This is a genomic window from Vibrio sp. R15-SG3-ISO1B, assembly GCF_059833835.1.
The window spans coordinates 1-57,671 of record NZ_JCBDGG010000009.1 but is presented as its reverse complement, the minus strand read 5'-3'; the positions used below and the strand labels follow the sequence as shown (position 1 = coordinate 57,671).

The 57,671-nt window shown below is 51.9% G+C and carries 47 protein-coding genes (1 of these 47 running past the window's edge); 14 read left to right on the top strand and 33 right to left on the bottom strand.

Annotated features, from left to right (window positions below; genetic code table 11):
• Both AC6R0S_RS03025 and yiaK read right to left on the bottom strand, forming a co-directional pair.
• A protein-coding gene (locus tag AC6R0S_RS03025) for a TRAP transporter small permease (protein WP_500637178.1) crosses the window boundary here: on the bottom strand, positions 1-137 show its beginning. The gene continues 355 nt to the left of window position 1, outside the view; 137 of the gene's 492 nt are visible here — the first part of the coding sequence; its start codon is at positions 135-137; its stop codon lies beyond the left edge, outside the window.
• Between the two features lie 24 nt (positions 138-161).
• Positions 162-1,163, bottom strand: coding sequence for a 3-dehydro-L-gulonate 2-dehydrogenase (yiaK, locus tag AC6R0S_RS03020; RefSeq protein WP_500634092.1), 1,002 nt, complete (start codon positions 1,161-1,163; stop codon positions 162-164).
• A gap of 474 nt (positions 1,164-1,637) precedes the next feature.
• Here yiaK and AC6R0S_RS03015 point away from each other — a divergent pair, with 474 nt between their 5' ends.
• Both AC6R0S_RS03015 and AC6R0S_RS03010 read left to right on the top strand, forming a co-directional pair.
• Complete coding sequence (locus AC6R0S_RS03015; protein ID WP_500627464.1) at positions 1,638-2,225, top strand: YjaG family protein; 588 nt, start codon at positions 1,638-1,640, stop codon at positions 2,223-2,225.
• A 168-nt stretch (positions 2,226-2,393) separates the two neighbouring features.
• Positions 2,394-3,326 (top strand): hypothetical protein, encoded by a 933-nt coding sequence (locus AC6R0S_RS03010; protein WP_500637177.1) that lies wholly within the window; start codon positions 2,394-2,396, stop codon positions 3,324-3,326.
• 32 nt (positions 3,327-3,358) lie between these two features.
• Here the strand turns inward: AC6R0S_RS03010 and AC6R0S_RS03005 are convergent, their stop codons facing one another.
• On the bottom strand, positions 3,359-4,435 hold the full coding sequence (locus tag AC6R0S_RS03005) for a CNNM domain-containing protein (RefSeq protein ID WP_500637176.1): 1,077 nt from the start codon (positions 4,433-4,435) through the stop codon (positions 3,359-3,361).
• A gap of 293 nt (positions 4,436-4,728) precedes the next feature.
• On the opposite strand from AC6R0S_RS03005, the gene hupA reads away from it, so the two are divergent.
• On the top strand, positions 4,729-5,001 hold the full coding sequence (hupA, locus tag AC6R0S_RS03000; protein ID WP_100754166.1) for a nucleoid-associated protein HU-alpha: 273 nt from the start codon (positions 4,729-4,731) through the stop codon (positions 4,999-5,001).
• A 221-nt stretch (positions 5,002-5,222) separates the two neighbouring features.
• Positions 5,223-5,927 (top strand): DUF1481 domain-containing protein, encoded by a 705-nt coding sequence (locus AC6R0S_RS02995; RefSeq protein ID WP_500637175.1) that lies wholly within the window; start codon positions 5,223-5,225, stop codon positions 5,925-5,927.
• A gap of 122 nt (positions 5,928-6,049) precedes the next feature.
• On the opposite strand, the gene purD is transcribed toward AC6R0S_RS02995, so the two are convergent.
• The 18 genes from purD to AC6R0S_RS02905 all read right to left on the bottom strand — a co-directional run bounded on the left by purD (position 6,050) and on the right by AC6R0S_RS02905 (position 26,834).
• Entirely contained in the window at positions 6,050-7,339 is a 1,290-nt protein-coding gene (purD, locus tag AC6R0S_RS02990) for a phosphoribosylamine--glycine ligase (RefSeq protein WP_500637174.1), read from the bottom strand.
• A 149-nt stretch (positions 7,340-7,488) separates the two neighbouring features.
• Positions 7,489-9,081, bottom strand: a complete 1,593-nt coding sequence (gene purH / locus AC6R0S_RS02985) for a bifunctional phosphoribosylaminoimidazolecarboxamide formyltransferase/IMP cyclohydrolase (protein ID WP_500637173.1) — start codon at positions 9,079-9,081, stop codon at positions 7,489-7,491.
• A gap of 210 nt (positions 9,082-9,291) precedes the next feature.
• The gene (locus AC6R0S_RS02980) at positions 9,292-10,278 is read right to left on the bottom strand and encodes a sensor domain-containing diguanylate cyclase (RefSeq protein WP_500637172.1); all 987 of its coding nucleotides are present in this window, start codon (positions 10,276-10,278) and stop codon (positions 9,292-9,294) included.
• 170 nt (positions 10,279-10,448) lie between these two features.
• The gene (gene gntR / locus AC6R0S_RS02975) at positions 10,449-11,450 is read right to left on the bottom strand and encodes a gluconate operon transcriptional repressor GntR (protein WP_500637171.1); all 1,002 of its coding nucleotides are present in this window, start codon (positions 11,448-11,450) and stop codon (positions 10,449-10,451) included.
• A 118-nt stretch (positions 11,451-11,568) separates the two neighbouring features.
• A complete protein-coding gene (gene gnd / locus AC6R0S_RS02970; protein ID WP_500637170.1) occupies positions 11,569-13,086 on the bottom strand; it encodes an NADP-dependent phosphogluconate dehydrogenase in 1,518 nt (505 codons plus the stop codon).
• Entirely contained in the window at positions 13,083-13,583 is a 501-nt protein-coding gene (locus AC6R0S_RS02965) for a gluconokinase (protein WP_500637169.1), read from the bottom strand. Before AC6R0S_RS02965 ends, gnd begins: the two co-directional genes overlap by 4 nt.
• A 77-nt stretch (positions 13,584-13,660) precedes the next feature.
• Positions 13,661-14,980 carry a TRAP transporter large permease gene (locus tag AC6R0S_RS02960; RefSeq protein ID WP_487902794.1) on the bottom strand — a complete coding sequence of 440 codons (1,320 nt, stop codon included), beginning with the start codon at positions 14,978-14,980 and terminating at the stop codon, positions 13,661-13,663.
• A gap of 2 nt (positions 14,981-14,982) precedes the next feature.
• A complete protein-coding gene (locus AC6R0S_RS02955; protein ID WP_334554721.1) occupies positions 14,983-15,543 on the bottom strand; it encodes a TRAP transporter small permease subunit in 561 nt (186 codons plus the stop codon).
• A gap of 57 nt (positions 15,544-15,600) precedes the next feature.
• Positions 15,601-16,617 (bottom strand): TRAP transporter substrate-binding protein, encoded by a 1,017-nt coding sequence (locus AC6R0S_RS02950; protein ID WP_487902793.1) that lies wholly within the window; start codon positions 16,615-16,617, stop codon positions 15,601-15,603.
• A 290-nt stretch (positions 16,618-16,907) separates the two neighbouring features.
• The gene (fis, locus tag AC6R0S_RS02945) at positions 16,908-17,204 is read right to left on the bottom strand and encodes a DNA-binding transcriptional regulator Fis (protein ID WP_000462885.1); all 297 of its coding nucleotides are present in this window, start codon (positions 17,202-17,204) and stop codon (positions 16,908-16,910) included.
• Positions 17,205-17,275: 71 nt separating this feature from the next.
• A complete protein-coding gene (gene dusB, locus AC6R0S_RS02940; protein ID WP_487902817.1) occupies positions 17,276-18,238 on the bottom strand; it encodes a tRNA dihydrouridine synthase DusB in 963 nt (320 codons plus the stop codon).
• A 153-nt stretch (positions 18,239-18,391) separates the two neighbouring features.
• Entirely contained in the window at positions 18,392-19,279 is an 888-nt protein-coding gene (gene prmA, locus AC6R0S_RS02935; RefSeq protein ID WP_500633620.1) for a 50S ribosomal protein L11 methyltransferase, read from the bottom strand.
• A gap of 165 nt (positions 19,280-19,444) precedes the next feature.
• Positions 19,445-20,791: an acetyl-CoA carboxylase biotin carboxylase subunit gene (gene accC / locus AC6R0S_RS02930; protein WP_500633619.1), complete on the bottom strand. Its 1,347-nt coding sequence runs from the start codon at positions 20,789-20,791 to the stop codon at positions 19,445-19,447.
• Between the two features lie 15 nt (positions 20,792-20,806).
• Complete coding sequence (accB, locus tag AC6R0S_RS02925; protein WP_487902788.1) at positions 20,807-21,271, bottom strand: acetyl-CoA carboxylase biotin carboxyl carrier protein; 465 nt, start codon at positions 21,269-21,271, stop codon at positions 20,807-20,809.
• 96 nt (positions 21,272-21,367) lie between these two features.
• A complete protein-coding gene (gene aroQ, locus AC6R0S_RS02920) occupies positions 21,368-21,817 on the bottom strand; it encodes a type II 3-dehydroquinate dehydratase (RefSeq protein ID WP_334554711.1) in 450 nt (149 codons plus the stop codon).
• Positions 21,818-22,186: 369 nt separating this feature from the next.
• The gene (gene acs, locus AC6R0S_RS02915; protein WP_487902787.1) at positions 22,187-24,139 is read right to left on the bottom strand and encodes an acetate--CoA ligase; all 1,953 of its coding nucleotides are present in this window, start codon (positions 24,137-24,139) and stop codon (positions 22,187-22,189) included.
• Positions 24,140-24,363: 224 nt separating this feature from the next.
• On the bottom strand, positions 24,364-24,999 hold the full coding sequence (locus AC6R0S_RS02910) for a 3'-5' exonuclease (protein WP_334554707.1): 636 nt from the start codon (positions 24,997-24,999) through the stop codon (positions 24,364-24,366).
• Positions 25,000-25,007: 8 nt separating this feature from the next.
• Positions 25,008-26,834, bottom strand: coding sequence for a DUF294 nucleotidyltransferase-like domain-containing protein (locus tag AC6R0S_RS02905; protein WP_500637168.1), 1,827 nt, complete (start codon positions 26,832-26,834; stop codon positions 25,008-25,010).
• Positions 26,835-27,150: 316 nt separating this feature from the next.
• Between AC6R0S_RS02905 and AC6R0S_RS02900 the strand changes: the two genes are divergently transcribed.
• Both AC6R0S_RS02900 and AC6R0S_RS02895 read left to right on the top strand, forming a co-directional pair.
• A complete protein-coding gene (locus AC6R0S_RS02900; protein WP_500637167.1) occupies positions 27,151-28,383 on the top strand; it encodes a 3-phenylpropionate MFS transporter in 1,233 nt (410 codons plus the stop codon).
• 124 nt (positions 28,384-28,507) lie between these two features.
• Complete coding sequence (locus tag AC6R0S_RS02895; protein WP_500637166.1) at positions 28,508-31,999, top strand: hybrid sensor histidine kinase/response regulator; 3,492 nt, start codon at positions 28,508-28,510, stop codon at positions 31,997-31,999.
• Positions 32,000-32,082: 83 nt separating this feature from the next.
• On the opposite strand, the gene AC6R0S_RS02890 is transcribed toward AC6R0S_RS02895, so the two are convergent.
• The 3 genes from AC6R0S_RS02890 to AC6R0S_RS02880 all read right to left on the bottom strand — a co-directional run bounded on the left by AC6R0S_RS02890 (position 32,083) and on the right by AC6R0S_RS02880 (position 34,681).
• Positions 32,083-32,571, bottom strand: coding sequence for a hypothetical protein (locus AC6R0S_RS02890; RefSeq protein ID WP_500629840.1), 489 nt, complete (start codon positions 32,569-32,571; stop codon positions 32,083-32,085).
• 106 nt (positions 32,572-32,677) lie between these two features.
• Positions 32,678-34,405: a sodium:solute symporter family protein gene (locus AC6R0S_RS02885; RefSeq protein WP_487902777.1), complete on the bottom strand. Its 1,728-nt coding sequence runs from the start codon at positions 34,403-34,405 to the stop codon at positions 32,678-32,680.
• 12 nt (positions 34,406-34,417) lie between these two features.
• Positions 34,418-34,681 (bottom strand): DUF4212 domain-containing protein, encoded by a 264-nt coding sequence (locus tag AC6R0S_RS02880; RefSeq protein ID WP_500627486.1) that lies wholly within the window; start codon positions 34,679-34,681, stop codon positions 34,418-34,420.
• Positions 34,682-35,065: 384 nt separating this feature from the next.
• On the opposite strand from AC6R0S_RS02880, the gene AC6R0S_RS02875 reads away from it, so the two are divergent.
• Positions 35,066-36,787: a potassium/proton antiporter gene (locus tag AC6R0S_RS02875; protein WP_500637185.1), complete on the top strand. Its 1,722-nt coding sequence runs from the start codon at positions 35,066-35,068 to the stop codon at positions 36,785-36,787.
• A 23-nt stretch (positions 36,788-36,810) separates the two neighbouring features.
• Here AC6R0S_RS02875 and AC6R0S_RS02870 read toward each other — a convergent pair whose 3' ends face one another.
• A complete protein-coding gene (locus AC6R0S_RS02870; RefSeq protein WP_500637165.1) occupies positions 36,811-37,440 on the bottom strand; it encodes a response regulator in 630 nt (209 codons plus the stop codon).
• Positions 37,441-37,759: 319 nt separating this feature from the next.
• On the opposite strand from AC6R0S_RS02870, the gene AC6R0S_RS02865 reads away from it, so the two are divergent.
• Positions 37,760-38,068, top strand: a complete 309-nt coding sequence (locus tag AC6R0S_RS02865; RefSeq protein ID WP_500637164.1) for a hypothetical protein — start codon at positions 37,760-37,762, stop codon at positions 38,066-38,068.
• A gap of 55 nt (positions 38,069-38,123) precedes the next feature.
• Here AC6R0S_RS02865 and AC6R0S_RS02860 read toward each other — a convergent pair whose 3' ends face one another.
• From AC6R0S_RS02860 to aspA, 8 genes are all read right to left on the bottom strand, one after another.
• Positions 38,124-39,974: a protein-disulfide reductase DsbD gene (locus tag AC6R0S_RS02860; protein ID WP_500637163.1), complete on the bottom strand. Its 1,851-nt coding sequence runs from the start codon at positions 39,972-39,974 to the stop codon at positions 38,124-38,126.
• Positions 39,975-40,200: 226 nt separating this feature from the next.
• Positions 40,201-40,692 carry an arginine repressor gene (locus tag AC6R0S_RS02855; RefSeq protein WP_334554683.1) on the bottom strand — a complete coding sequence of 164 codons (492 nt, stop codon included), beginning with the start codon at positions 40,690-40,692 and terminating at the stop codon, positions 40,201-40,203.
• A gap of 247 nt (positions 40,693-40,939) precedes the next feature.
• On the bottom strand, positions 40,940-41,950 hold the full coding sequence (locus AC6R0S_RS02850) for an ornithine carbamoyltransferase (protein WP_334554681.1): 1,011 nt from the start codon (positions 41,948-41,950) through the stop codon (positions 40,940-40,942).
• 87 nt (positions 41,951-42,037) lie between these two features.
• Positions 42,038-42,949, bottom strand: a complete 912-nt coding sequence (gene arcC / locus AC6R0S_RS02845) for a carbamate kinase (protein ID WP_500637162.1) — start codon at positions 42,947-42,949, stop codon at positions 42,038-42,040.
• 102 nt (positions 42,950-43,051) lie between these two features.
• Positions 43,052-44,272, bottom strand: a complete 1,221-nt coding sequence (gene arcA, locus AC6R0S_RS02840) for an arginine deiminase (RefSeq protein ID WP_500637161.1) — start codon at positions 44,270-44,272, stop codon at positions 43,052-43,054.
• A gap of 717 nt (positions 44,273-44,989) precedes the next feature.
• Positions 44,990-46,453 (bottom strand): YfcC family protein, encoded by a 1,464-nt coding sequence (locus AC6R0S_RS02835; RefSeq protein ID WP_500633610.1) that lies wholly within the window; start codon positions 46,451-46,453, stop codon positions 44,990-44,992.
• Between the two features lie 445 nt (positions 46,454-46,898).
• On the bottom strand, positions 46,899-48,206 hold the full coding sequence (locus AC6R0S_RS02830) for an anaerobic C4-dicarboxylate transporter (protein WP_500629847.1): 1,308 nt from the start codon (positions 48,204-48,206) through the stop codon (positions 46,899-46,901).
• Positions 48,207-48,398: 192 nt separating this feature from the next.
• Positions 48,399-49,850, bottom strand: coding sequence for an aspartate ammonia-lyase (gene aspA, locus AC6R0S_RS02825; protein WP_500637160.1), 1,452 nt, complete (start codon positions 49,848-49,850; stop codon positions 48,399-48,401).
• 270 nt (positions 49,851-50,120) lie between these two features.
• Between aspA and AC6R0S_RS02820 the strand changes: the two genes are divergently transcribed.
• From AC6R0S_RS02820 to AC6R0S_RS02795, 6 genes are all read left to right on the top strand, one after another.
• Positions 50,121-50,678: an FxsA family protein gene (locus tag AC6R0S_RS02820; protein ID WP_500637159.1), complete on the top strand. Its 558-nt coding sequence runs from the start codon at positions 50,121-50,123 to the stop codon at positions 50,676-50,678.
• Positions 50,679-51,048: 370 nt separating this feature from the next.
• Positions 51,049-53,640 (top strand): ExeM/NucH family extracellular endonuclease, encoded by a 2,592-nt coding sequence (locus tag AC6R0S_RS02815; RefSeq protein ID WP_500637158.1) that lies wholly within the window; start codon positions 51,049-51,051, stop codon positions 53,638-53,640.
• Positions 53,641-53,782: 142 nt separating this feature from the next.
• Entirely contained in the window at positions 53,783-54,367 is a 585-nt protein-coding gene (locus AC6R0S_RS02810) for an aminodeoxychorismate/anthranilate synthase component II (RefSeq protein ID WP_500637184.1), read from the top strand.
• Positions 54,368-54,832: 465 nt separating this feature from the next.
• Positions 54,833-56,044, top strand: coding sequence for an aspartate aminotransferase family protein (locus AC6R0S_RS02805; RefSeq protein ID WP_500627499.1), 1,212 nt, complete (start codon positions 54,833-54,835; stop codon positions 56,042-56,044).
• Between the two features lie 111 nt (positions 56,045-56,155).
• On the top strand, positions 56,156-57,175 hold the full coding sequence (gene astA, locus AC6R0S_RS02800) for an arginine N-succinyltransferase (protein ID WP_487903350.1): 1,020 nt from the start codon (positions 56,156-56,158) through the stop codon (positions 57,173-57,175).
• 59 nt (positions 57,176-57,234) lie between these two features.
• Positions 57,235-57,671 (top strand): aldehyde dehydrogenase family protein (locus AC6R0S_RS02795; RefSeq protein WP_500637157.1); only part of this gene is annotated, 437 nt, incomplete at its 3' end.

Sequence of the window (57,671 nt, the reverse complement as noted above, 5' to 3'; positions counted from 1 at the left end):
TCAACAGAGGGACGAAGACCAGAAGAGAAACCGTAGCGCAATACCACGTTGGTAAACACGAGCGCAATCATGCACGCCATAATAATGGCCATGAGAACGTCTATCGATTTCCATATGCTCTTGAATACACTTTGCATAACGCTTTCCTCACCTTAAGCGAACTAAAGTGACGTGATTTGTTGCCAAATGCCGTCGTTGATCTCGATACCACCTGCAGCTTCATGCTTTTTGATGAAATTGCTGATCTCTGATCCTGCGATCATGACGTTGCCGGTTTCCGCGGGCTCAGAGGCCAGAACATAGTCGCGAATACGCTGCATTTCTTGCGCATATCGACCTTTGTCCATGGTTTTACTTAGATCAATGGCGATAAGAAATTGTGATACACCGAACTCACCCCCCATGTCCTCGGTCAGAGCGGGAACGGAGTAACCACCGGAGATGGCCGTCAACATCATGTCCAGTACGATAGCCATCGAGGAGCCTTTCCAAAAACCCATTGGTAGAAGACGTTTGTTCTCCCAAAGGGTATGAGGGTCTTTGGTCAACTCACCGTTGTCGTCAAAACCGCCAACCACAGGGAGCTCTTTGTCTGCGAGGACGAAGTTTTGCAATTGGCCATAAGAGAATTGCGTCATCGAGCAATCCACAACAACAGGAGGATCGCCCGCAATCGCCATAATCAGCGGGTTGGAACCTAAGCGATGATCTTTGCCGCCCCATGCTGGCATGACGGCAATAGAGTTGGTGGACGCGATACCGGCAAAGCCTTCTCTGGCCATTTTTAACACGTAGGCCCCGCCTCTCATCCAGTGGTTTGAATTGCGCATCCCGACCATACCAATACCAAATTCTCGGGCTAGTTCCATCGCGCGTTCTGAGCAAATCAGGCCGTTTAAAACGCCCGGGCCGAAATTGCAATCCCATTGCTCCAATGCGCCCATACTGTTGACGCATTCTGGTTCAGCATTCAATTTGATTTGACCTTTATCCACTTGCTCAATGAACACCGGAAAACGGTTGATACCATGGGAATAAGTACCTTCGTTTGCCATTTCTACAAAACCCGCAGCGAGTTTGGTGGCCATCTCCGGTTTCATATCTCGAGCGAGTAAAATACGTTCGTATTCTTGTTGTAATCTGTCTGTGGATACTAAAGGCATGTCGTCTCTCCAATGTGAAATTCCATAATTCGGAATTTATTATTGTGAAAGTTTCAAAATAAAACTGTGAGCCAGGTGGTGATCCATTTTGTGGGCTTCTGGATTTTTCCCGAACTGTTATCTGGCTAATAAATGAAATAAAAAGTTTGCTTGATTCCGAATTGCGGAACAAATAATGAGGTTTGGATCAACAATCGATAGAAACTTTGCGTGAAACGAAGAGAGATAACGAATACAAGGCATGAAGTTGGGGGCTTACATCGTCATTTTCGGTGGTGCGCTCTAGTTTTGGTCAGACCCTTTAACCAAAAAAAGGGCCGTGAATGCGTAAGGTCGGGCAAAGGGAGGCGCACTGAGCGGAATTTATCGGGCTTTTCTTTTTTCCCTTGCTCTAATCAAGTAAACTTGGCTAGCCGAGTTTACGTCGATGACGTGACTCCTCATTCCTTTCCTTTGCGCAATCAGTGAGCCACTATGCTACAAAATCCTCTTCAGCTTCGCCTAGAGAAGTTAGAGCCTTGGAAACAGATTACCTTTATGGCGTGTCTGTGTGAACGTATGTACCCCAACTATGCCCTATTTTGCGAAAGTACTGAATTTGCGCAGCCGCGCATCTACCGTGACATTCTCGATAGTATTTGGGAGCAACTGACGGTAAAAACCGCCAAGGTGAACTTTGAGCGCCAGCTTGAAAAACTCGAAGAGCTGATCCCAAGCTCGGAAGATTTTGATTTCTACGGCGTGTTCCCGGCCATTGATGCGTGTGTCGGCTTATCGACGCTATTGCACGGCTTGCTTGACCGAGACTACCTCTACGACAACATGCAGAAAGTCAGCCAGCTTTCCGTGATGACGGTCGCCAACCTCGAAGAAGCGCAAACCGGCGTCGCCATTACCAATGATAACCAAAAGCAAAACGAAGCTGTATGCGCAGAGTGGGATGTGCAGTGGGCGATCTTCAGACCACTAAAAGAGGCCACCGAACGCGACATCGATTTGATTAAAGACTTACGCCTAGAGCTTAAGGACGAAGGTGTAAGTAATATTGGTGTACAACTTTAGTCATGTCGCCGTAAACTTCGCCCGAAAAGGGCGAAGATACAAAGGCATACGGTGATGAGCTTCAAACAAAAGAAAAATAATCGATAGTACGACTTTTATACACACTTGTTTCATATTTATGTGTGATAAGTTTTTCCTGTTTTATTCATAAAGTATAGGAAAAACATAATGATAAGAATGTCAGTGGTGGCAACCTTCGTTTTAGGCGCTATGTTAGTGGGTTGCAATGGCTCATCAGATACGAGCTCATCGGCTACAGCAGGAACTTACTCATTTATTGATGAACCAGTAAAAGGTTTATACTTCGAGTCAGCCACTCAAACTGGATGTACAAATGAAAGTGGTGAATATCAAGCGCTAGCGGACGAGGTAGTATCATTTTACTTGGGAGTGTGTGACGAGAATAACCAACCGACACTTGAAGATCAGAAGGTGTTGATCGGTTCAGTTTCTGTTCCTACAAGTTTAACGACTCCCTACGACTTAACTATTGATGTATCCAGTTCAAGTCAATCTGTCAATGCCGTGACGATCGCAACTTTGCTTAAATCTTTTAACTCAACCGATGCTACTGGGCGGTTAGATGTATCTGGTTTGCTGTTCAATGACAATGGCGTTGATCTTCGCAATACATTGACGACTTTGATTGCAACGCCCGATACCGATGCAACAACAGTGCTCACACTGTCGCTCTTTAACGACTTTGTCTTGGCGAATACCAACACAAATAACAATCTACAAAAAAGTAACTTTGTAGACAGCGCTACGGCTGAGTCTGAGTTGAAATCAACGTTATCTCAGCAGGGTAGCGATATTTTCACCCCAGAGTTAGTTGTTGGAAAAACCGTGACAAGACCTGACGGTAAGGAGTACGCGTTTGGGGCAGAGGCTGACAATGACTATAGTTATTTCTCGGCTTTTGGGGATGGTTGGGGCATCTTTAACTCTTTGGGAGCACAATTTAGCGCGAACTCAGGAGATCTTTACGTTGATGGATATGTAATTGGTTTGTTGGATGTAAGGACAAACAGTTGGCTTGTAACGGTCGATATCCATAATGATGATAAAGAGAAAACCGTAGAAAGATGGTCTGTCCAATAGACCATTTAAGGGGCGCTATCGGCGCCCCTTTGCTATTTGTCTGCGTTATCTTTGTCATTTTCATCACGCTTTTCAATCACGCCATGGGTTTGTTTCCACACTTCCCAGCGCTCAAACGCCAACTCTTGCATGTTGGTGGTGTGGTCGGCCTCGTCGACGATGTTCTCACCGACTAAGTGCTCGAAGATGTCCTCTAGGGTCAAAATCCCCTGAATGGTGCCGTACTCATCGACCACCATCGCCAGTTGTAAGCGTTTTGCCATCATCTGCTCAAAGGCTCTTGGCAGCGACAGAGTGTTGAGCAGCACATGAATCGGGCGCATCACCGAACCCAACTGTTTGTCGCCGTGGCCCTGCTGCTTGAGCTTATACAGCTCCAATCGGTGCACAAAGCCCAGGATGTTGTCCTTTGACTGGCTGTAAATCAGTGGGCGCGAAAACGGCGTATCTGGGTAGGCTTTGAGAAACTCTACAATCGTCATCTCAGCATCGACACGAAACACCACCGGTCTTGGCGTCATCACTTGGGTGACAGGCACATCTTGGATGCCGAGCAAGTTGGTGAGGATCTTTGACTCCCCTTCGGCAAACTCACCGCTTTCACGGGCTAAGATCGCCATCGCGGAGAGCTCATCGCGCATTTTTGGCGCTTGATGACCGCTGGCTAGGCGCTTGGTGATTTGCTCTGAAAACCACACGAACGGCGTTAGGGCCCACACCATCCAACGTAAAGCAATGGCTGAGGCCGGTGCGAGCTGACGCCAGTAGGTCGCGCCTAGGGTTTTCGGCACAATCTCAGACAGCACCAAAATGCCAAGCGTCAGTACGCCAGAGAACACGCCCAACCACTGACTGCCAAACACCACCGCCGCCTGAGCGCCTGCACTGGCGGCGCCAATGGTGTGGGCGATGGTATTGAGGGTAAGAATCGAGGCCAATGGGCGGTCGATGTCCTGTTTTAAGGTCGCCAGTTTGCTTGCCGCAGGGTGACCTTGCTGGCGAAGCTGGGCAATGTAACTTGGACTGATACTTAGTAGCACCGCTTCTAACACGGAGCAAATAAACGATACGCCAATCGCAACAGAGACGTAAATAATGAGCAGTAACATACAGTTCCTATAGCAAAAACAACCCGAAAATTGAACGCATTCAGGTAGCGTAGCATGGTATTGACGCCAGTGATAACCGACGTCGAAGCCCATTCTGAGGTTATAAATACGGCTAATTCACTGAAAAAACAAGCATCCGATCACAGTGTGAAAGTAACAAATTGTGAGTTGAAGCTCATATTATGGCTAAAAGTACGCCATGAAAGTCAAAGATCGCCGACAAACCTTTGCCAGATGGGGCATTTATGTTTTAGAGTGAGTTGAATTCGATAACCTATGAGAAGGGAAACCTAATGAACAAGACCCAATTAATCGACTTTATCGCAGAGAAAGCAGACCTATCTAAAGCGCAAGCTAAAGCTGCTCTTGAAGCAACTCTTGACGGTGTGACTGACGCACTTAAAGAGGGTGACCAGGTTCAACTAATTGGTTTTGGTACATTCAAAGTAAATCACCGTGCAGCGCGCACTGGCCGTAACCCTAAAACAGGTGCTGAGATCCAAATCGCAGCAGCTAACGTGCCAGCTTTCGTTGCAGGTAAAGCTCTGAAAGATTCTGTAAAGTAATCGACTTGTTTCATCTTCTATTGCCTTCCTAAGCACGATATTGAATCAATGACGTAAATCCGAGCTCTCAGCGACAGGGTTTATGTTGTCAAATGTCATTAGGCAATGAAACAAAATGGGTTACACTACGCCAAGGTATCGATACCTTGGCGTTTTTTATGTCTGGTATTTTTTCTGGCGTGTCCTTTCCTGCGTTGGTTTCTTGATATGAAAGTCTTATTATGAAAAAGCTTATTCTTCCTCTCTTGTTGTCTTCATTGATGGTTGGCTGCTCGTCAACGGTCTCTACTCCTAATCTTGACCAATTTTCCGAGTATTCTGGCGGCTCGGTGATGGGGGACACGACCAGTCTGTTTTGGTACACCGAATACCTCTCAAGCCCGTTTACGGCGGCCGATTACATTACGGCCGGGGAGTATGGTTGGTATAAGACCGATTACCGTTGGGATGAAGGTGAGCTGCGTGAGTTGATTCGAGAAGGTGAGCAACTGAGCCTGCAGCAGAGTAATGAGCAAGAACTCGTGCCATATCGCATTCACGCTCGCTTCAATAAAAACGGTGAGGCGATTTATCAGCAATACCGGATGGACGGCAAGGTGTTCCCGCTGCGCGCGTCCATGATGGATCAGTTACAACAAGAGGCGCGCAATATCGGTGTGCAAACCAAGCAGCAAGCGAAGCAAGGGATTGAGCTCGTCCAAGGCTACTGGGATGGCAGTGAGTTTGAAAGCTGTGAAGGGCGCAGTTACACCGAGATTGAATTCAACCAGACGCTGCCGTCGTTTGTGGTGAGCCGTTTGGCGTCGATTGATAGCTATGTGGCGTTTCTAGGCTCGACTCGCGGTAATCGTGTAGTGATCGAAGAGTTGCTGATGTTGGCGGAAGACAGCCATGATTGTCTGCAGCGGACGGTGTTGGTGGAGTAGGGGAAGAAGTGCCTAGTTCCTAGTGGCTAGTGTCTAGAGGGTGATGGGTAAGGGAAAGAAAGAGAGAAAAGGCACGCGGGGCGTGCCTTTTGTGATCATGGGGCTTAGAGAATAGCTAGGGATTACTTTTCTTGCTCACGAGCGATGGCGCGGTAGCCGATGTCATTGCGGTGGAACATGCCATCCCAGCTGATCTGTTTGGCCAGTTGGTAAGCGCGTGCTTGCGCTTCAGAGACCGTGTTGCCAAGGGCAGTGGCGCACAGAACGCGGCCGCCGTTGGTGGCGACGTTGCCGTCTTTCTCTGTGGTGCCGGCGTGGAATACTTTCTCGCCTTCCACTTCGCTGGTCGGTAGGCCAGAAATGACATCGCCTTTGTTGTAATCACCTGGGTAACCGCCCGCCGCGAGAACAATACCGATGGACGCACGTGAGTCCCATTTTGATTCTACTTGATCCAGCTTCTTATCGATGGCCGCTAGGCAAAGCTCAACCAAGTCAGATTCCATACGCATCATGATAGGTTGCGTTTCTGGGTCACCAAATCGGCAGTTGTACTCGATCACTTTGGGCGTGCCGTCGCTATCGATCATTAGACCTGCGTAAAGGAAACCTGTGTATGGGTGACCTTCTGCTGCCATGCCGCGTACGGTAGGGTAAATCACTTCATCCATAATGCGGTTGTGGATCTCAGGCGTGACCACAGGTGCGGGTGAGTACGCGCCCATACCACCTGTGTTTGGGCCGGTGTCTTTATCGCCAACACGTTTGTGGTCTTGGCTGGTGGCCATTGGCAGGACGTTCTCGCCATCGACCATCACGATAAAGCTCGCTTCTTCACCGTCAAGGAACTCTTCGATCACCACGCGGCTGCCTGCTTCGCCAAACGCGTTGCCTGCGAGCATGTCTTTGATGGCGTCTTCCGCTTCTTCCAGTGTCATCGCAACGATCACACCTTTGCCTGCCGCTAGGCCGTCAGCCTTAACCACAATCGGTGCGCCTTGTTCACGGACGTAGGCAAGCGCAGGCTCGATGTCAGTGAAGTTCGCGTAGGCGCCCGTTGGGATAGCGTGACGCGCGAGGAAGTCCTTCGTGAATGCTTTAGAGCCTTCAAGCTGAGCCGCCGCTTCTGTTGGGCCAAAGATAGGCAGACCCGCTGCGCGAAAGGCATCCACCACACCGATAACAAGCGGTGCTTCAGGACCAACGATAGTGAGCTCAATCGCTTTCTCTTTGGCAAATGCCACCAGCGCTTCGATATCTTCCACGCCGATGTTGACGTTTTCCAGTTTTGGCTCAAGCGCCGTACCCGCATTACCCGGTGCAACGAAAACCGTCTCTACTTTAGGGTTTTGCGCGGCTTTCCAGCCCAGTGCGTGCTCACGACCGCCCGCACCGATGATTAGAACATTCATTTAATAATCCTTTCAAAAGTTGGATTACTCTAAGCAGTGGGTGTGGTAGCAAGGCAGTGCTGGAATTCATCCCCGGGAGCATAGCCTAGCTATGTGACCGGGGTGAATGAAAGCGCTAACGCCGCTACCGCGCCCAATGCGACGAGTAATTAGTGACGGAAGTGGCGCATGCCTGTAAAGATCATCGCCATACCATGCTCATCGGCCGCAGCGATCACTTCGTCATCACGCATTGAGCCACCTGGCTGAATTACACACTTGATACCCGCTTCTGCTGCCGCATCGATACCGTCGCGGAATGGGAAGAAGGCATCAGAGGCCATGACGCAGCCTTCAACCTGTAGACCTTCGTCAGCGGCTTTGATGCCAGCGATTTTCGCCGAGTAAACACGGCTCATTTGGCCAGCGCCTACACCAACAGTCATGTCGCCTTTAGAGTAAACAATCGCGTTCGATTTCACGTATTTCGCGACTTTCCAGCAGAATAGTGCGTCTTTCAGCTCTTCTTCTGTAGGTTGACGCTTAGAAACCACTTTCAGGTCAGACATATCGACCATACCTTGGTCACGGTCTTGAACAAGCAGGCCACCGTTAACGCGTTTGAGGTCAAAGCCTGTGGTCTTAGTTGTCCACTCGCCACACTCAAGCAGACGAACGTTCTTTTTCGCTGCCACGATGTCGATCGCTTCTGCAGACACAGAAGGTGCGATGATCACCTCAACAAATTGACGTTCAGTGATCGCCGTTGCCGTTTTTGCATCGAGTTCGCGGTTGAAGGCGATAATGCCGCCAAACGCAGAGGTTGGGTCTGTTTTGAATGCTCGGTCGTAAGCGTCTAGGATGTTGTCGCCCAGCGCAACACCACATGGGTTCGCGTGTTTAACGATCACACACGCTGGTGCGTCGAACTCTTTCACACACTCAAGCGCGGCGTCAGTGTCCGCGATGTTGTTGTAAGAGAGCGCTTTACCTTGGATTTGGCGCGCAGTAGACACAGACGCTTCTTCTGGGTTGGCTTCCACATAGAACGCTGCCGCTTGGTGGCTGTTTTCGCCGTAGCGCATGTCTTGCTTTTTCACGAACTGTTGGTTGAAGGTGCGAGGGAATTTAGACTCTTCGTCACCCTCTTTGTTCTCTCCATATGAAGGAACCATAGTGCCGAAGTAGTTCGCGATCATACCGTCGTAAGCTGCGGTGTGTTCGAATGCCGCGATAGCGAGGTCGAAACGCGTTTCTAGAGTGAGAGATTTCTCGTTTGCGTCCATTTCCGCGATGACGCGGTCGTAGTCGTGCGCGTTGACAACGATGGCCACGTCTTTGTGGTTTTTCGCCGCAGAGCGAACCATGGTTGGACCACCGATATCGATGTTTTCCACTGCGTCTTCGAGTGTGCAGCCTTCTTTGGCAACGGTTTGTGCAAATGGGTAGAGATTCACCACCACCATATCGATTGGGTTGATGCCGTGCGTCGCCATCACGTCGTCATCTTGACCACGACGACCCAGTACGCCACCGTGAACTTTCGGGTGGAGCGTCTTAACGCGGCCATCCATCATTTCTGGGAAACCGGTGTAGTCAGACACTTCAGTGACCGCGATACCTTGCTCTGCCAATAGGCGAGCCGTACCACCAGTCGATAGAATATCAACACCACGGTCAGCGAGTGCTTGGGCAAACTCAACGATACCGGTTTTGTCTGAAACGCTTAACAGAGCGCGGCGAATAGGACGAGCGTTAGTCATGCTTCCATCTTCCTCAAATTCACGAAGTTCAATCAAATGAACGATTAACAATAGTCAGGGGTAATTTATGGCGCGTATTCTAACCAAGTTAGCGCTAAAAAGCTCGCGCAATCGTTTGGCATCGCAAAAAAATTCAAATTTATTGTTACTAGAGGGGGAGTGCCTAGTGGCGAGTTCCTAGTTCCTAGAGGGGGAATGGGAGGAAGAGGGTTAGGAGGCGTAGAGGATTTTGGCGTTGGTTGCACCTGCTTTCATGTCAGGGAGACCATCGTGGTAGAGGGTGACTTGGTTGCGGCCGGTTTGTTTGGAGTAGTACATCGCTTTATCGGCTTGGATTAGCAGGTCTTTGCTTGAGGCGACGGAGGAGGTGACCTCCGAAATACCAATGCTGACGGTAGGATGAATGGCGTGGCCGTCCACTTGGCACTCGGTTGTCGAGATTGACTCCCGGATACGCTCTGCAACGTCGTACGCGTCAATCGCGTTGGTGTGGCTGAGTACGACACCGAACTCTTCACCACCGAGACGCCCAAGATAATCGCTGCCTCGCACCACCTGTTTACAGATCTGCGCGACGTGTTTGATCACCTCATCGCCAGATAAATGACCGACTTGGTCGTTAATTTCTTTAAAGTGGTCAATGTCTATCATCAGACAAGCGAGCGGCACTTGCTGCTTTTGAGCTCGGCGCAAGGCGCTATCGAGGCCAGAGAAAAACGCGCGGCGATTGAGAATTTCCGTCAGCTCATCAGTCTCTGATAAGGTTTTTAGCTCTTGCTCTAACAGGTGCGTACGGGTGACGTCGCGCACTGACCAAATCACTCGCGGGCCGTGGGCCGAGCTTTGCGGCACGTAGCGCAGGATCGCTTCAAACCAGTTTTCGCTCTCTGCACCCATCGACTCAATGCTATCAATCGGCATCATCAATAAGTCGGTCGGGGCGATGGCGTATTTGACCACTTTGTCGCGTTTGTGCTCAAACACTTCTTCTAAGTAGCTGAGCAGTTGATTGGCTTTGTTGGCGACCAAAACGTCGCTAAGGTGGAGGCCCGTATAGCGCTCGACATCAAACCCTGCGGCAAAGTGCGCGCCGCCAAAACTGTCGGTATAGTGACCTTGCTCATCAAGAATAAAGACGTGATCAGGCAACGAGCTTAGCACATAGCTCAGCCACTCTTCTCGGCTGTCTGTTGGCATGATCTATCTTCCTGATAATTGAGCAAAAACGTTATTTTAACGGATGAGACAGCCAGTGTAATCGCTCTAGGTCACACTTCGGGTCTAAGTTGTTGCTAAATTGTCAATCTAATTAGTGATTTGAATTACTGACTTTTCGCTCAGTATCACAACGCGCTTGCAAATTGAGCTCAAATGCTCTCGCCCATTTCGATGTGATAACCAAGATCGATGCAGCTTTGCCACTCACTTTGACCTTGCAGCCGCGCAATCAGCTGCTCTGCGGCGACTCGGCCAATCGCTTCACGCGGCGTCACGACGGTGGCGAGGCGTGGCTTCATCACCTGGCTAATATCATGGCCGTGGAAACCTGCGATGGCCATGTGTTGGGGTACTTCTATGCCACGACGCTGGCACTCGTAAAACGCCCCGATGGCCAAATCATCGTTGGTGCATACGATGCCATCCACCTTGGGGTGTTCTTGTATCACTTGGCGCAGCAGTTTGGCGCCGAGCGTAAAAGAAGAGGCTTCTTCAGTGAGCAAACGGATAGGTGTGAGGCCCGCGCGGGTCATCGCATCTTGATAGCCTGCCAGCTTTTGTCGAGTACGTTCATCTAATCGCGCGGCAAAATAGGCAATGTGTTGACGGCCGTTGTCGATCAATGCTTGAGTCATCGCCTTGGACGCACTGGCATTATCAAACCCCACGGCTTGTTCGATGCGAGGGGAAACGCTGTCCATGATCTCAACCACCGGGATAGCGGCGGTTTGCAGCATTTTGCGCGCTTTGTCGGTATGGACGTTTTCAGACAAAATGATCGCATCCACATTGTAGGAGAGTAGCGAGGCAATGCTTTGCTCTTCTAGCTCCGTGCTGTAGCTGTAGTGGGCAATCATGGTTTGATAACCGGCGGGCGACGTCACCGACTCTATACCACGAATCACCTCCGCAAACACCTGGTTGGTGAGCGAGGGGACGAGCACACCGATGGCATTGGATTTGGCATTGGATAAAATATCCGGTGCGCGATTGGGGATATAACCGAGCTCATCCACCGCTTGCTGAATTTTGTCTTTCAGGGATTCAGAGACTTGAGAAGGATCGCGCAAGCAGCGACTGACGGTCATTTTGGTGACGCCAACTCGGGTGGCGATATCTTGTAATGTGGGGCGTTTTTTCTTGGTGGCCATCAAACTTATCTACAATGGATAGGGCAGTGTTACTGGTAACATCATAGCGGTAAATGGCGCGAAGTTTGTTGGTTCAGGTAACAAAAACCGCGCTCATCCAAGGTTGAGCGCGGTTTTTTTAGGCGTTTGACTGTGTCCGTGGCACATCGCTCCAGTTGAGATGGAACTTGCGATGTTCATCTTCGTCGATGCGAGAGTAGGTGTGTGAGCCAAAGTAATCGCGCTGCGCTTGCAGCAGATTGGCGGGTAAGATGGGCGTGCGCAGGCCGTCAAAATAGTTCAGCGCTGAGCTCATGGCCGGCATGGGGACGCCGAGTTGTGCACTGCGAGCTATGGTGTGGCGAAAGCCTTGATGGTAGCGCTTGAGCTGCGCGCTAAAGGTGGGTGCCAGTAATAAATGCGCCAGGGTAGGGTCTGCGTCGAACGCTTGGCGAATCGAGTGCAAAAAGCCCGCCCGGATAATACAGCCTGCCCGCCATATTTTCGCAATGGTGGCAAAGTCTAAGTCCCAGCCTTGCTCTTTTGACGTCGCGCTCATCAGATCAAACCCTTGCGCGTACGCCACCAGTTTGGCGCAGTATAGCGCATCGTGCAGATCGCTCAGCGCAGCGTCACGCTCATGTGCTTTGAGTGCAAGCGTACGTTCGGCAAAGTGATTATCGTCAAAGTACTTGTTGTCAAAGTGACAGGCCGCTTGCAGGCGCAGTGATTTTTGGCTGCTTTGCGCGCGGCTAAAGACGGCTTGAGCAATGCTCGGGGCAGGAATGCCGCTTTGCAGTGCGTTGACGGCGGTCCACAGTCCGGTGCCTTTTTGTTCCGCCTTATCGAGTACGACATCGACAAAGGCTGCGCCGGTCACTGGGTCTTGGGTTTGCAAGATGTCCGCACTGATTTCAAGCAAATAGCTGTTGAGTGCGCCTTGGTTCCAACGGGTAAATATCTCGCCAATCTCGCGAGCGCTGAGCGCTAACACGCTCGACATAAAATGGTACGCCTCACAAATCAACTGCATGTCGGCGTATTCAATCCCGTTGTGGACCATTTTCACGTAATGACCTGCGCCCGCAGGGCCAAGGTAGGCAGCGCAGGGCTCGCCGTCATCAAACGGGCCGACCGGTTGACCTTGGTTATCCACTTTCGCGGCAATCGCCGTCCACATCGGTTGAATGCGATGCCAGGCCTCTGGGTTGCCACTGGCCATCAATGAAGGGCCATGCCTGGCACCGACTTCTCCACCCGACACAGCGGTGGAGAAAAAATGACATTGTCCGTCATAGCGCGTCTCGCGTGCTTCGCTATCACGCCACAAACTATTGCCGGTATCGATGACAATATCTTGTGGCTCAAGCCCTGCCGCTAATAGGTCGTCAATGACGTTATCGACAATCTCACCAGCGGGTACTGATAGCGCGATCACCCGTGGCGTGCTGAGTGTGGTGATGAGTTGTTTGAGATCGCAGGCGACCAACAGCGCGCCGTCAGGGCTTGAGAGCGCCTTCGCCTCGTCGGCGGCACGCTGACGGTGAGCATCGCTGATGTCATAGCCCGTGACTTGAAAGCCATGCTCGACTAGGTTCAGCGCCAAACTGCGTCCCATGACGCCAAGGCCAATCATGGCGATATCGGCGTGCTTCATGCGTTTGCCTCCTTGATGGCGCTAAGCGCGCGCGCGACCACAGCATCCAATGAGCCATCGATAGGGATGTGTAAGGCTTCGTTTTCACTGGGTTCCGTTAGCGCTTCAAACTGGCTGCGCAGCATGGCTTCACCATTAAAATAGTGGTTGGCCCGTTTTTGGTGGCGTGACCAAATGGTGTCAAAATCCCCTTTGAGATACACCACCAATAATTGCTCATTGTTGCGGCGCAGTCGCTCACGGTATTCCGGCTTGAGAGCGGAACAGGCAATAACGGCCGCGTCATGCTCAAGGTAGAGGCGGTTAAGTGTGGCGAGCCAGTCGGCTCTGTCTTCATCATCGAGTGGAATGCCTTGGCGCATTTTGCTCACATTCGCGGGAGGGTGGTAATCGTCCCCGTCGAAAAAGGGCAAGGAGAGGGCGCGTGCAATCGCTTGACCGACGGTGCTTTTGCCGCAGCCCGAGACGCCCATCACTAAGATTTTTTTTGCTTTCATTGGACAATACGATCCTTAGCCCTAACAAAACCGCTAGGGCATCAATACAAAGAAAAGACGAATGTCTGTGGTGGTGGCTAGCGCCACCACATGGCTAATTCAGGGAATACGATCACCAAGCTCAGCACAAATACTTGCAGTGCAATGAACGGCAGCAGCGAGGTGAAAATCTCACCAAGGCTAATGTCTGGCGGCGCAACGGATTTCAGGTAAAACGCAGCGGGGCCAAACGGCGGTGATAAAAACGACACTTGCATGTTTAAGCAGAACACCACGCCAAACCAAATCGGATCAAAACCCAATCCGGTAATAATTGGGACGAAAATAGGCATGGTCAGTAAGGCAACGCCAACCCAGTCGAGGAACATCCCCAATACGAGCAGAATCACCATCATGATCAACAAAGTACCGATCGCGCTGCCACCGCTGAGGCTTAAAATGACCTCTTCAACAAAGTCGATGCCGCCCATCAGGTTGTAAATGCCCACCAGTGCACTGGCGCCGATGCCGATCCACATGATCATACCGCAGGTACGCATGGTGGCGATCGCGCTCTCTTTGAGCATGGTGTAGTTCATCTCACCACGGATAAGCGCCGATAGCATGATGCCCACTACACCCAATGCAGACGCTTCGGTGACTGACGCAACCCCGGTGTAAATGCTGCCCAGTACCACGGCAACAGAAAGCAGTGGGAAGAATAGCGCTTTGAAGTAGCTGACTTGTGGTTCGTCGTCCTCTTCACCGCTATCGCTGGGGATAGGGGCGAGGGCGGGGTTGAGCTTACAACGAATCAATACATAAGCGATGTAGCAGCCCGCTAAGATAAAGGCCGGCAAGAAAGACGCTTTAAACAGATCGCCAATCGAGACGCTGGCTGTCATGCCGTAGATGATCAACACGATACTCGGTGGCAGCATGGTCCCCAATGCACCGCCCGCACAGGTGGTGCCGATAGCGAGCTTACGGTCATAGCCTAGGCGCAGCATTTGTGGCAAGGCCAAGATGCCAAGCAGTACCGTCTCGCCGCCAATCACGCCGGACATAGAGGCAAGCAATACCGCAACCAACAAGGTTTGGACCGCCACCCCGCCACGCACTTTACGCCCGAGCGATTTCATGGCATCAAACAGATCTTTGGCGATGCCCGAGCGGTCGAGCAGCGCCGCCATTAAGACAAACATAGGCACAGCGAGAAACACATAGCCCGAGGTAAAGCTATAGGTACGGCTAGCGATGAGAGGCAAAGCATCGGGCCCAAACCAGCACAGAGTAAAGAAGATCGCGACAAAACCCGTGACAAAGGCCAGCTGCATACCCGTGAGCAGCAAGGCGATCATCATCACCAGCATCAGCACACTGCCCCAAGCGATTCCGATAGAAGATAAATCAAACATGGTTACTCTTCCTTATTTGACGGCTTGAGTCCGGCAATGTCTTGAATAAGGTGAAGGATAAATTGGACGACCAGTATGCAAAGCACAACAAAAATCAGCCCTTTCAGTAGCGCAGGGTAAGGGGCATTGAGCACCGAACCTGAGGTTTCTAAACGCATTTCGCCCCAAGGAGTGAACCAAGACTCTTCGGCCAATGAATAGGCGGCGTACGCCAACATGCCCGCAAAGGCGAGGCCCACAATATGATGGACAATATTCAGGTATTGGCGCGTTCTTGCTGACACCGCATCGTAAATCAGCACGACGCGCACGTGTTTGTTGGTCGCAAAGGCATAGATACCGCCGACCACAAACAAGCTGCCGCCGATAAAGGACGCCGTTTCATGTACCCAGGTGGTCGGGGCGTCGAAGGCGTAGCGCATCACCACTTCATAAAAGGAAATCAGTACGGTGACGATAAACAGGCCGCTGAGGAGGTGGCTCAATTTAATGATGGCCGCGTCTAACAGATTGCGTGGACGCTCCTCAGGCGCCGATGGCGTGTGAGGCATTTTCTCGGGCATAATCTTTTCCAAGGTGAAGGGAGGGCAAGTGCGCCCTCCCAATGGGGGTGTGAGACGTTATAGTAAGCCGTTGTTTTCTAGGAAGCTGGTCACAGAGTCGTACACTTTCTGCGCGTTAGGTGAGCGCTCAGCGAACACTTTCCATTGTGTTTTGGCGATTTCGCGGAACTTCTTACGCTCTTCATCTGACCAGTTATGAATAGTGATGTCTGGATTGGCTTGCGCCTCTTTGACTGCTGCTTGGTCGGCAATTTTCAGCTGAGTGGTCATGTCGTAAGAGAAATCACGCACTGAGGTTTGCAAGATGGTTTGTAGGTCGGCTGGCATCTTGTCCCATTTTTTCTGCGAGATAGAGATATCAATCAACGGTAAAGAGTGAAAGCCCGGCTGGACAGGGTGAGGGGCGATGTCATTCATGCCCGCTTTTTGGTTGGTGGAGAACACGGTGTAATCCGCCGCGTCAATCACGCCTTTGCTCAGGCCGGTAAAGACTTCAGAGCCCGGCAAGTTCACTGGTGTTGCCCCCGCTGCCGCGAAGACCTGCTGCACCAAACCTTCAGGGGCGCGCAGTTTCAATCCTTTCAGGTCATCTACGCCGTTGAGTGGTTTTTTCGAGATGAAGGATTCCACACCCGTGGTCGAGGCGCCGACAAATTTCACGCCGTAGGGCGCATACAACTCGGTCATCAACTCGTTACCGCCACCATAATTCATGTATTGAAGCAGTTGAGTCGTATCGGACCACGCACCCACCATGTTACCAATCAAGCCAAACGCCGGATCTTTACCAGAGAAGTAGCCGGTCGCCGTCACTTGGCCATCTAGGATGCCCATCTTTATTGCACCCAAGGTTTCAGTGTGTTTGACGACCGATCCGACAGGAAGAAGGTCGATGTCAATACGACCGCCAGACATGGTTTCAACGCGCTCAGCCCAGCGTTGCTGTACTTTGAAGTTCAAATCACCCGAGGGATCCGACGATTGAATCTTCAAGGTAAAGTCCGCTGCCAACGCAGAGGCAGAGAAGAGTCCCGTCATGGTGACCGCCAGCAGGGTTTGAGAGAGAGGTTTCATAGTAGGGGTATCCTTTTTTTGATGTTCACGTTTTCCAAGTTAACCACCTTGGCCAATCACGTCGGCCAGGTACGGATGTAATTGTTATGTTACCGGTAACTTATTGTTAAATGTTACCGGTAACATTTAACTTGCGCAGTGAGATAGATCGCATTTATCTATTGATGAAAGGAATGATTGGTTGGAGTGAGAGACAGGTCTCATCCTGACGATGGTAAAGAACAGACAAAGAAAAAGGGCCTTTCTTGCGAAAGGCCCTTTGAGATTCGTTTGAAAAAACGGACTGAGGTTTAGTTCATGCCGTATTTCTTAAGTTTCTTGCGAAGAGTACCGCGGTTGATACCCATCATGGTTGCTGCGCGCGTTTGGTTACCGCGAGTGTACTGCATGATGGTGTCTAGTAGTGGCTGTTCTACTTCAGCTAGAACTAATTCGTAGAGTTCTGTGACTTCTTGGCCGTTCAGTTGTGCCAAGTAGTTTTTAAGAGATGCTTTAACAGAGTCACGTAAAGGCTTTTGAGTAATCTGGTCTTGCGAGGTTACTGTAGTTACTGTTAATGCTTCTGAAGTCAGATTTTGTTCGAACATATTCGGTCTAGCTCTTCTCTTAATTATGATGCAACGTTAAACCCGCATGGCTGCGTCGTAGCGACCGCCAATTAGGCTAAATCAAAGTACCCTTCTAACGCTTCAAGTTGCAGCTCGGCTACATCAATGGCGTTGAAGGTCCGGCGAAACTCACTTGCTTGTTCATGCTCTTTTAGGTACCAACCCACGTGCTTACGCGCGATGCGTGGACCTAAATACTCACCATAAAACTCATGGAGAGCGTTTACATGACCGAGCAGGATGTCTTTCACTTCCGAAACCGGAAGCTCAGGCATCGTGGTACCGTTTTCCAAATAGTGTTGGATTTCCTGGAAAATCCACGGACGACCTTGGGCTGGGCGTCCAATCATTAAGGCGTCCGCACCGGTGTACTCCAGTACGTGTTTGGCTTTCTCTGGGCTATCGATATCACCGTTCGCGATAACCGGTATTGAGATGGCCTCTTTTACCGCTTTAATGCTGTCGTATTCGGCCTCACCTTTGTACATACATGCTTTGGTTCTGCCATGCAGCGCCAAGGCCTGAATGCCGCAGTCTTCGGCTAATTGAGCAATCTGGACACAGTTTTTGTTGTCTGTATCCCAGCCTGTGCGAGTTTTGAGTGTCACAGGGACATCCACTGCGTTGACCACCGCTTTCAGAATCTCTTCGATGATGTCTGGAAACTTGAGCAGCGCAGAACCCGCGAGCTTTTTGTTCACTTTTTTTGCTGGGCAACCCATGTTGATGTCGATGATTTGCGCACCGTTCTCAACGCTAAATTGCGCCGCGTCGGCCATCAACTGTGGATCGGCACCCGCAATCTGCACAGAGCGAATGCCCGATTCGCCTTCATGCACCATGCGTTGCTTAGATTTGGACGTTTTCCAGAGTTTCGGATTGGACGACATCATTTCACTGACGGCCATGCCTGCCCCATATCGAAGACACAACTCACGGAACGGTCTATCCGTGACACCCGCCATAGGCGCGACGATGAGATTGTTCTTAAGTTGGTAGTGTCCGATTTTCAAAACGTCTTCACAGCTTTTGTTCGATGAATAGTCCCCAGCAAGGGCGCGCATTTTACGCATTTTTTTACGCCGTGAAAAGACTAATATTTGAGCATTGACAATTTGTTTTGTTAAATTGTATGAAATTCAGTCAATTAGCCTTGAAAGTCTTATCTAGCCTTGCTTGCGACCTGCTATGCGGCACCACTCACTCTGCTCTTTGATAGGATCAATGTGAAACTCATCACGGTAATAGTCGGCCACATCTTCCGCTTGGGTGTCGAGGACGCCAGACATCGCGAGCTCGCCATTTGGCTTAACTAAAGACTTGATGATGGCAGAAAGCTCACGCAGTGGACCGGCCAAAATGTTCGCCACTACGACATCAGCAACCAGACCTTCTGGTTGATCTTGAGGAAGGAAGACATCGAGTTTGTCGGCCACACCGTTACGCTCTGCGTTGTCTTTTGAGGCGAGCAGAGCTTGCGGATCGATATCGATGCCGATGACGCGCTCTGCGCCCAGTTTGATCGCCGCGATCGCCAAAATGCCCGAACCACAACCAAAGTCGATCACGGTTTTGCCCGATAGATCGAGACTCTCTAGCCACTCGAGGCAGAGCGCCGTGGTGGGGTGAGTACCGGTACCGAATGCGAGGCCAGGGTCCAGCATCACATTGATTGCGTCTGGCTCTGGGACATCTCGCCAGCTTGGGCAAATCCACAGACGCTCACCAAACTTCATTGGGTGGAAGTTGTCCATCCATTCACGTTCCCAATCCTTGTCTTCAAGCTGTTCCACTTTGTACGCAAACCCTTGAGGAAGCAGGCCGCTTTGCGTCATTTGCGCCAGCACAAAATCGGTGTCCGCTTCGGCATCGTAGAGTGCAAGGATGTCGGTGTCGCCCCACAAACGCGTTTCACCCGGCAGCGGCTCGAAGACCGGCGTATCGTGCGCGTCTAAAAAGGTGACCGATAGGGCGCCGGTCTCTTCCATTAACATGTCGCCGATCGGTTCAGCGTTTTCGTTGGTCGCGTTGAGTTTGATTTGAATCCAAGGCATGGTCTGACTCTGCTCGATAAAAAGGAAATTGGCGCAGAGTGTAGCAGAATTGAGCGAGAGGGGGGAGTTGCTAGTTCCTAGTTGTTAGTTCCTAGACGGGACTGTGAAGAATAAAAACGCCCAGCGGTGGCTGGGCGTTAGGAGAGAGCGTTATAACTCAGAGAGTTAGTGGTCTAGACCAAGTTTCTTCTCTAGGTAATGAATGTTGGCACCGCCGTGTTGGAAGTTCTCATCATTCATGATCATCTCTTGCAGTGGCACGTTGGTTTTGATGCCTTCGACGATCAGTTCGCCGAGTGCATTCTTCATGCGTGCGATCGCGACATCACGGTTCTCACCGTAAGTGATCAGTTTGCCGATCATCGAGTCATAGTGCGGTGGCACTGTGTAACCAGAGTAGATGTGCGATTCCCAACGTACGCCCATGCCACCAGGGGCGTGGAAGCGTTCAATTTTACCCGGTGAAGGTAGGAAGCGCTCTGGGTCTTCGGCGTTGATACGACACTCAATCGCGTGGCCGCGGATTTTGATGTCATCTTGCGTGAACGACAGAGGTTGACCTGCAGCAACACGCAGCTGCTCTTTGATTAGGTCGATGCCAGTGACCATTTCAGTGACTGGGTGCTCAACCTGAATACGGGTGTTCATCTCGATGAAGTAGAACTCGCCGTTTTCGTACAAGAACTCGAACGTGCCTGCGCCGCGGTAACCGATCTCGATACACGCACGGGTACAACGCTCACCGATGTACTTGCGCATTTCAGCCGTGATGCCCGGTGCCGGTGCTTCTTCAACCACTTTTTGGTGACGACGCTGCATAGAACAGTCACGTTCACCAAGGTGGATAGCGCCGCCTTGACCGTCTGCGATGACCTGGACTTCAACGTGACGCGGGTTTTCAAGGAATTTCTCCATGTAGACCATGTCATTGTTGAAGGCCGCTTTCGCTTCTGCGCGCGTCATGGCAATGGCTTGCACCAAGTCTTTTTCAGCACGGACCACACGCATACCACGACCGCCGCCGCCGCCAGAGGCTTTGATGATCACTGGGTAGCCGATGCGTTTGGCGTGGGCTTTGTTTTTGTCTTCGTCGTTGTCGAGCGGGCCATCTGAGCCAGGTACACAAGGTACGCCCGCTTTCTTCATTGCGGTGATGGCTGACACTTTGTCGCCCATCATGCGAATGGTCTCAGCTTTTGGACCGACAAAGATGAAGCCGCTGCGCTCAACTTGCTCAGCGAAGTCTGCGTTTTCCGACAAGAAGCCGTAACCTGGGTGGATAGCGACCGCACCGGTCACTTCTGCCGCAGAAATAATACGAGGAATATTGAGGTAACTGTCGATACCACGTGCAGGGCCGATACAGACGGTCTCGTCTGCCAGCAGGACGTGTTTAAGATCGCGGTCAGCCGTTGAGTGGACGGCTACCGTCTTGATACCGAGCTCTTTACAAGCGCGAAGGATACGAAGTGCAATTTCACCTCGGTTCGCGATGACTACTTTATCTAACATAACAGAGGGCCTCTATTATTCGATAACAACAAGCGGTTGATCGAATTCTACCGGTTGGCCGTCTTCAGCAAGGATGGCAGTCACGACGCCAGATTTATCGGCTTCGATTTGGTTCATCATTTTCATCGCTTCAACGATACATAGCGTGTCGCCGGCATTCACTTTCTGACCGACTTCAACAAACGCTTTCGCATCTGGGCTTGGTGAACGGTAGAAAGTACCAACCATTGGAGAAAGAACCTGGTGACCAGACACTGCTGCTGGTGCAGACTCTTGAGCTGCAGGAGCAGGGGCAGCGGCTGGCGCAGGCGCCGCAACCGGTGCTGGCGCGGCTGCGTATTGGATAGGAGCAGGCTGCGCAGGCGCTGCAACGCCGTGACGACTGATGCGTACCGACTCTTCACCTTCAGAGATCTCTAGCTCAGCAATGCCAGACTCTTCAACTAATTCGATAAGCTTCTTAATTTTACGGATATCCATTGTGTCTTTCTCTTTTATCTTGTGAATAAGACAGCGCCTAAAGGCGCTGCAGAGTAGTGAGTATCGGCGTCCATCTGTCCGCCGCGTGTTGTCTTGTTACGCTGACTTGAGCTTGTCTATCGCTGCCATCAACGCAAATTGGTAACCTTGTGCACCTAAACCACAAATCACACCTACTGCTTTATCAGACAGGTAAGAGTGATGACGGAAGGGCTCGCGTGCGTGCACATTGGATAAGTGCACTTCAATAAAGGGAATCGCGACGCCGAGCAGCGCATCGCGCAGCGCGACACTCGTATGAGTAAAGGCCGCTGGATTGATGATGATAAAGTCCACCTCGTTGAGCGACGCGTGGATTTTTTCAATCAGTTCATACTCTCGGTTTGACTGCAAATGCTCCAGTTCGACATCCGCTTGCTGGGCTTGTTCCATCAAGCTGTCGACAATGTCCGCTAAGGTGTGAGAGCCGTAGTGGGCAGGCTCTCTTAGCCCAAGCAGGTTGAGATTTGGACCATTTAGGACAAGAATGCGTGATTTTGCTGTCATTGTGTCGCTATCTTCCTAGTTATTGAGATGAACTCAAATATTCCCACATTATCAAGGATAGGGCATGTCATTTTTAATGCAAACGGAGCCGAATCTTTGAAATTGACCAAGATTATAGCTAATTCAGCGCATTTAGCAGCAATTTACTGGTCTAATCACCTGTAGGGGAGTCAGGAAGTGGGACGAGGATCTAGGCTTGATGCCTTCTCGCGCACGAATAAGAGTGGGATAAGAGTGAAAGTGAGGATGTAAAAACGCCGCGCTTATTGTAAGCGCGGCGGGTAATTTTAGTTCCTAGTTCCTAGTTCCTAGAGTGGCGAGAGTGTTGGAGTGGTCCCCTCTAGGAACTCGCCTCTAGGAACTAGGCACTTAAACCAACTCTGCTTTCTCTTTGATGAGCTTGTCGACCACACTTGGGTCGGCCAAGGTGGAGGTGTCGCCGAGGTTGCTGGTGTCTCCAGTGGCAATCTTGCGCAGGATGCGGCGCATGATTTTGCCCGAGCGGGTTTTCGGTAGCGAATCGGTCCAGTGTAGTACATCTGGGGTGGCAATTGGGCCTATCTCTTTTCTTACCCAATCTTTGACCTCTTTGTGCAGCTCGGCAGAAGGGAACTCGCCGTCGATGAGCGTCACGTAAGCGTAGATGGCTTGGCCTTTAATGTCGTGCGGAATGCCAACAATCGCTGCTTCGGCAATTTTTTCGTGCGCAACGAGCGCCGATTCAATCTCAGCAGTACCCATGCGGTGACCGGAGACATTGAGCACGTCATCGACACGGCCGGTGATCCAGTAGTAGCCATCTTCATCACGACGGGCGCCGTCGCCGGTAAAGTACATGCCTTTGAAGGTGGAGAAATAGGTTTGCTCAAAACGCTCGTGATCGCCATACACGGTGCGCATCTGCCCTGGCCAAGAGTCGAGGATCACCAAGTTGCCCTCAGCGGCTTGTTCTTCAATTACGTTGCCCATGTTATCGACCAGCGCAGGTTGAACGCCAAAGAAAGGACGGGTCGCCGAGCCGGGTTTGAGGTCCGTTGCGCCCGGTAGCGGCGTGATCAAAATGCCGCCGGTTTCGGTTTGCCACCAGGTATCCACAATCGGAGATTGCTCATTACCGATGGTTTTGTAGTACCACTCCCACGCTTCTGGGTTGATGGGTTCACCGACCGAGCCCATGATGCGTAAGCTGTCGCGTGAGGTGCCTTCGATGGCTTCATTGCCTTTCGCCATCAAAGCGCGAATCGCGGTGGGCGCGGTGTAGAGAATGTTGACTTGATGCTTGTCGACCACTTCGCTCATGCGACTGGTGTTGGGATAGTTCGGCACACCCTCAAACAAAATGGTTTTGGCGCCATTGGCGAGCGGGCCATAAATCAGATAGGTGTGACCGGTAATCCAACCCACATCGGCGGTACACCAGAAGGTTTCGCCCGGTTGATAGTCGAATACATATTTGAATGTCATGGTGGCGTAGACCAGGTAGCCGCCGGTGGTGTGCAGCACGCCTTTGGGTTTGCCCGTTGAGCCTGAGGTGTAGAGAATAAACAGCGGATCTTCGGCTTTCATCTCTTCCGGTGGGCAGTGATCAGAGGCTGCGGCTGTGGCTTTGTGCCACCACACATCGCGGTGATCGTGCCAATCAATGTCGCCGCCTGTACGTTTGAGCACCACGACTTTTTCAATCGTTTTCACTTCGGGGTTGGTGAGCGCTTCATCGACGTTTTTCTTCAAAGGCACCGCACGACCGCCGCGCACGCCTTCATCGGCGGTGATCACCACTTTGGCGTCGGAGTCAATAATACGGCCAGAGAGCGCTTCAGGTGAAAAGCCGCCAAACACGACGGTGTGCACCGCGCCAATGCGGGTACAGGCGAGCATGGCGATCGCCGCTTCTGGTACCATCGGCATGTACAGACAGACCACATCGCCTTTGTGTACGCCTTGCTCTTTCAGCGCGTTAGAGAAACGGCACACCTCTTTGTGCAACTCGTTAAACGTGAGCGTTTTGTCGTCTGCCGGGTCGTCCCCTTCCCAGATGATGGCGACGTCATCGCCGCGCTCAGCCAGGTGGCGGTCAATACAGTTGGCGGAGACGTTCAGTGTGCCATCTTCAAACCAGCGAATATCGACGTGGCCGGTATCGAACGAGGTGCTTTTGACTTTAGTGAAGGGTTTGATCCAATCCACCACTTTGCCGTGCTCGCTCCAAAACGCGGTTGGGTCCGTGACCGATTGTTGGTACATGGCAAGGTAGGTGTCATTGTCCGCGTGGGTCGTGGCTTTGATGTTCTCTTTGACTGGATACACGTGGGCTTCACTCATGGCTAATCTCCTTATGCTCTGCTTGGGCTTGCCAAGCAAAGGTGTCCTGTTTGTTGTCGTTTTAAACGGTGAGCGTTTGAATTACTGTTCACTTTCGGCCACCGCCCTCGATTCGACAATTAGACTTTAGGATGAATGGGCGAGATATCGGTGGCCGTGGTCGGCGTAATGGCGAACTTTGCGATCTCGCGCACTCTCCTTGTGTTCGTTCTCCTTGCGTACGTTCAGCGTGAGACGTAGGGCAAGTTGAGGCTCGGTAAGTCGCCGTGGGTTAAACGCACAAACACCATCGCCGCGGCGATGGCGTCTTGCAGCGCGTCATGGCGGCTTTGCAGCGGCAGGTCGAGATGTTTGCAGATGGCATCGAGGCTCAAATCGAAATAGGCGTTAGGCAGGTGTTTTTCCAGCTTGTCGTGGTAGATCTGGCTCACTTCGATGAGTGGGTTGGGCAGAGGAAACCCCAACTGCTTGCGACACGCTAAGTCGAGGATTTTCTTATCGTAACGGATGTGATAGCCGACCAAAGGCCGATTGCCGATAAAATCAAGCAGTTTGATCAGAGCGCGTTTTTCATCGATGCCATCGAGCAAGTCTTGGTGGCGAATGTGGTGAATTTTCACTGAGCCCGAGTCGAGCGATTGCGGCGCGCGTAGGCGCACTTCAAAGGGCGCACTGGTGAGGATGCGATTGTCGATGATTTTGGTCGCCGCAATCGTGACCAGCTCGGCGCGGTTGGGGTCGAGGCTGGTGGTTTCACAATCGAGTGACACGTACTCCCCTTTTTGCAACGCGCCAAATAACGATTGGTAGGGGCTGCCTTTGAGTTTGTAGTACCAGTAACGACGCATCAATAGGTTCATGGATGGCCTCAATCTCGGATCTGGTAGTGATAGCTGAGAAACTGCTTAAATTTCTTCACCACGTGCAAACTGTGGCGCAGCAGATCGCGCTCGGTGCGATCGAGCTGTTTGAGGTCAATTCGGTTGTGGGTGTGTTGGTTACCAAGCTGCTGATGAAGGCGCAGTTTAAAAAACAGTTTCAGCGCTTCACTGAGGTTGTCAGCGGTATCAGGCTCGAGGATTTTTTTGCGCGCAAGACTTTCGATGCGTTCAAAGGTGTTGTGCTCCTCAATGCCGTATTCCAGCGCCAAGGTACGAATACCATGCACGATGGGGAAGATGCCGCCACTTTTCAGATCGACTCCCTTTTTGTCGGTTTTGACGTTGCCAAGCAGCGTCAGTGGCAGAGAGAATTGCAGCGCCGGACGACAAAAGTCCTGCAGCGCCAACATGTTGTTGAGCATCAATCGATGAAGGTGTTCCATGATGGGGTCGAGGAGCGCGAGATTGCCCGCCACTGCATGTGCGTCACTGAAAATTGCCAAGTTCATAATCTGATCGGCGCTGCTCGCTTTGGCCCAGCGGCTCAAGGTGGCGCTCCATTGCGTCTGGCTTCTGACCCACTGCGGATTGTTGACCATCACATTGCCTGGGCAGAGCGGATAACCCAGCTGCTGCAAAGTATGGGTCAGCTGCTGCATGACGGCTTCACACTGCGGCCATTCCAGATCGGGGGCGAGAATCAGCGCGTTGTCTTGGTCGGTTTTTAAGATCTGCTCCCCACGCCCTTCTGAGCCTAAAACGATCAAACAGCAGTGATCGTGAAGGGCGGGAGGAACAATCAGTTCAAAGGCTTTCTCGATAATTTGTTCATTAACGGCAGAAATCAGCTCCATGATAAAGCGGGTGCGAATACCATTGCCAAGCAGGCTCTCGACCAAGTGGCGCTGGCGGTTCGACGCGAGCGCGAGCTCTTCGACACTGCTCGCTCTGGCAATGCTCAAACTCAACACATGTGAGTGAGTGGAAAAGGCGCTGAGGATTTGCGTCATATCCAGCATGCCGACCGCTTCTTTGCCATCGGCGACCATCACGCGCTTCATGCGTTGACGCGTCATTTTGATCATCGCATTAAACAGAAACTCGCCATCGTCGACATGGATGACAGGAAATGTTGCGATCTCGCCCACTGGGGTGTCGAGTGGGTGGTCATCCAACATGACCGCATGGAGCATATTGGTGCGCGTGACAATGCCAAAGGGCAGCTCATGAGGATGGTCGGCAAGCCTTGGGTCATCCTCTTCTAATCGTACCAGAGCGGCATCAATAGCGTTCTCTTTGAGTGTGCGGGTCACTTCATTGAGCGGCATATTGGGGGCAATCACCATCGGTGGATGATAGATGGCTTTATCGACTTTGGTCAGAATGAACTCGGCTAGGTTTTGCTGCTGCTGCGCGGCTTCAATCAATTCCTGACGGCGCGCCAGATTGGTATCAAAATAGGCGGCAAACTGGCCATTCTCGTTGTAGAGCGCCATAAAGGTCGCTTTGGGCAGTAGGTAAGCGAGGGTATCTTCTAGCGCCACGTAATGGTGCTTAGATTGGCCATCAAACAGGCCGCGCACATCAAACAAGTCATCATTGGCGTAGTGAGCAAAAATTTCGTTGCCATCCTGCGAGCGCTCTTCCACCGCGCCTTTGATCAAAATATGCAGATGATCCACACGCGCGCCGGGCTTAATCAAGCTCTCCTTAGTGCGGAAATAGGCGACATCCAGCGCCGAGCGCAACTCGGTTTGCTGCGCTTCACTCAGCCTATCAAACGGCGGTGACTGCATATTGAATTTATCAGGCATAGCGGCTCTACACTCTCGCTCTACAGTTCGGGGTAGGTGAATAAATAAAGTGTGCGCGATCAGCGTATAAATGCCAGACGACTTTGGTCTTATAGGGGGGGAGTGCCTAGTTTCTAGTGCCTAGTTCCTAGAGGTCTGATTCTAGGAAGTCGGCTCGTGCTTCTAGCAACCCACTTCTAGGAACTAGGCACTGCCTTCTAGGCACTGTCTTCTAGGAACTAGGAACTAACCTCTAGGCACTTCTTCCCTTTTTATTCCATGCAAACGCGGTCATAATGCCGCCGTTGTCTACTCCCTTATCCTGACTGAGGTTTGCATGTTCACTCCTTCTCCCTATGGTTGGATCTCACAATATTTTGCGGGGTTCTTTTTTGCTTATGGCGTCTATTTGCCGTTTTGGGCGCTGTGGTTTGAAAACCAAGGAGTGACGCCGACCGACATTGGTGTCTTGGTCGGGATTGGCTTTGCGACGCGCTGCGTGGCGAACTTGGTGTTAACGCCGCGCATTCATAAGGTAGAGCACTTGATGCCGGCGCTGCGTTGGTTCAGTTTGGCGGGGCTGCTGTTTGTTGGTTTCCACTTTTTTACCGGCGGAAGTTTTTGGTTAATGGCGCTGGCGACGGTGCAGTTTAACCTTTGCTGCGGGCCGATTGTGCCGCTCTCTGATGCGATGGCCAACTACTACGCGCGACTCAATAAGCTCGATTATGGTCGCACGCGCTTGTGGGGGTCGATTGCCTTTATTGCCGGCTCGACCGTGGTCGGGTTTATGGTTGCCCATTTTGGCAGCGACATGATTGTGTTGACGGCGATGGCGGGCATGTTGGCGGCTTGGCTAATGAGTTTAAGGCGCATCCAGCCTATGCCGGTGACCAGTGATGTCAGTGCTGGCGTGAGACCGAAATTGATGGAGCTGCTGCGTGAAGGTCCAGTGGTGAAGTTTCTCCTGCTGGTGGCGCTGATTCAGGGCAGTCATGCGGCGTACTACAGCTTTAGTGCGATTCATTGGAAAGCGGCGGGGTACTCCGAAGACATCATCGGCTATTTGTGGAGCTTAGGGGTGGTGGCGGAAGTGGCGGTGTTTGCCCTGAGCAAGCGACTGTTTTCTGGTTGGTCACTGCGCGCTATGTTTGCGCTCGCCTCAATTGGGGTGATGGTGCGTTGGGGCATGACGGCATCGACGACGCTACTGCTCGCTTTGGTGCTGATTCAACTGCTGCACGGCGTGACCTTTGCGGTGGCGCACATTGCCGCGATTCAGTACATCCAACACTCCGAGCAACGAAAAATGGTGGCGCTGCAAGCCTTGTACAATGCCATTCCGCTTGGCGCTGTGATTGCTTTGATGACGACCTTAAGCGGCTGGGGTTTTGAGCACTGGGGCGCAAACGTCTTCTGGGCGATGGCCTTGATGGGCGCTGTGTCGCTATTTATTAAAGTGGCGCCACAAGAGAATCCCGTGACCTCTGAGCAATTTGTCAATGAAGCGCAAGCCGCCAAGGAAGCAGAGCCGCAAGAGGGAGAAAAAGCCACGGAAAGCGGCGCGTAAAGCACAGAATTTACTCAAGTCGATTGAGTTGCCGCCAGCAAATTCGTTTAATAAGTTAACCCTTATCGCTCACCTCACTGGCGCGGCGATGGGGAGTACCGATAAACGACGATAAGGATATCGAATGCAAGGTTGGTTGGTGATCGCGGTTTCGCTTCTCTATCTTGGGCTGCTTTTTTTGATCGCATGGTATGGCGATAATCGCGTCAAGTGGTTGTCGCGCTGGCGGCCTTGGGTCTACAGCCTTTCGATTGCGGTCTACTGCACCTCATGGACGTTTTATGGCACCGTCGGTCAGGCGAGCAGCAATCCTTGGTCCTTTCTGCCTATCTATGTGGCGCCGATTCTGGTCTTTACCCTCGGTTGGCGCGTCCTCGCTCGCTTGGTGATCACCGCCAAGCGTGAGCATATTACTTCCATCGCCGACTTTATCGCGGCTCGTTATGGTAAATCTCAAGGGCTGGCAGTGGCGATCACCTTTATTGCTGTGATTGGTATTTTGCCCTACATCGCGCTGCAACTGCGTGGCATTACCATGGGGCTAGAGATCATCGCGCCGAGCGTGAGTGAGGATTTCGCCCGCTTTGGTTTTGATGTGTCATGGTTTGTGGTCGGGGCGCTGGCGGTGTTTACCATGCTGTTTGGTACGCGTCATATTGATAATACCGAGCACCACCGCGGCATGATGATGGCGATTGCGTTTGAGTCGCTGGTCAAGCTGGTGGCGTTTTTGGTGGTCGGCTGTTTTATTCTCTATCTCGCCTTTAGCCGCAGTGACATTCAGCTGATGGCGATTGCCGCCGAGACTTATCAATCCCCCAATATCCCGACGTTGCTGATCCACACCGCCCTGACCATGATGGCGATCGTCTGTTTGCCGCGTCAGTTTCATACCATGGTGGTGGAGAACGAACGCGCGCAAGATTTGCATACCGCGCGCTGGCTCTTCCCGCTTTATCTGGTATTAATGGGGCTGTTTGTCCTGCCGATTGCGTGGGTCGGCCAAGGCATCTTAAGCGGCGAAAGCCCAGATACCTATGTGATCAGCTTGCCTATGGCGGTGGGCGCGCAAGATTTCGCTCTGCTGGCGTTTTTAGGCGGCACCTCGGCGGCCAGTGGCATGGTGATTGTCTCGACCATCGCGCTGGCGATCATGGTGTCGAATGATATGGTGATGCCATTACTGCTGCGCCGTATGCGCCTCTCGCATCGTAACCATCGTCACTTCTCTGGCTTGCTGTTGATCATTCGTCGCGGCTTGATTTTGCTGCTACTGCTTGGCGCTTGGGGCTTTTATCAGGCGCTGGGCAGCATTCATTCGCTCTCTGCGATCGGTTTTCTCTCGTTTGCGGCGATCACCCAGTTTGCCCCGGCGCTGATTGGCGGCATGTACTGGCGTCAAGGCAATCGCAAAGGTGTGTATGTCGGGCTAGGTTTTGGTTTTACCTTATGGCTGATCACCTTGATGAGCCAAACCGGCATCTTAGCGGGGGATGCACAAAGCAACTTCCTGTTGTGGATCATCACGCCGCCAGAAGGATTGGCATCACTGGGCATTGCGCGCTCTGATTGGGGGATGCTGCTGAGCATCAGCGCTAACCTGTTCTTCTATTTGCTGGTGTCGAGTGTCACGCGCTCGAGCCTTAGCGAGCGGTTACAGTCGGCCTCGTTTATCGGTACGCCGCTGCCAGAGAGCGAGAACATGAGCCTTTACCAGAGCCGAGTGACGGTCGGTGAGTTGGAAATGCTCGCCTCACGCTTTGTCGGCAGGCAGCGGGTGCGCAGCGCGTTTCGTCAATATTGGCAGCAGCAACGCGAGACACTGATGCCTAATCAGCAAGCGCCCTCGACCTTGATTCGCCATACTGAGCGCGTGTTGGCCGGCGTGTTTGGTGCCTCGTCGGCGAAGCTGGTGCTCACCTCTGCGCTGCAAGGGCGCAACATGCAGCTTGAAGAGGTGGCGACCATTGTCGATGAGGCCTCCGAGCTGTATGACTTTAGTCGCGGCTTGCTGCAAGGGGCGATTGAACATATTGGTCAAGGCATTGCCGTGGTGGACAAGCAATTGCGTTTGGTGGCGTGGAATCAGCGGTATCTTGAGTTATTTGAGTTTCCGCCCGGCTTGATTCAAGTGGGCAGGCCGATCGCCGATGTGATTCGCCACAACGCCGAGCAGGGGCTGTGTGGCCCCGGTGACCCAGAAGATCACGTTCGCAGGCGGGTGTATCACTTAGAACAAGGCACGCGTCATACCTCTTCACGTGTCAGGCCCGATGGGCGCGTGATTGAGGTGCAAGGCAACCCGATGCCCGGCGGCGGCTTTGTGATGAGTTTTACCGACATTACCGTGTTCCGCGACGCCGAGCAGGCGCTGATCGACGCCAATGAAACCCTAGAAGAGCGCGTTCGAGAGCGCACCTTTGAGCTGGAAAAACTCAACAAAAAGTTGGTCAGTGCGACCCAGCGTTCCGAGCGCGAATCGCAGTCCAAATCACGCTTTCTGGCCGCGGTGAGCCACGATTTGATGCAGCCGCTCAATGCCGCGCGCTTGTTTGCCTCCTCTTTATCTGAAGTGACGAAAGCTGACTCGGTCTCTATTTCTTCTTCGACTGCTATGGAGGAGGGGAAAGAGTCAGAGGCGCAGCGTCTTGCTCACCATATCGAAAGTGCCCTTGGCGCGGCAGAAGATTTGATTGGCGATCTGCTCGATATTTCGCGTTTGGAGTCTGGCAAGCTGGAGGTTCACATTCACCCCTTTGCGCTCAATGATGTGCTCTCCAACCTCAATGCCGAGTTTAGCGCTCTGGCGAAAAAGCAAGGTATCGACTTTCGCATGATGCCGAGTGACTTGGTGGTTGAGTCAGACCCTAAACTGCTGCGCCGCGTGGTGCAAAACTTCCTCACCAATGCGTTTCGTTACAACCCACAAGGCAAGGTAGTGCTCGGCGTGCGCCGCATCCAAGGTGAGGCACGCATTGAGGTATGGGATAACGGCGTGGGGATTGATGAAGACAAGCAGCAAGAGATCTTTGAAGAGTTTAATCGTGGCAGCCATGCCCAAGATGGCCAAGGGCTACGCGATCAAGGGTTGGGTCTGGGGCTCGCCATTTCCAAAGGTATCGCGCATGTACTCAATCATGAAATAGGGATGCGCTCATGGCCTGGGCGTGGCAGCGTGTTTTCGATTCGTCTGCCGCGCGCGGTGCATGCCAGCCCAGCCCCTGTGCCTGCCGCGGCGCCGAGTGTCGGCGATCTCAGCCACTTGCGCGTGCTGTGTGTCGATAACGAAACGGATATTTTGGTCGGGATGGAGACACTGCTTGGCCGCTGGGGATGTGAGGTGCGCAGCGCCACCGATCTGGTCAGCGCGTTGGCGGCGATGGACGAGCAGTGGCAGCCGGATGTGATTTTGTCTGATTACCGCCTCGATCACGGCCGAACGGGTTTAGAAGTGTTGCAGCAATGTCGCTTGCGACTGGGCGCGCGATTTAAAGGGGTGATCATCAGCGCCGATCGCACCCAAGAGATGATGCAAGGCATCGAGTCGAGCGGATTTGCGTTTATCGCCAAGCCGGTCAAACCGTTGAAATTGAGAGCTATGCTGAATGGGCTTTAGCCTGACGGAAAATTCATAGGTGTAAACGAAAAGGGAAAGCGAACATCGCTTTCCCTTTTCGTTCATGGTTCCTTTGCGGCCCATCATTCATTGCCAGTAAACAAGGTCTCATAGGTCACAAACGCCGTTTGGGTATCACCGTAGTAGAGGGTGCCATCGGATTGCGCCGCGACGCGAAGCCAGCTCTCTTGGGAGGCGGGGCTGGGTAGGGTGATGAACCACTGTTTGCCCTCACTGTCGGCGCGTTGCATGTCGACGGGGGTCGTGGTGGTGTCGATGTCATTCACTAGCGACAGTTTGACCCCTTGCAATGGGTGCAGCGAACTCATTGAGAGTTCTAACGTCTCTTCGGTCAACTTTTCAGAGCGAAACTTAATTTTGAACTCGCCATTTTCCATGTCACACAGACCACTGGTATAGCGGCAGTTGGATTTGCTGACCAACTTATACGCTTGGCCCTCTTTGGCGGCGTGTGGCTTTTCACTCACGGCCAAATCGGTACCGAAATAGGCGATGATGGAGAGAATCGGGGCAATCAATAGAGCAATGATAAAGTGTTTATTTTTGAACATCTTGGCTTCCTTGCAACAGCTCCAAGTTTTTCTTTACAACAGTAAGTTAACCCAATTTGAAGAATAAAAAAGCCCCAAACGGGGCTTTTGTGGTAGAGGTTAAGGATTAATGGTCAACCGCTTCGCCAGCACCGGCTGGAACACGAACGTGCTCGACCAAATCTTTCACTTCTTGTGGCGTTTCTGCGGTCACTTTTGATACCGCGAACGCGACGATGAAGTTGACGACAGCACCGATGGCACCAAAGGCGTTAGGCTCAATGCCTAGGAACCAGTTGCTGCCCCAGCTCTCTAGGTAAGTCCAGTCAGAGATAAACAAGATACCCTTGTGCTGGAATACGTAGAACAGCGTGATGGTGATACCGGCGATCATGCCTGCAATCGCGCCCTCTTTGTTGATGTTTTTGCTGAAGATACCCATCATCAATGCTGGGAAGATCGACGAGGCGGCAAGACCAAAGGCCAAGGCTACCGTACCTGCGGCAAAGCCGGGAGGATTGAGACCAAGATAGCCCGCCACTGCAATGGCGACGGCCATGGATATCCGGCTCGCCATCAGCTCTTTCTTCTCGGAGATGTTCGGGTTGATGACCCCTTTGATCAAGTCATGGGAGATGGCGGAGGAGATCGCCAATAGCAAGCCCGCGGCGGTCGACAGTGCTGCCGCTAGGCCACCGGCGGCGACTAATGCAATCACCCAGTTAGGCAGTTTCGCAATCTCAGGGTTAGCCAATACCATGATGTCGTTGTCCACCTTCAGTTCGTTAGTGGCAGCGCTCGATGTGTATTGAATCAAACCGTCGTTGTTTTTGTCATCAAAGCCAAGTAGGCCGGTTTTTTCCCAGTTCTTAAACCAGTCAGGACGCTCATCATAAGCCAGATGTTGGCCTGGCGCTGGGTTCACTGTGTCCATCAGGTTCAAGCGAGCCATCGCCGATACGGCTGGCGCTGTGGTGTAAAGAATCGCGATAAACACCAATGCCCAACCGGCAGAGGTACGCGCATCACGCACTTTTGGCACCGTGAAGAAACGGATGATAACGTGCGGAAGACCTGCCGTACCAATCATCAGTGACATGGTGTAGACGAACATGTTGAGGGTATCGCCCCGCACTTGGGTGGTGTACTCGGTAAAGCCGAGTTCGGTCACCACTTGATCGAGCCGGTCGAGCAGATAGACATCCGTCCCGGAGAGGGTACTGCCCAGGCCTATTTGTGGCAGAGGGTGCCCGGTCAGTTGCAGAGAGATAAAGATTGCAGGAATAGTGTAAGCAAGAATGAGGACGCAATACTGAGCAATCTGCGTGTAGGTGATGCCTTTCATGCCGCCCATTACCGCGTAGACAAATACGATACACATACCGATCAACAGGCCAGTCGAGTAGTCCACTTCCAAGAAGCGACCAAACGCCACGCCCACGCCTTTCATCTGACCGATAACGTAGGTCACCGATGCGATGATAAGACAGACAACCGCTACCACGCGCGCGGTGTTGGAGTAGAAACGCTCACCGACAAACTCAGGTACGGTGAACTTACCAAACTTACGTAGATAAGGGGCAAGCAGCAGCGCGAGAAGCACGTAGCCGCCAGTCCAACCCATTAAGAAGACGGAGCCGCCGTAGCCCATAAAGGCAATCAGACCCGCCATCGAGATAAACGACGCCGCTGACATCCAGTCCGCTGCCGTCGCCATACCATTGGCAATCGGGTTAACCCCGCCGCCTGCGACATAAAACTCTTTGGTTGACCCAGCGCGTGCCCAAATCGCAATCCCGATATAGAGAATGAAAGTGGCACCCACAACAAGGTACGTGATTGTTTTCAAATCCATCTGAGTGACTCCTTACTCATCCACGCCGAATTCACGGTCCAGTTGGCGCATCTTCCACGCGTAGTAGAAAATAATGCCAAGAAACGTATAGATGGAGCCTTGCTGGGCAAACCAGAAGCCGAGTTTGTATCCACCGATTTGAATTTCATTCAGTACGTCGACAAATAATATGCCGCAGCCAAAAGATACGACAAACCAGATGACCATTAAGGTGATCATCAGTTTTACGTTTTTATCCCAGTAGGCTTTGGCTCTTTCCTGACTTTCGAATGCCATTGCCGCCTCCTTACGATTTCGCTAGTTAAATGGGGTGTTCGGTTTACCTGCTAGTGAGGTCAGTGCTTGTTAAAAAAATGTTTCACCATGTACATTAGCAAGGCAATGGGCGAAAAACCTTTCAACTTTAGTCGGGGCGATAAGGATAAAAAGGGCCCTAAAATGGGCGCTTAGCGAGGTTTACTGATAAATTTGTGATGTTAATAACTTGTTAAGTTAGCCAAAGGTCTAATGTCTTGAGAAGGGAACCGCTCAACTAGTGTTGATATGTTGACCGACAATTTGCATAGGTTGACCATTTCCCGCTACTGCCAAGAGAAAACTATGGGTAGAATAACTCATTGACTCCAATTGTATTTAAGGGGGTAAAGCTTGACGGTAGATATGATCAATGGACTGTTTCTTACTGGGACGCTTCTTCTTGTTATCAGTGTGTTATTCAGCCAGCTCTCCTCGCGCCTCGGTGTACCTATCCTCGTTTTGTTTCTCTGCGTCGGTATGCTGGCCGGGCAAGACGGCCCGGGAGGCATCAAGTTTGATAGCTACTCCACGACCTATCTGGTCAGTAACTTAGCGCTGGCGATCATCTTGCTCGATGGTGGGCTACGCACACGTATCAGCAGCTTTCGTTTGGCGTTCTGGCCGGCATTTTCTTTGGCCACCTTTGGCGTATTTTGCACCACGTTTCTCACCGGTTTGCTCGCCACCTGGCTCTTCAATCTCACTTTGCTACAAGGCTTGCTGCTTGGCGCGATAGTCGGTTCCACTGATGCCGCGGCGGTCTTTTCACTCCTTAAAGGGCGCAGCATCAATGAACGGGTGGGCGCGACGTTGGAGATTGAATCAGGCACCAACGATCCGATGGCGGTGTTTCTCACCATTACTTTGATTGCGGTACTGGCGGATCCAACCGCGGTGCTCAGCGTTGGGTTCGTGTCACTGAGTTTTGTGATGCAGTTTGGTATCGGCATCGCCCTTGGGCTTGGTGGCGGCTGGTTGTCTTTGCAAATCATCAATCGCATCCAATTACCAGAAGGCATGTACCCGATTCTGGTCTCAGGGCTTGGCGTTGGGCTGTTTGCATTGTCGAACACCTTGGGCGGCAGCGGCATTCTCACCATTTATCTGTTTGGTTTGCTGCTGGGTAATTTGCCGACGCGCTCAAAACACTCGATTTTGAATGTCATGGATGGACTGACATGGTTTAGCCAGATCATCATGTTTGTCGTGCTTGGTCTGTTGGTCAATCCGAAAGATTTGCTCGACATCGCACTGCCGGCACTGGCGCTCGCGTTCGGCATGATTGTATTTGCTCGTCCTATTGCGGTGTGGCTCAGTTTGCTGCCGTTTGGCAAGTTTCGCCCCAGAGAGAAGTGGTTTCTAAGTTGGGTCGGATTGCGTGGCGCTGTGCCGATCATTTTGGCGGTATTCCCTTTGATGGCGGGGCTGCCCAATGCGCAGATGTATTTCAATATCGCCTTTTTCGTCGTTATGGTCTCGCTGATCGTGCAAGGCGTGAGCTTAACCAAGGCAGCAAAATTGGCCAAAGTCGAACTGCCACCTCAGCCCGCGCCGGTGGCGCGGGCAGGGATCGAGATTTTCCCAACCAGCAATTGGGAGCTCTATGTCTATCGCTTGGAAGCGGAGAAGTGGTGTATTGGTGAGCCATTGAGTAAGTTGGCGATGCCTGATGGAACGCGGATTGCGGCGCTGTTTCGTCAGCGAACCTTGCTCCACCCATCGGGAAGCACTGTGCTGCAAGCGGGCGACACTTTATGCGTGCTGGGCCGAGAAGAGAACCTTGAGCCGTTAAGCCAACTGTTTAGCACCGCGCCTTTGGCGGAAACTCAAACCCGTTTCTTTGGTGATTTCTTTTTTGCCGCAGAGGTTTCGCTTAGCGATGTGTGTCAGCACTACGGCATTGATGTGCCTGTTGAATACGCGACGTTCTCGCTAAAGCAGCTGGTGGCGGAGCAACTGCCCCATCAAGTGGTGCTTGGCGACAGTTTTGATTGGCAAGGGCTGAGGTTTGTCATCTCCAAAGTGGAGAACTACGAAGTGACACAGTTGGGTCTGTGCCTTCCGAACTCGCAAGAGCCAGAGTAGGGGTGGCCTATCTACTGGTAGTGCTAGTCGTTGAGTTCGCTGAGTAGTATTACCGCTTGGGTGCGATTTTTTACGCCCAGCTTACGGAAAATGGCGGTCATGTGCGCTTTGATGGTCGCTTCTGAGACGTTGAGCTCATAGGCGATCTGCTTGTTAAGCAGTCCGTCGGAGAGCATGCCCAGTACCTTGTACTGCTGCGGGGTGAGGGTCGCCATTTTCTCAGCGAGATCATTGCACGCTTCATTCTCAACAATCGAACCCTCAGGGAAGTAAGGGTCGCCCGCCAGCACTTGATTGAGGGCTTTCACCAGCTCGCGCATGTCACTCGATTTAGGGATAAAACCAAACGCGCCGTGGCTTTTCACTTGCGTGACCACCGAAGGCTCTTCACTGGCTGAGACCACCACAATCGGCAACTCTGGGTATTCGGCGCGCAGTTGAATCAAGCCAGACATGCCATTGGCGCCCGGCATTTTCAGATCGAGCAGCAGTAAGTCGGGCTCATCTTCTTTGGCGAGCAGCGTCATCAAGGCATCGAGGGAGTCGGCCTCTAGCAGATTGGCCCCACTGACCGCCATATGTACCGATTGGAACAACGCGTTGCGAAACAGCGGGTGATCGTCTGCGATGATGATGGTGTAGGTCGAGTCCATGACGTTGCACACTTATGATGATGTAGTTAATAGAATTATTGTCAGCTTTGCCGCGGTGGACAATCTTTATCCGCTAAAAGTCTGAAGTGTATCGGGTTTTGTTTCATTTAACACTTATTGTTGAGTATTTACACTAGATGCATATGATGTTAAATATCATTAATATCAATAAATTAGATTGTCAGTATGCTCTTGTTCACATATTCATCAAATTGATCTTAAATATTGCTCATATTTAAGAAGTGAATAGCTGTTTGTTGCATAATCCCTTCTAGGTTTTGACCTACTTCAAATAATGATGCAGTAAAGGAAACTGATAATGAAAAAATTAAGTCTATTCGCAGTGTTGGCCGTCGTTGGTTTGTCTGGATGTCAAATGACTGGAGGTTCAGATACAGATATCGCAAATGCTGATTTTAATTCAATGTCTTGCGATGATATTCAAGCAATATTTGCAGAGTACCGTGAGCAGATGGATAACGTTGACACAGGTGCAAGCTTGCTTTCAGCAGTAGGTGTTGATTCGGGTACGAGTGAAGCAAAAGCGGTCATGGCTCAGGCATACTCGCAAGCAGCGACAACGGCTCGTCCAGTACTAAAAGTTAAGCAGTGTTCTTTCACTGTATAATTGAAGTGCAGATTTACGTTGAAAAGGCTGGCGATCACGTCAGCCTTTTTACTTTCTAATTTAGCCTGTCTCGATGAACACCTAATGGTAAGTTAGAAGGCTGGTCAAAGGGCTGAGCCTTCAAATGCGCTAAAAACGTCTCGGCTGGCATAAATCCTGTGATGCGAGCATTTGGCATCGGCTGGCCATTGGCATCCCAAAAATCAATGGTCGGCAAACCGAGTACGCCGAGTTGTTTGAGTAGCTCGATGTCTTGCACTTGGTTGCGGGTGACGTCGGCTTGCAACAACACAAACTCACTCAGCTTGGCTTCCACATCGGCTTGGTGGAAGGTGTACTTCTCAAATTCCTTACACGCGACGCACCAGTCGGCATAAAAATCGAGCATCACAGGTTTGCCTTGCTCTCGGGCTTGGCTGAGGGCCAAGTTGAGCTCGGCGACGTTGTTGATACGGGTAAACTCAATGCTCGGCGCGGCTTGCGAGTGGGCGCTTGGACCATCAAACCAAAGATTGAGCAGCGGCTGAGCGCTGGCGAACAAACCGAGCACTGCAACAATGCCCACCACACTTTGCTTCCAGCCACCAAAAGGCAGTGCATTTTTACTGTGATAGAGCCAGCCAAACGCCGCGATACCGAGCCCCGACCACAGCGCACTGCTCCACAGATCGGGCAGGATACGCTCAAGCAAGAAAATCGGCGCCGCGAGGAGGATAAAACCAAATAGCGTCTTGACGCGATTCATCCACTCTCCCGCTTTTGGCAACAACTGATTGCCAAATACCGCGACCAAAATCAGAGGAATGCCCATACCGAGCGCCAACGCGTAGAGGGTGATCCCTCCGGTAAACAAGTCGCCGCTTTGCGCCACATACAAGAGCGCGCCCGACAGCGGCGCCGTGGTGCAGGGTGAGCAGACTAAACCAGAAATCGCCCCCATGCTAAACACACCGAGCAGGTTGCCACCTTGCTGCTGACTGCTCAGTTGATTGAGCCAAGTTTGCAGGCGACTCGGCAGTTGCAGCGTGTAGAGCCCAAACATCGACAAGGCCAGCGCGACGAATAATATACTGAGTCCTATCAACACTGCGGGGTGTTGCATCGTTGCTTGGAACTGCAAACCGGCTTGCGCCACCACCAAACCGAGCAGGGTGTAAGTCAATGCCATGCCTTGCACGTAGACAAACGAAAGGCCCAATGTGCGGCGTGTGTTGATCTGACCGCCGCCGAGCACAATGCTGGTCAAAATCGGGTACATCGGCAAGACACATGGGGTAAAGGCGAGGCCGATACCCAGTGCAAGAAACAGCAGCGGTGTCCAAACGCTCTCGCTGATGCGATCGGCTAGCTGTGCCTGTTGTGAGCGTGATGAGTCTGTCGCCGTGTCAGTCGTAATAGGCGTCTTTTCTGAATTGGTGGAGGTGGGCGCGATGACGACATCGGCGTCTTGAAAGTCAAACGAGGTCAGGTCAATGACCTTAGTTTCGGGCGGATAGCAGAAACCGGCTTTCGCGCAGCCTTGGTATTGAACCATCAAACGAGCCCCGGCTTGATACTCGGCCAAAGGCACCTCGACAAACAGCGGCGTGGTGTAGATGTTCACGTCACCGAAAAACTCATCATGATAGGGCTCACCTTGACGCAGTGTGATGTCGCCTAACGTGATGTGCTCGCCGCTAATGGCAATCTTATCTTGATAGAGGTAGTAATCTGGCTTGATTTGCCAATCGAGATAGACCCGCGCGCCTTGCTGCACCGCATTGAAGGCAAACGCCTCATCAACAGTGACAAAGCGATTGTCCTCATTGGCAGGACTGAACGTAGATTGCGAATTGCCAAACAGAGCCCACACCGAGCTCGAAAACAGAGAGAGAACCAGTACAACAAGCGAGAAAGCGAAGCGCATAAGACCGTCACGTTAACTAAGATGGATTCAGTGTAACTCAATCAGACAGGAGATCGGATGGATAAGTTTCAAATAGTTTCTAGTTTTTAGTGCCTAGTTTCTAGTTTCTAGTTTCTAGTTTCTAGTTCCTAGTGCCTAGAAGATCGTACCCATCACCCATCACCCATCACCCATCACGTACCTCCATCCCTCTAGGAACTAGGCACTAGCCTCTAGGACCTATCCCCTATGAACTCACTCCTAATCTCATCCGCACTATCCGCTCACACGCATCAATCTTTTGTGTGTCTTTTGGGATGATGAGTACGGTGTCGTTCCCGCCGACGGTGCCAAGGATTTCGGTGTGTGGGTCGATGTCGACGAGACGGGCGACCAGTTGGGCGCTGCCGGGGTGGGTTTTGACGACCACCATGGATTGGTTGTGGGTAATGAACTCGATTTGCGAAGAGATGGAGGACTCGACGCGCACTGGCGCGGTTTCGACCGTGATGCAGTAGACTTTTTTGCCGCAGGCGTTTTGCACTTTGACGACGCCAAGTTGTGACAGCAAGCGAGAGACGGTCGATTGACTGATGCCCTCGAAACCAATGTTCACTAGGGCTTCTCTGAGCTCATTTTGAGTGGAAAAGCTTTGTTGTTGCAGTAGCCGTTTGCACGCTGAAGTGAGGGTTTTGTCATCGGCAAATTGGTCGTCCGCGAGATGAAGAGTGTCACTCATAAGGACCCCTTATTATGATTATCGCCATCCTGATGGGAATGAGTACACAGCTCCATCTATGTACCCTTGTGGGTTGTTCAATGAAAAGCGCCGTCGCGCACGCTGAGTTTATCACCAATAAAAGTGTGGCTATATGACACTTGTCACCAAATAAAAAACTAATGACAAAGTGTTTTTCTGGTCATTTATTCTAATAAAGCGAGGCTGTTGTCAGCCCCGCGAGTCTCTTAGTTCATCCAAAGCAGGGTTACGCGCCGAGCGTCGCCACCATCACCGCTTTGATGGTGTGCATGCGGTTTTCCGCCTCGTCGAAGACAATCGAGTAGTCCGACTCGACCACTTCATCCGTCACTTCACAGCCGTCTTTGAGCATGGGATATTCGCTCGCGAGCTGTTTGCCGACCGTGGTGTCTTCGCCGTGGAAGGCGGGTAAGCAGTGCATAAATTTCACGTGCGGGTTACCGGTGGCTTTGATCATCGCCATGTTGACTTGATACGGTAGCATCAAATTGATGCGCTCAGCCCACGCTTCTTTCGCTTCGCCCATGGACACCCAGACGTCAGTGTAGAGGAAGTCACAGCCTTGCACGCCCTCTTGCACATCGTCGGTGAGCGTGATTTTAGCGCCTGTGGTCTGGGCGATGTCTCGGCAGGTGGCGACCAAACTCTCCTCTGGCCAGAACTGTTTTGGCGCAACGAGGCGGATGTCCATGCCCATTTTCGCCGCGCCCACCATCAAGGAGTTGCCCATGTTGTTGCGTGCGTCGCCAAGGTAGGCAAAGGAGATGTCGCGCAGCGCTTTGCCGCGGCCATGTTCCATCATGGTCAAGAAGTCAGCGAGGATTTGGGTGGGGTGGAACTCGTCGGTCAAGCCATTCCAGACGGGTACACCGGCGTATCGGCCGAGCTCTTCGACGATCTCTTGACCAAAGCCGCGATATTCGATGCCGTCATACATGCGGCCCAGCACGCGCGCGGTGTCTTTCATTGACTCTTTATGACCGATTTGTGAGCCAGAGGGGCCCAAGTAGGAGACTTGCGCGCCTTGGTCAAACGCCGCCACTTCAAAGGCGCAGCGAGTGCGGGTTGAGGTTTTTTCGAAAATCAGCGCGATGTTTTTGCCTTTGAGGCGCGGCTGCTCGTAACCGTTGTATTTGGCTTTTTTCAGTTCAGCAGAGAGCGCGAGCAGATGGTCAATCTCACGTGGGGTAAAGTCGAGCAGTTTAAGGAAGTTGCGGTTACGTAAATTGAAAGCCATGGTGAATTTCCTTCTTAAAAAGAGATGATGACGTGCAATGTCTGTTTCGGCTCGGCGCGAAGATGGCCCGAGCCTCGTTGTCTGTTGTTAGCCTTTGGTGATATTAGTGCCGGCGGTGCCTTGTAAAATCGCTAGGCCATCTTCGAGGGCGCCGATGCCAACCACCTTGCCTCCTTGGCGAATGAACTCGCAAGAGGCATCAATTTTTGGCCCCATCGAGCCTTCATCGAACGTATAGTGCGCCAGCTCGCTAGGGGTGGTGGCACGTAGCGGATGCTGAGTGGGCTTGCCCCAATCGAGGTAGACGGCGTCGGCGTCAGTCAGGATCAATAGCGCGTCGGCGTTGAGCTGTTTGGCGAGATAGGCGGCGGACATGTCTTTGTCGATCACCGCTTCAACGCCCATCAATTTGCCGCCTTCCCGTTTGACCGGAATGCCGCCGCCACCGGTACAGATCACCAAATGCCCTTCGGCGATCAACTTGGTAATGGCTTCGTGTTCAATGATGCCTGTCGGTTTAGGGCTCGGTACGACGCGGCGAAAATGCGCGCCATCGGGTTTGACGGTCCAGTGATAACGCTCGGCCAGTTCGCGCGCTTCGGCTTCTTGGTAAATCGGTCCAATCGGTTTGGTTGGATTGGCGAAGGCCGGGTCATTTGGGTCTACGGTCATTTGCGTCAACATGCAAGTGATGTTGGTGCTCGGCATCTGGTTTTTAAACTCTTGCATCAGCATGTAGCCGATCATGCCTTGGGTTTCACTGCCCAGCACATCGAGTGGGTAGGGCGCGACTTTCTTGTACTCAAGGCCTTGCAGCGCAAGCAGCCCCACTTGCGGGCCGTTGCCATGCACCAACACCACGTTGTAATGCTCGGCGATTTTGGAGATGGTGTTGACCGCGATTTCAATGTTGTGGCGCTGCACCTCGGCTTCGAGCGGCTCACCGCGGCGAAGTAGCGCATTGCCCCCTAGGGCGACAACGACGGTTTGTTTGTTCATAGCTCTGTCTCCATAGAGCAAAAGCGCCCGCTTTTGCTCCTTGTTGATCCGATGATAAGGATGAATGGGTTGATAGCGATGGAGGCTGTGATGACCGCGGGCTTAGATGCCATCGCGCTCAATCGGGCAGCTCATGCAGCGAGCGCCGCCGCGGCCTCGTCCCAATTCATCCCCAGGGATGGGCAGCACCGTGATGCCGGCTTTGTCGTATTTTTCATTGGTGTAGGTGTTGCCCTCATAGCCAATCACGACGCCCGGTTTGACGGTCAATACGTTGTTGGCGTCGTTCCACTGCTCACGCTCAGCGTTGAAGTTATCGCCGCCCGTGGTGATGAGGTTGAGTTGGCCAACGCCAAGCGCTCTTTCAATCGCCGAGACAAAGTAGCCTTCCTCTTTGACGCGCACCGCGCCAGACTCATCACCCGTCAAGCTCCAACATTTGACGTCTTTGCGCACCACTTCTGGGTAGACGGAGAAGGTGTCTTCGCGCATGTGGGTCATCACGGTATCCAAATGCATGCAAGAGCGATGTTTAGGTAGCTCCATCGCAATCACTTGTTTGGCTTGGCCGTGTTTAAATAGGCCGGCAGCAAGGTGCTCCACCCCTTGCGGTGTGGTGCGTTCAGACATACCAATCAAGACGCTGCCACGGCCAATGACCAATACATCACCGCCCTCAATGGTTGAGTTGTCGTACAGCGCCTCTTCATCACCAAAGTATTTGATGAAGTCTTGGCCAGCGAAGGTTGGGTGCCAGCGGTAAATGGCGCGCACGTGGTTGGTTTCACGTTGGCGGGCCGGCTTCGCCATCGGGTTGATGGAGACGCCACCGTAGACCCAGCAGGAGGTATCACGGGTAAAGAGGTGATTGGGCAGCGGCTCGATAATAAAATCGGTCGGTGCATGCAGCGCTTGCATCATTGAGGAGGAGCGCATAGGCATTTCCGCGTAGGAGAGGCCGCCGGTGAGGATCTTGGCCAATTCAAGATTGGGCAAGTCGCCCAGATAGCAGCGCACGTCGTTGGCAAAGGATCGGCCTAAGCGGTAGTCAGATACCTGACGATTGAGTAGCCACTCCTTGGCTTCTGGTACTGCCAGCGTCTCTGCCAGCAGGTCGGTCAATAGCAGCACTTCCACCCCTTGATCGCGCAGCGTCTGGGTAAACACATCGTGTTCATCACCGGCACGTTCGACCGCTAAGACGTCGTCAAACAGTAGCTCGTGGCAGTTCGAGGGGGTTAAGTGGGTGAGAGCACGACGCGGGCGGTGAACCAACACGCGACGTAATTGACCGATTTCAGAACCTACGTATAACTTACTCATAATCGTATCTCTCTATTTATTTTTTATTTAATGCATCTGTGACAAATTAAATAATGGTGTAGGGATTATTTGAGAGTGAATTTAATTATTCACTTTGTTGTTCTGATATTAATATTACGCCCTAGAGAGGAGGATTCTCTGCGCTCAGTCACACTTCATTTTTTCTTGCAGCCCTTGCTACGCCTAGGGTTTTAACAATATCCATGCAGTTGTTACCAAGCTGTGATGATGTTGGTTTCTCGCTCTGTAAGGATTTTTATTCACTGAATGACAGCAAAATAGCGCCGTGAGAGTCAATCACGGTAAAGAGAGGGAATTGTATTCATGTCGATATTTATAATGGATAGAATGAGCGTGCGGTTTTATGCGCTGTTTTTCTTTATATAGTGACTTTGTTTCGCTTTTGACGGCATTTGTTAATAAACGAATGTGCTAATTTGTCTAGGTGATCACGCTTGTTTTTGTTTTTATTCACCAAAGCGTGGTTTTTATTTTTAGATAAGAAAAAGTAACCCAGCCTATAAAAATGGATTATCCAATTGGAATAAAAATTGAAACGTACAGACAAAGAAAGTACAGACAAAGAAAGTACAGATAAAGAAAGAGTAGATAAAGAAAAAGCCACACACGTGGCTTTTCTTGATTGAGTATTGCAAGCAGGGAGAGAGCAGGACAACCGTTTCGTTATCCTGCTTAACGGCGCTTTTGCGTGAGCAGTTACAGTAGCGCACCTAGGCTTAACGCCAATACGCAGAACAGAGTCAAGATAGCGAGCAGCGGCGCGACCCATTTCACCCAGCGCACGTAAGGCACGCGGGCGATCGCAAGGCCACCCATCACCACGGCTGAGGTTGGCGTGATGAGGTTCACCAGTCCTGATGCTGATTGGTATGCGGTGATAACCAAATCACGACCGACGCCGGCAAAGTCGGCCAATGGCGCCATAATCGGCATGGTGAGTACGGCAAGACCAGAGGTGGACGGCACCAAGAACGAGAGCAAAATCTCTAGGAAGAACATCACGTTAATAAAGACGACAGAGGAGAGCCCAGTCACCATCTGCTCCGCTGAGTACAAGATGGTATCGGTGATCATGCCGCGATCCATCACGACCACAATACCGCGCGCAATACCGATGATGAGAGCAACGCCAAGTAGGTCGCGGGCGCCATCAATAAAGCTGGTGGTGAACTCCTCTTCGCTCATACGTGCCACGATACCGACAATGATGGTAGCGGCCAGGAACATGGCTGAAATTTCCGCCATCCACCAACCGGCAATGGAGACACCGTAAATCATGACCGCGAACGAGAGGCCAAAGATGGTCAGAATCGCTTTGCGTGTAGTGGTGAACTCAAGGCCTTGCTCGGATTGGTTGCCCAAGAAGTGCGCTTTGTTCTCTTCATACTTATCAAACACAATCGATTTGGATTGGTCTTGGCGCACCATGCGTGCATAGCGCATCACATAGGCGACACAGATTGCCCAGCCAATCACCAACATGATGGCGCGTAGCATGATGCCATCGGTGAACGGAATGCCAGAGGCGTTGGCGGCAATCACAGTGGCGAACGGGTTGATGGTTGAACCCAAACAGCCAATCCCGGCGCCGAGCAACACGGTCGCGGCGGCGACCACAGGGTCAAAACGTGCGGCCATCATCACGGGCACAAGTAAGGTATAGAAAGGCAAGGACTCTTCCGCCATCCCATACACAGTGCCGCCCGCGGCAAACAGTGCCATCAAGATGGGGATCATCATCTCTTCGCGTCCTTCAAGGCGGTGAGTGACGCGCTCTATCCCAGCATCAATCGCGCCGGTTTTTGTCACTAGGCCCAAGAAACCGCCGATGACGAGGATAAACAGCGACACATCAATCGCTGCCGCTTCGTAGCTGTTGTGGTCGTAAAAGCCATCAATCGGCGCAAGCAAGACATCAATCACCCCTTGTGGATTGCCTTCCACAGGCTGATAGGTGCCCGTCACGGGCACTTCACGGCCTAGGTCTTCATTCATGGCGCGGTCATATTGGCCAGCGGGGATAATCCACGTCAACATAGCCACAAGGGCTATTAAGACAAATAAGATGGTGTAGGCGGAAGGGAATTTAAAGTTGGCAAAAAAGCCGCGTTTTTTCTCTTCGCTGTTTTTATGTTCTCTAGGGACAGTTTGAGTGGTCATGATGATCTCCTTACTTGTATTGCAAAGGGTGAATACAAGTGAATCTGTGACAATAGATAGCGTTATTATTGATAGGCATGATCGAATTTAGAACTAGTGTAAATTTCGTCTCAAAGATTAACCTTGGAGCGGGTCACAAATTACTGTCCTATATTTTTGGCCAAAATTTTCATGGAAAAATCGCTGGGGTATTCAAGTGAAATAGTTGGATTTCTATGCTGGTTTTTGGATTTTTTTAGAAAGAGTGAATGGATTTAATAGTGGCGTAAGTAAACGCTGGGAATTTTATTCAATCGATTTGGTTAACGAGAAGGTTTTATTAATTAACGCTATTTTGATGTCAATCAAAAACCGTCTGTGATCTGTGATTTTTTATTCAGTCCAAAATAAAAGGGAGCGCTCGGCTCCCTTTGTATCGAATTATTTTTATGGCGTCTTATTGAGACTAGATCAGTAGACCGCCAAAGGTAAAGCCGAGTGCCACTGCCGAGGCAATGGTCACCACACCAGGAATAAAGAACGGGTGGTTAAACACGTATTGGCCGATGCGCGTTGAGCCAGTGTCGTCCATCTCAACCGCGGCCAACAGCGTTGGGTAGGTCGGTAGTACGAACAGGGCACTGACGGCGGCAAAGGACGCAACGGCGGTCAGTGGCGCGACACCAATCGCGAGTGCGGCAGGCATTAGCGCCACTGTGGTCGCGCCTTGTGAGTAAAGGAGCATAGAGGCAAAGAACAGCACCATCGCCAGCATCCAAGGGTGATCAGACAAGAGATCGCCCGCCAGCTCTTTGATTTCTGCCACGTGCGCATTGACGAACGTTGAGCCGAGCCATGCAACACCCAGTACGCAGACACACGCCGTCATACCTGAGCGGAAGGTTGCGGCTGATGGGATTTTCGCAGCATCGATTTTGGTCACCAGCACAATGGCGGCGGCCGCAGCCAGCATCACGGTCATGATGGCTTCGTTACGGCCAAGCGCAGGGTCTTTAATTAGGCCGACCGAGCCTGAAATCGCCGCTGCGTAGCAGACAACAAAGCCAATCGCGGCCAAGAAAATGTAGGTTGCGGTTTTTGCTGTTGGCAGGATCTCGCGTTGTGTGTCGCTGCTCAATTTGATCAACCCTTTTTCCAAACGCTCTTGGTAGATAGGATCGTCTTTAAGCTCTTTACCCATGAAGTTGGCGACAAACGCACCAATCATACAAGCAATAAAGGTGGTCGGAATGCAGACCGCCAGTAGCGTGAGGTAGTCCACGCCCATTGGCGCCAACATCGCCGCGAACGCCACGACCGCCGCTGAGATTGGCGATGCGGTAATCGCAATTTGCGAGGCTACGACGGCAATCGACAGCGGACGAGAAGGACGCACGCCTTGGCCTTTTGCCACTTCAGCAATCACAGGCAAGGTTGAGAACGCCGTGTGGCCAGTACCCGCCATCAAGGTCATTAAGAAGGTGACGATCGGTGCGTAAAAAGTGATACGTTCAGGGTGTTTGCGCAAAAAGTTTTCCGCTACTTGAACCAGCCAGTCCATACCACCGGCCACTTGCATGGCGGCAATCGCGGTAATCACGGACATAATGATTAAGATAACGTCAACTGGAATGAACGCCTGACTGGTGGGAACGCCCAACACCAAAGACAGGGCAATCACACCCGCACCACCGGCAAGGCCGATGCCAATCCCGCCGATTCTTGCTCCCAAGTAAATGAAGAGCAGAACAACAATGAGCTCCACTGCGACCATAGCTATATCCTCGTATAATGTTTAACGTTTGATTTTGATTATCTAATGCTTCGCGCTGCTGAGAGTCGGCCAGCGGCATGAAGGTTTAGATAATCACTGCGTGTTGTTTACCTTGTGTGAGAGTAATCCATAGGAAAAGTGTGGTTACCGGATGCGTGCCTAAAAAAGGGCCCGCAGGCCCTATTTTTGCGCTTACTCGTAGCGCTTGGCTTTATACGTTGGACGCATGAAGTTTTCAACCGAAAGAATGTCATCCAGCTCTTCTGGCGTCAGCAATCCACGCTCTAGCACCACCTCACGCACGCTCTTACCGGTTTCAGCACAAATCTTACCGACGATGTCGCCTTCGTGGTGTCCGATGTATGGGTTGAGGTAAGTGACGATACCAATCGAGTTGTAGACGTAGTTTTCGCACACTTCTTTATTGACGGTAATGCCGTCGATGCATTTGTCGCGCAAGTTCACGCACGCGTTAGACAGAATCGAAATCGACTCAAACATGCTTTGGGCAATCACTGGCTCCATCACGTTAAGCTGCAATTGACCGCCTTCTGCCGCGAAAGAGATGGTGTTGTCGTTACCCAATACTTTGAAGCAGACTTGGTTAACCACTTCAGGCACCACAGGGTTGACCTTAGCAGGCATGATGGACGAGCCCGCTTGCAGCTGTGGCAGGTTTAACTCGTTCAAACCCGCGCGAGGACCAGAAGAGAGCAAGCGCAAGTCGTTACAGATTTTAGATAGCTTCACCGCTAGGCGTTTCAGCGCGCCGTGCGTCATCACGTAGGCGCCGCAGTCTGAGGTGGCTTCAATCAAATCTTCCGCAGGGACCACATCAAGACCGGTCACTTGTGCTAAGTGTTTGACTGCCGCTGCTTGATAGCCCGGCGCAGCGTTGAGACCAGTACCGATGGCCGTTGCGCCAAGGTTCACTTCGAGCAGAAGCTTTGAGGTGTACTCAAGCGCGCGGATCTCTTCGTTGAGCGTCACCGCCCAAGCGTGGAACTCTTGACCGACCGTCATTGGCACCGCGTCTTGCAGCTGAGTGCGGCCCATCTTGAGGATATCTTTGAACTCTTGGCTCTTAAGCTCGAACGCACCTTTGAGGTATTCAATCGATTCAATCAGTTTGTGCACGCTGTTGTACACCGCAATGCGAAAACCGGTTGGGTAGGCACAGTTGGTCGACTGGCTCTTGTTGACGTGGTCATTTGGGTTGATGAAGTCGTACTCGCCTTTTTCCTTGCCCATTAATTCGAGGGCGATATTAGCGATCACTTCGTTTGTGTTCATGTTGACCGACGTGCCCGCGCCACCTTGGTAGACGTCCGATGGGAATTGGTCCATGCACTTGCCGGTGTCTAGAATCAAATCACACGCTTGGATAATGTAATTCGCCACATCCTTTGGAATTACACCCAGCTCTTTGTTGGCCAGCGCCGCAGCTTTTTTGGTCATCACCATACCGCGGACGAAATCCGGTACGTCGGAGATGGTCATGTTGGAGATGTTGAAGTTTTCAATCGCACGTAGGGTGTGGATGCCGTAGTAAGCGTCGGCAGGGACGTGACGCTCACCCAATAAATCTTCTTCAAGACGTGTTGCAGGGGAAAGTGCCTTAGTGGCATCGGTTAGGGTAGCCATACAGGATCCTTAGAGTATTATTCTGATAATAAAGTTAAATGCTAGCCATTCTGTAGTCTAAGAATCCATTCATCAGAATTTTGGGCTATAAATCCGTCCTGACTTATGTGGCACATCATACTGCACCTAGCGCATAAAAATAGTAACTTGATCACCTTTTTTATATTTATTTACTGAAAGTTTCATCGTGAGAGGTAAACACTTTTTTACCGCTTAGATTTGTGCCAGTGCAGGCTTTGCGCGTACACTGAGGGCAACAAAGGAGGGCGTGTGTTTCCTATCTTACTCTTACTATTTATCATCGTACCTATTATTGAAATCGGCCTGTTTATCCAAGTGGGTGGGTTTCTTGGTTTATGGCCGACCATCGGTCTGGTGCTGGTCACCGCGTTTGTCGGCGCCTCTTTAGTGCGCAGCCAAGGCGTTGCGACGTTACTGTCGGTGCAGCAGCGCCTCGCACAAGGTGAGCTTCCCGCGCAGCAGATCATGGAAGGCGTGATGCTGGCGGTGGCGGGTGTCTTACTGCTCACTCCCGGTTTTTTGACCGACGCATTAGGCATGTTGGTCTTACTGCCGGCGCCCCGTGCCATGATCGCCAAAACGCTGATGAGCAAAATGGTGATTCGATCGGTGGGAGGGCAGAGTGGCTTTGGTCATGACCCATTCTCTCACGATCCCTTTTCTCGCTCTCATCAAGACCCTTCTCATCAAGACCCTTTCCATCGTGACGGCGCTTCGCCGTTTGAGTCTGACTCGGCGCAGGGGAAGACGTTTGAAGGTGAGTACGAACGCAAAGACGATGAGAATGACAAGCCAAAATTAAAATAGGGTCTTGGCTCTGATGATGAGCGCCTGCGGGCGCTTTTGTCGTTTTTATGGGCCGCAGCGTGTTTATTTAGGGGCGCCTTACGTGCTGCGTGGATGGGTGTCGCTTAGTCGGGCTGTCAACGAATTGTTCCTAGAATCATCCGCTTAATCGCATCTTTGCAACAGCATGCTTTCCTGTTTTGTTGAAAAGTTGACCACACTTCCGTCATTCATCGGCTCAATGAGATCTACTTCTCGTTGTAATGATTCCTATATTTTTGTTTCATAAAAAACATCAACACTTGTCGTGCTTTATAGGTCTTTTCTTATACGAAAAGTGATATGGAACGCGCTTTCTCGCATCGAACAGAAAGCATGCAAGGGAAACACGATGAGACACACATTCACACCCAGTTTACTGGCCGCCGTGGTGGCCAGTGCCTTATCTGCGCCGGTAGCCGCAGATATTTTGCTCTCGCAATATGTCGAGGGAAGCTCAAATAACAAAGCCATCGAGATCGCCAATACTGGCGAGGAAGCCGTCACACTAACCGGTTTCCAACTAGCCAAGTCCACCAACGGTAATGGTGAGTGGGGCGCAACACTCGATTTGGACTCCGTCACTCTCGCGGCGAAAAGCGTGTGGGTGGTGGCGAACTCACAAGCCTATGCCGAAACACGAGCCGTGGCGAACGAAATCCACGGTATCACCAGCTTTAATGGCGATGATCCTATCGCACTGCTCTATGAGGGCAATGTACATGACATCATCGGTGAGATGGGCGGCGTGAACTTCGGTCAAAACGTCACCCTAGTGCGCGCCAGTGAAGCCATGACGCCCTCAAGCAGTTATAACGCCAGCGACTGGGTGGCACTGGAAAGCAATGACATCACAGGTCTTGGCGTATTGGATGGCGCAGAGCTGCCGGAGCCTTTTGCCTGTACTCAAGATGGTGCAGAGCCAAACTTTACCGACATTCAAACCATCCAAGGGGAAGGCAGTACGTCACCCTTTATTGATGGTTACCCATACATCACCGCTGAGAGTTATTTTGTCCAAGGGGTGGTCAGCGCCGTCACCACTGGGCTCACCAAAGGTTTCTACCTGCAAGCACTGAGCGATGATGGCAATCCGCTCACTTCCGAAGGCCTGTTTGTGTACACCAATCAGTCCAGCTCCGATCTCAATGCGGGCGATGTGGTATGTGTCCAAGGTCAGGTGCAAGAGTATTACAATCTCACTCAGCTTAAAGCGAACGACTGGGTGAAAACGGGCGAGCAAGCCGCGCCCGTGGCGGTCGATATCACGCCTATTGAGAGCGATCAGAGCTTTGCCCAAACGCTAGAGCGCTACGAAGGTATGCTCGTGCGCACCTCGGCTGAACTGGATATGCGCGTGACGCGCACTTTTGGTTATGATTACGCGGCGCGTCGCAACAATATGGTCTTGGCGCACAAGCGCATCAATATGCAGCCTAACCAAGTCTTTGCGGCTGGTTCGCCAGAGGCGTTAGAGCAAAGTGCAAGTAACGCGGCGCGCCGATTGTTTGTCGAATCGGATCAAAAAGCCGCGGATGGGCAGATCCCGTATTACGCCGACTTTGGCCGCACTGATGTTGACCAAGACGGCTCCACTGAGGACTACATTCGTATCGATGACACCGTCATCGGTCTAGAGGGCGTGCTGAGCTACAGCTACAACGAGTATCGCTTAATCGCGACCAACTCGCTCAGTGCAGAGAATTTTGTCCATAACGACCCACGCACCGATACGCCCGAGCTGAAGAAAGGCGACTTGCGTATCGCGACGTTCAACGTACTCAACTACTTTAACTCCCCATTCGGTGGCGATAGCAACCCATTTGGCGACAATCGCGGCGCCAATAGCGATGAGGAGTTTGAGGTGCAGGAGGCGAAAATCCTCAACGCCATTTTGCGTTTAGATGCCGACATCATCGGTTTGATGGAGATCGAAAACAACGGCTTTGGTGAGGGCGGGGCGATTCACCGCTTAGTGCAGGAGCTCAATGCGCGCATCGAGAGCAAGCGCGACCAATACCGCTATGTCGCGATTGACAGCAATGGCGACGGCAGTGAGGATGGGCAAGACTTTGTGGGCACCGATGCGATTACCACGGGTGTGCTCTATCGGCCGAAAGTGGTCAAGCTCAAACAAGCCCGTGTGATTGCCATGCCTTCTCAGCAGGCACCGGAAGTGCTGGATGACAAGGGTAAAGTGATTGAAGATGGCAAGAATTACCAACGTGACTCTCTCGCGTCAACGTTCAAAGTACGCGGCACCAAAGAGACCATTACGGTGGCCGTCAACCACTTCAAATCGAAAGGCTCTAAGTGCTGGGAAGACGCTGCGCCGATTGAGCAAGGCGGTCAGGGTGGCCAAGATTCCGATTGGCAAGGGTCGTGTGAGCAGTTCCGCGTCGCGGCGGCCGTCGCGCTCGGTGATGCGCTGCAGGCCATCAAAGGACACAAAGTTATTTTGGGTGACCTCAACGCCTACGGGATGGAAGATCCACTCTTGGTGCTGACCGATTACGCCCCAGAGAAATACGCGAAAACCATCACCGCGGCACGCAATACCGTGATCAACGGTGAGGAGCAGTTTGGCGATCAAGGCGCGGTGATCACCCACAACTACGGATACATCAATGCGGTCGCGAAAGCGCATCCAGAGAGCTGGAGCTACTCGTACAATGATGAAGTGGGCGCGTTGGATCACCTGCTGATAAGCCCAAGCCTCAACAAACACTTTGTCGATGCGACCGATTGGCACATCAATGGTGGCGAGTCGACGCTGTTTGATTACAACCAAGAGTACAAAGGGGATCTGCCGACCTATCACGATCACTACCGCTCGTCGGATCATGATCCAGCGGTGCTAGAGCTCAACATGGCTGGCTCGTTTGGCCTTGGCGCGTTGGCAGGCCTGTTTGGCTTGGCGTTATGGCGCAGAAGAACCCACTAAGAGTTCGCAACACATCAACCTCATCACATCAACTTCTGGCCAGCGTTTGCTGGCCTTATTTTTGCGCTTTTCCCTTGCCTTTCTGGCATGGTGTTGCACAATACCGCCCCAGTGAAAACCAACCTGTGTGTCATCGTCACTCATGCTACTGATCATCGACAATTACGACTCGTTTACCTACAACCTCTACCAATACTTTTGTGAGTTGGGCTGCGAGGTGTTGGTGCGCCGTAATGATGAGATCACGCTTGAAGAGATTGAGGCGCTGTCGCCAAGCCATTTGGTGATTTCGCCCGGGCCATGTACGCCCAATGAAGCGGGGATTTCCCTAGCAGCCATTCGCCACTTTGCGGGTAAGTTGCCGATTCTCGGTGTCTGTTTGGGGCATCAAGCGATCGCCCAAGCCTTTGGCGCCAAGGTTGTGCGGGCGCGTCAAGTGATGCACGGCAAAACCTCTCCCATCACCCACACGGGTAAGAGCGTCTTTAAAGGGCTCAATAACCCCCTAACGGTGACGCGCTATCATTCGTTGGTGGTCGAGGCAAACAGCCTGCCGAGTGAGTTTGAGCTCACGGCTTGGACGACACTCGCCGATGGCAGCATGGATGAGATCATGGGCTATCAACACCGCACTCTGCCGATTGACGCGGTGCAGTTTCACCCGGAATCGATCAAAACCGAGCAAGGGCATCAGCTGCTGGCGAATTTCTTGACGCGCATGGTTTAAAACAGTCAGCAAGTCGCGCACAACACTCGTCTCTTTCCTACTGTGCTAAAAACCGCACTCAGATCACTTTTCTTAACATTTCTTTCATAACTTGCCGTTTGCATAGCGAGTGAAAAACTATTCGCTAGCCAAGTGGTGCTCTGGGCTCGCGCCTTGTTGCGTCTGGGTTAAACCCCTGCTTATCTTTGTTATAAGAATAAATTGCTTCATAAAAGGGGTGGCATCGTGCATAAATACTCAAGCTCAATAGGGTTTTGCCTCCTATGGTGCCTCTAAAAAGAATAAATCACTATTGAAATGGTTAATTAATTGTAAATACAATGCTGTGATGGCTGATATGCAAAACATTCTTTTTCTGTCTCGATTGGTAACGTGATAAGCGAACGTCGTGAGCGACACCAATGAACGAAACGAAGAGATATCGAGCAACAGCGATCCAGTGAGCAGTATCGAGAGGGAAAGACGATGACAACTGAAGTGAACGTAGAACGCGGTCTGTTTGATGAGGTGATGGTGCCTTGTTACAACCCAATGGAGATGATCCCAGTCAAAGGCGAGGGTGCTCGCGTGTGGGATCAGCAAGGTAATGAGTATATCGACTTTGCAGGGGGGATTGCCGTGAGCTGCTTGGGGCATTGTCACCCTGCGATGGTGAAGGCGTTGACCGAGCAAGGTCAAAAACTGTGGCACCTGAGCAACGTGATGACCAATGAGCCAGCGCTGCGTTTAGCGAAAAAGCTGACCCAAGTGAGCTTTGCCGAGAAGGTCTTCTTTGCTAACTCAGGCGCAGAAGCCAATGAAGCGGCCCTCAAACTGGCTCGCCGCGTGGCAGCTGATAAGTTTGGCCCTGAAAAATCGGAAATTATTGCTTTTAAACAAGGCTTCCACGGCCGAACCTTCTTTACGGTAACGGTCGGTGGTCAAGCGGCTTACTCGGATGGTTTTGGCCCGAAACCGGGCGATGTCACGCACTTGCCTTACAACGATGTTGAAGCGCTGAAAGCGCATATCTCAGATCGCACCTGCGCCATCATGATGGAGCCGCTGCAAGGCGAAGGCGGGATTATCTCGCCAACGGACGAGTTTGTTGCGACGGTGCGCGAGCTGTGTGACAAGCACAATGCGCTGCTGATCTTCGATGAAGTGCAAACCGGCAACGGCCGTACCGGCAACTTCTACGCCTACCAAGGTCTGGGCGTGACACCGGATATTTTGAGTACAGCGAAATCACTCGGTGGCGGTTTCCCGATTGGGGCAATGCTGACCACCAATGCGCTCGCGGAGCACATGAAAGTGGGCACGCACGGTTCCACTTACGGCGGTAACCCGCTAGCGTGTGCGGTCGCTGAGGCCGTGGTTGATATCGTTAGCCAACCAGACACATTGGCAGGGGTTGCCGAGCGTGAAGCCCTGTTCCGTGATGGGTTAAACAAAATCAATGCCAAGTACCACCTGTTCGACGAAATTCGCGGTAAAGGCCTACTGCTTGGCGCTGCACTGAATGAGCAGTGGCAAGGCCGCGCTCGTGATGTTCTGGTCGCCGCAGGTAAAGAAGGCCTGATGGTACTGGTCGCCGGCGCTAACGTCGTGCGCTTCACGCCATCACTGGTGATCAGCAAAGAAGAGATCGAACAAGGTCTCGCTCGTTTAGATAAAGCCATCGCAAGTTTGGTTTAGGTTTTGTGAGTGCCTAGTTTCTAGTTCCTAGTGCCTAGAGTGAGGATTTCCTTTCTCTAGGAACTCGCCTCTAGGAACTAGGCACTTAAATAGCATCAGGAGGGAGTATCGATGCTGGTTGTTCGCCCTATTTCTATTTCGGACTATGACGCGTTGCACACATGTGCGGTGGAGTCTGGTCACGGATTTACTTCTCTACCCGTCAACGAAGAGCTGTTGACGAACCGCATTACCCATTCCGAATACAGCTTCGGCAAAGCCAATGTGACCGAGCCCGGTGACGAAGGCTATTTGATGGTTGGGTTTGACAGCGAGACGGGGGAAGTGGCCGGGTGTACCGGAATCGAAGCCTCGATTGGCTGGGATGTCCCGTTTTACTCGTACCACATTAGCACCATTGTTCACTCATCCCCCAAACTGGGCGTGAATAACGTGGTGAAACTGCTCACGTTTGGCAACAACTACACCGGATGCAGTGAGATTTGTACGCTATTCCTCAGACCCAGTTTCCGTGGCGGGCTCAATGGTCGTTTGATGTCGAAGTGTCGTTTTTTGATGATGGCCGAGCATCCGCATCGCTTCTCGACAACCGTGTTTGCCGAGATGCGAGGTGTCTCTGATGAGAACGGCAACTCGCCATTTTGGCAATGGCTACAAGAGCACTTCTTCTCGATTGATTTCACCATGGCGGATTATCTTACCGGGATCGGTAAAAAAGGTTTCATTGCCGATTTGATGCCTAAGCTGCCGATTTACATCAACTTGCTCAGCAAAGAGGCACAAGCCGTGATTGGCCAAGTGCACGAGAACACCAAGCCTGCGCTGCGCCTTCTAGAGAAAGAGGGTTTCACCTGTCGTAACTACGTCGACATTTTTGACGGCGGCCCAACGGTTGAGTGTGAGGTGCGCAATATTGAGTCGGTGCGAGAATCGTTTCGAGCCAAAGTGAGCATCTCTGAACACGCCAGTTCTCAGGATTACCTGATTGCTAACACCTCATTTGAGAACTTCAGAGCCACCGCCGCCAAAGCGGCGTACGACAAAGAGTCGGGTTCGGTCATCCTAGCGCCAGAGGTGGCGAACGCGCTGCAAGTCGGCGATGGTGACTACGTGCGCATGCTGGCTCAGTAATAGTCAGCCCAGCGATAGTCAGCCCAGTACTGGCAGTAGAATTGGACAAGGAAAACAACATGACTCATTGGATTGCAGGAGAGTGGCTGGCCGGACAAGGCGAGCCGATGAATTCAACCAGCCCGTACAATGACGAGGTCATTTGGCAGGGTGACAGCGCGTCCAGCGCGCAAGTCGAAGCGGCGGTCAGCGCGGCGAGAAACGCCTTTCAGACATGGAAAAAACTCAGCTTTGCGCAGCGCGAAGCCATCGTGCTGGCGTTTGCTGAAAAAGTGAAAGAGAGCAGCGAGCAGATAGCCGAAGTGATTGCTAAAGAGACCGGCAAGCCGTTGTGGGAAACGCGCACAGAAGCCGCGGCCATGGCGGGCAAGATTGCCATCTCTATTCGCGCTTATCATGATCGCACAGGCGAAAGTACCCGTGAAGCGGCGGGTAACCAAATTGTACTGCGCCATCGCCCGTTGGGTGTGATGGCGGTGTTTGGCCCGTATAACTT

Excerpts from the sequence above, each read along its gene's own strand:
- arcC (WP_500637162.1), bottom strand. The coding sequence starts at position 42,949 with ATGAACAAACAAACCGTCGTTGTCGCCCTAGGGGGCAATGCGCTACTT.
- gntR (WP_500637171.1), bottom strand. The coding sequence starts at position 11,450 with ATGGCCACCAAGAAAAAACGCCCCACATTACAAGATATCGCCACCCGA.
- AC6R0S_RS02815 (WP_500637158.1), top strand. The coding sequence starts at position 51,049 with ATGAGACACACATTCACACCCAGTTTACTGGCCGCCGTGGTGGCCAGT.
- AC6R0S_RS02960 (WP_487902794.1), bottom strand. The coding sequence starts at position 14,980 with ATGTTTGATTTATCTTCTATCGGAATCGCTTGGGGCAGTGTGCTGATG.
- AC6R0S_RS02860 (WP_500637163.1), bottom strand. The coding sequence starts at position 39,974 with ATGCGCTTCGCTTTCTCGCTTGTTGTACTGGTTCTCTCTCTGTTTTCG.
- AC6R0S_RS02875 (WP_500637185.1), top strand. The coding sequence starts at position 35,066 with ATGATCAATGGACTGTTTCTTACTGGGACGCTTCTTCTTGTTATCAGT.
- AC6R0S_RS02855 (WP_334554683.1), bottom strand. The coding sequence starts at position 40,692 with ATGAGTGACACTCTTCATCTCGCGGACGACCAATTTGCCGATGACAAA.
- AC6R0S_RS02885 (WP_487902777.1), bottom strand. The coding sequence starts at position 34,405 with ATGGATTTGAAAACAATCACGTACCTTGTTGTGGGTGCCACTTTCATT.
- arcA (WP_500637161.1), bottom strand. The coding sequence starts at position 44,272 with ATGAGTAAGTTATACGTAGGTTCTGAAATCGGTCAATTACGTCGCGTG.
- acs (WP_487902787.1), bottom strand. The coding sequence starts at position 24,139 with ATGAGTGAAGCCCACGTGTATCCAGTCAAAGAGAACATCAAAGCCACG.
- AC6R0S_RS02870 (WP_500637165.1), bottom strand. The coding sequence starts at position 37,440 with ATGGACTCGACCTACACCATCATCATCGCAGACGATCACCCGCTGTTT.
- astA (WP_487903350.1), top strand. The coding sequence starts at position 56,156 with ATGCTGGTTGTTCGCCCTATTTCTATTTCGGACTATGACGCGTTGCAC.
- AC6R0S_RS02805 (WP_500627499.1), top strand. The coding sequence starts at position 54,833 with ATGACAACTGAAGTGAACGTAGAACGCGGTCTGTTTGATGAGGTGATG.
- AC6R0S_RS02900 (WP_500637167.1), top strand. The coding sequence starts at position 27,151 with ATGTTCACTCCTTCTCCCTATGGTTGGATCTCACAATATTTTGCGGGG.
- AC6R0S_RS02890 (WP_500629840.1), bottom strand. The coding sequence starts at position 32,571 with ATGTTCAAAAATAAACACTTTATCATTGCTCTATTGATTGCCCCGATT.
- AC6R0S_RS02850 (WP_334554681.1), bottom strand. The coding sequence starts at position 41,950 with ATGGCTTTCAATTTACGTAACCGCAACTTCCTTAAACTGCTCGACTTT.
- aroQ (WP_334554711.1), bottom strand. The coding sequence starts at position 21,817 with ATGACAGCAAAATCACGCATTCTTGTCCTAAATGGTCCAAATCTCAAC.
- AC6R0S_RS02895 (WP_500637166.1), top strand. The coding sequence starts at position 28,508 with ATGCAAGGTTGGTTGGTGATCGCGGTTTCGCTTCTCTATCTTGGGCTG.
- AC6R0S_RS02965 (WP_500637169.1), bottom strand. The coding sequence starts at position 13,583 with ATGAAAGCAAAAAAAATCTTAGTGATGGGCGTCTCGGGCTGCGGCAAA.
- purD (WP_500637174.1), bottom strand. The coding sequence starts at position 7,339 with ATGAATGTTCTAATCATCGGTGCGGGCGGTCGTGAGCACGCACTGGGC.
- hupA (WP_100754166.1), top strand. The coding sequence starts at position 4,729 with ATGAACAAGACCCAATTAATCGACTTTATCGCAGAGAAAGCAGACCTA.
- gnd (WP_500637170.1), bottom strand. The coding sequence starts at position 13,086 with ATGAAGCACGCCGATATCGCCATGATTGGCCTTGGCGTCATGGGACGC.
- AC6R0S_RS02830 (WP_500629847.1), bottom strand. The coding sequence starts at position 48,206 with ATGGTCGCAGTGGAGCTCATTGTTGTTCTGCTCTTCATTTACTTGGGA.
- accC (WP_500633619.1), bottom strand. The coding sequence starts at position 20,791 with ATGTTAGATAAAGTAGTCATCGCGAACCGAGGTGAAATTGCACTTCGT.
- AC6R0S_RS02910 (WP_334554707.1), bottom strand. The coding sequence starts at position 24,999 with ATGAACCTATTGATGCGTCGTTACTGGTACTACAAACTCAAAGGCAGC.
- purH (WP_500637173.1), bottom strand. The coding sequence starts at position 9,081 with ATGACTAACGCTCGTCCTATTCGCCGCGCTCTGTTAAGCGTTTCAGAC.
- AC6R0S_RS02810 (WP_500637184.1), top strand. The coding sequence starts at position 53,783 with ATGCTACTGATCATCGACAATTACGACTCGTTTACCTACAACCTCTAC.
- prmA (WP_500633620.1), bottom strand. The coding sequence starts at position 19,279 with ATGCCTTGGATTCAAATCAAACTCAACGCGACCAACGAAAACGCTGAA.
- aspA (WP_500637160.1), bottom strand. The coding sequence starts at position 49,850 with ATGGCTACCCTAACCGATGCCACTAAGGCACTTTCCCCTGCAACACGT.
- AC6R0S_RS02880 (WP_500627486.1), bottom strand. The coding sequence starts at position 34,681 with ATGGCATTCGAAAGTCAGGAAAGAGCCAAAGCCTACTGGGATAAAAAC.
- AC6R0S_RS02955 (WP_334554721.1), bottom strand. The coding sequence starts at position 15,543 with ATGCCCGAGAAAATGCCTCACACGCCATCGGCGCCTGAGGAGCGTCCA.
- AC6R0S_RS03005 (WP_500637176.1), bottom strand. The coding sequence starts at position 4,435 with ATGTTACTGCTCATTATTTACGTCTCTGTTGCGATTGGCGTATCGTTT.
- accB (WP_487902788.1), bottom strand. The coding sequence starts at position 21,271 with ATGGATATCCGTAAAATTAAGAAGCTTATCGAATTAGTTGAAGAGTCT.
- AC6R0S_RS02995 (WP_500637175.1), top strand. The coding sequence starts at position 5,223 with ATGAAAAAGCTTATTCTTCCTCTCTTGTTGTCTTCATTGATGGTTGGC.
- yiaK (WP_500634092.1), bottom strand. The coding sequence starts at position 1,163 with ATGCCTTTAGTATCCACAGACAGATTACAACAAGAATACGAACGTATT.
- fis (WP_000462885.1), bottom strand. The coding sequence starts at position 17,204 with ATGTTCGAACAAAATCTGACTTCAGAAGCATTAACAGTAACTACAGTA.
- AC6R0S_RS02980 (WP_500637172.1), bottom strand. The coding sequence starts at position 10,278 with ATGCCAACAGACAGCCGAGAAGAGTGGCTGAGCTATGTGCTAAGCTCG.
- AC6R0S_RS03015 (WP_500627464.1), top strand. The coding sequence starts at position 1,638 with ATGCTACAAAATCCTCTTCAGCTTCGCCTAGAGAAGTTAGAGCCTTGG.
- AC6R0S_RS02835 (WP_500633610.1), bottom strand. The coding sequence starts at position 46,453 with ATGACCACTCAAACTGTCCCTAGAGAACATAAAAACAGCGAAGAGAAA.
- AC6R0S_RS02865 (WP_500637164.1), top strand. The coding sequence starts at position 37,760 with ATGAAAAAATTAAGTCTATTCGCAGTGTTGGCCGTCGTTGGTTTGTCT.
- AC6R0S_RS03010 (WP_500637177.1), top strand. The coding sequence starts at position 2,394 with ATGATAAGAATGTCAGTGGTGGCAACCTTCGTTTTAGGCGCTATGTTA.
- AC6R0S_RS02950 (WP_487902793.1), bottom strand. The coding sequence starts at position 16,617 with ATGAAACCTCTCTCTCAAACCCTGCTGGCGGTCACCATGACGGGACTC.
- AC6R0S_RS02905 (WP_500637168.1), bottom strand. The coding sequence starts at position 26,834 with ATGCCTGATAAATTCAATATGCAGTCACCGCCGTTTGATAGGCTGAGT.